Origin of the sequence: Flavobacterium limi (genome assembly GCF_010645075.1) — a bacterium.
GTDB lineage: Bacteria > Bacteroidota > Bacteroidia > Flavobacteriales > Flavobacteriaceae > Flavobacterium > Flavobacterium limi.
In genome coordinates this window covers 57,672-115,342 of sequence record NZ_JAADZV010000010.1, presented here as the reverse complement: position 1 = coordinate 115,342, position 57,671 = coordinate 57,672, and the positions used below count along the sequence as shown (strand labels likewise).

Here is a 57,671-nt window from a genome sequence, read left to right as displayed (position 1 = left end):
ACATTGGGCAGAAACCAATTCTAACAAAAATATAATCGGTGCCTTATTAGTTGCTCCCGCTGATGTTGATTCGCCGGAGCATACTCCAGATGTTATTCGAAATTTTTCACCAATGCCTCTTTATCAATTGCCATTCCCTTCAATTGTAATTGCAAGTGAAAATGACCCTTATGCCTCTTTCGATAGGAAAAAGTTTTTTGCTGAAAAATGGGGAAGTGATTTTGTAAATGTTGGTCGGCAAGGACACATCAACTCTGATTCTGATCTGAAATATTGGGAAGAAGGACAGTTGATTTTGCAAAAGTTGATAAATCAAATAAAATAACTTTAAGAGTTTTCAGTTTCAGTTTACATACTGCGGCTGAAAACTATTATCCTATTCGAAGACCATTTTCTATTTTAAAATCAGGAGCTAATAAAATTACATCTCCCTCCTCTCCTACAGCACCTAATACAAGACATTCGCTCATAAATTTCCCGATTTGTTTTTTAGGAAAATTTACAACAGCTACAATTTGACGATTAAGTAAATCTTGTTTTTGATACCGTTTTGTAATTTGTGCCGATGATTTTCGGACACCAATTTCGGAACCAAAATCAATCGTAAGCTGATAAGCCGGTTTTCTCGCTTCTGGAAAATCATTAATATCAATTATGGTTCCAACACGTATATCTGTTCTTTCAAATTCGTTCCAGGTTAAATCCATTTTGCTTACTATCAACGTTTTTTTTGCAAACCTATTAATTTTGTAATTAAATTACACCAATTCTATAACCCTTTTTTTTAGCACTGCCTTTAATTTTACAGTTCAAGTTATTAGCCAACTAAAAAATACAGATATGGAAAATAGTCTAACACACACCAATACATCTCTTAGAGATTCAGATTTTGATATTCAACTTCAAAACACCGATAAATACATTGAAACTGCACAAAATGTAAAATTATATGTAAGGGATTACGGTAAAGGAAAACCTGTAATTTTGATTCACGGATGGCCTCTTTCAAACGAAATGTGGGAATATCAAATTGAATTTTTAGTTCAGAATAACTTTAGGGTAATCGCCTATGATCGCCGTGGTTTTGGTAAATCTTCACAGCCTTGGGATGGTTATGATTACGATACTATGACAGACGATTTAAGTGAAATTATTGAGCAGCTTCAATTAGAAAATGTTACACTTGTAGGCTTTTCTATGGGAGGAGGAGAAGTGGTTCGCTATTTTAGCCGATACAATGGAAAAGGCGTTACAAAAGCAGCTTTGATTTCATCCATAATTCCTTTTTTATTAAAAACTGATGACAATCCGGAAGGGCGACCTAAAGAAAAAAGTGAAGCAACTGCCGCAACTATTAGAGAGGATAGAATAGGATTCCTTGAAAATTTTGGAAAAACCTTTTTTGGTGTTAATATCATCAACAAACCATTGAGCACACCTCTGCTTGAATATTATAGAAATTTATGTTCGGCAGCTTCGCCAAGAGCGACACTGGAATGTGCTGATTCATTAAATAATACTGATTTTAGAGATGAACTGCATACCATAAAAGTTCCTACTTTGATTATTCATGGAGACGATGACAAGAATGTTCCAATTGAAGTGAGTTCACAAAAAACTGCTGAAGCCATAGCCAACAATACTTTCATCATTTACGAAGGAGCACCGCACGGATTATTTTATACAGAAAAAGACAGGTTAAATCAGGACTTACTCAATTTCTTAAATGCATAAAAATTTAAATTGATACCCAGAGAACTTTAATTTTATTAAAATTTCTTTGGGTGTTTTTTTTTGACGTGTACTTTCTTTTACAGAATTAAAAGTTATTTTTGAGTACTAATTCTTTAAAAAAATGGCACGAACTCCTTCAAATATGATTCCGCTTGGAACTATTGCTCCCAACTTCTGTTTAAAAGATAGCAATTCAAATAATGAATATTCTTTTGAAGATTTAAAAGGATCAAAAGGCACACTTGTCATTTTTATGTGCAATCACTGCCCTTTTGTGCTTCATGTAATCAAAGAAATAGTTATGATTGCCAATGATTATCGGGTTCAGGGAATTGGAATCATTACTATTTCAAGTAATGATATAGAAAAATACCCCGAAGATTCCCCTGAAATGATGGCCGAATTTGCTTTAAAAAACAGGATAGATTTTCCATATTTATTTGATGAAACTCAGGAAGTGGCAAAAGCTTACGATGCGGCTTGTACGCCAGATTTTTATTTATTTGATAATCAAAACCGCTTATTTTACAGAGGTCAGTTAGATGATTCAAGACCCGGAAATGGAATTCCGTTAAGCGGAAACGATTTACGAAGTGCCATTGATGCTCTGATTTACAACAGAAGTTTAAACGAGACTCAAAAACCAAGTATAGGGTGTAATATTAAATGGAAGTAAATTATTAAGCCATTTTTGTTTATCTTTACTGTTCTGACATTTAAAATGGTGAATATTATATTATTTATAGCTTCTGCATTACTGTTTCCTATTAGGAAACCAATTGTGGCTGTAATTATTTCACACAATAAGGCCTTTATTAATTAGGCCTCCGTCTATTTCATTTTCTTCTTTCAGGCGGAGGATTTTTACCCAGTTTTAATATGTATTTCTATTTGAGGGATTCTTTCCTTCAAATAAAATAACTATTTCCACACAACCAAAACTCGAAATACAGATTTCAATTTGCATATTATGCAATCCGGCATTTAACATAAAAAATTGATTATCAATAATAATAATAATAATAATAATAATAATAATAATAATAATAATAATAATATGAAACCAACACCTGTTTTCTGCAAAAAAGAGTATCAGTTCTTACGAGAATTGATACTAAAAAGTAAAAATGACACAAATTCCAAAGAAGCAGGACTGCTTTCACAAGAACTGGACCGTGCCATTATCAGTGAAGAAAGTATTTTTGACAATTCAATTATCCGAATCAATTCGCATGTAACAATTAAAGATGTGAAAGCAAATAAACAGATGAAAATTCAAATTGTCCTGCCCTCTTTATCAGATATAAAAGAAAGAAAAATATCGGTTTTAGCTCCTTTAAGCGTTGCGATCATTGGTTTTAAAGAAAATGATCAGGTTGATTGGGAATTACCTGCCGGAATAAAAACATTAAAAATAATTGAAGTAAACAATACTTCTGTATCCAATCCTTAATTTCTAAAACACCTCATCAATGAAGGTGTTTTTTTATTCATAAACAAAAATCCCATCCGGAAACCGAATGGGACATTATTTTAACTAATAGAAATGTACCTAAAAGTCTTATTTTACATCCATTAATTCTACATCAAAAATTAAAGTTGCATGTGGAGGAATAACACCTCCTGCACCTGATGGTCCATATGCCAAATCAGACGGAATTACAAAACGAGCTTTGTCTCCTACTTGTAATAAAGCAATACCTTCATCCCATCCTTCGATAACCTGACCCTGACCTAATCTAAACTCGATTGGTTTTTTTCTTGGGTAAGAAGAATCAAAAACTTTTCCGTTCTCTAAAGATCCTTCGTAGTGCACAGAAACTGTTTTTCCGGCTTCTGCTTTTTTACCGTTTCCTTTTTGAATCATTTTGTAACGTAAACCGCTTTCAGTTTTGTCAAATCCGGCAGCTAATTGCTCCATTTTTGCTTCAGATTCTGCTTTCAAAGCTGCTTCTCTTTTTAAGCGTGCACCTTTTAAAGCAATAAAAGCCTCGATAGCGTTCCATTTTTGAGCTTCCTCACCTACTCTGATGATTTCTAATGTTTCAAGAGCATCTCCCTGAGCAACTGCGTCAACTACATCCTGACCTTCAATAACATGTCCAAAAACTGAATGCTTATTATCTAACCATGAAGTTGGAACGTGTGTAATGAAAAATTGAGATCCATTACTTCCCGGTCCTGAATTAGCCATCGACAAGATTCCCGGACGATCATGCTTTAAGCTTGGGTGAAATTCATCATCAAATTTATATCCCGGATCTCCCATTCCTGTTCCTTTAGGACAGCCTCCCTGAATCATAAAATCAGGAATTACTCTGTGAAAAGTTAGTCCGTCATAGAATTTTTGTCCCTGAGGTTTGACTCTGTTTTCCATATTTCCTTCTGCAAGCGCTACAAAATTCCCTACAGTTCCTGGTGCTAACTCATGTGCTAATTTTACTAAAATCGAACCTTTAGTAGTGTTGAATTTAGCGTATATTCCGTTTTCCATTGTTGTTATTTTTTAATTGAACGCAAATTTACAAATTAATTTTTTATCAAATTATGCTTTCTATTTTTTAGATTTTGATTTATAAGTAAGTCCGTACACTGTTAATGCCAATATTGAAAGTCCAACACAGCCTATAGTTACAGCGTGCCAGCCTCCCAATTTCCACAATAACAATCCATATGCAGATCCGGCTGCAGTTCCCAGAAAACTAAATGACATAAAAACGGTATTTAATCTGTTTCTGGCTTCAGGAAGTAAAGAATAAACACGGGTTTGATTTGAAATATGAACACCCTGAATACCGATGTCAATAAATACAATTCCAATCGCAATTCCGATAACACTTCCTACTGAAAAATAAAAAACTAAAAAGCTAATCAGTATCAATAAACAACCGTAACCAACTGCTACCCTTGAACCTCCTTTATCGCCCATTTTTCCAACTAATGGAGCTGCCAAAGCTCCTGAAGCTCCTACGATTCCAAACAGACCTATTGTAGCACTGTTAAAATTGAATGGCTCTCCGGAAAGCAATAAAACCATAGTGGTCCAGAAAGCTCCAAACTGAGCAAAGCTGAACACATTGATTAAAGTAGCTTCTCGCAAGACAGGCTGTGTTTTAATTAATGTAAAAAGCGACTGGATCAACTTGCCATAAGATCCTTCAAACTGAGGTTTATTGACAGGAAATTTATTCTGAATGACAAAAAAGATTAAAAGACAAATTCCGGCAGCGATATAAAACATCGACCTCCAGCCTAAAAACTGTCCAATAAAACCGCTTAAAGTCCTGGAAAGTAAAATACCAACTAATAAGCCACTCATTATCGTTCCGATAACTTTTCCTCTTTGTTCCTGGCCGCTTAATGACGCGGCCAAAGGTAAAATAAGCTGTGGCACTATTGAAGTGATTCCGATTAGCAGGGAAGCTATTTGTAATATGAAGAAACTTTTAGCTGTAGCCGCAATTATCAATGCTATTACAGAAGCAAAAGTGGTGATTAAGATTTGTTTTTTTCTTTCGATTTTATCTCCCAACGGAACCATAAAAAACAGCCCTAAAGCATATCCTGCCTGTGTGAGATAGGTTATGGTTCCGGCATTGGCTTCCGGAATTTTAAATTCGTTTGCAATTAAAACTATCAAGGGCTGGCAGTAGTAAAGATTTGCAACTATAAGACCAGTGCAAACTGCCATAAACAATACATTCGTTCTGGATAAATTCATGTTGCAAAAATACCAATCTAATGTTTAGCAAAACTTTAAAAAATATATAAATTTTTCAAAATTACAACCCAGTTAATTCAAAGTTTTGTTGATTCTTCTGATTTTAATACTTCATGAAATCTTCGCGCATAGGACTAAAAACATCTGTCAGCATTCCTTCTTCTACGCACAAAACACCATGAATTGCGTGTGGCGGAATATAAAAACTATCTCCTTCCTTCAGTAATTTTGTTACTCCGTTTATCGTAACATCAAATTTGCCTTTTGCTACATAAGTAACCTGAGTATGATAATGTTCGTGCAGGGCACCAATTGCCCCTGTTTCAAAATATACATTTACAAGCATAACACGATTATCAAAGGCTAAAATTTTGCGTTTTACGCCTTCTCCAACTACTTCCCACTGAATTTCCTCTCCAAAAAGAAACTCTTTACTTGAAACAGAATTTTCCATATGTTTTTCAAAAATTGATTGAAGGACAAAAATAATGCATTTTATGAGATTAAACTTCAAATATCATAATTGCATTTCTCAAAACAAACTCAATTATATGGAAAACAAAAAAACGCCAAACATACTTACCTATTTGGTAAATACATTTGGCGCTTACTAAACAATCTTTAATTTTGCTGTCTGATGTACAGCTTCTCAACTAATTAATAATAATTTTTTTCCAGGTTTTTTCCTGATCATTTTGCAATTCAATTAGATAAACTCCTGTCTGTAAACTTTTTAACGATACTTCCACAGTTTCAGATTTTCCTTCAACGTTAATGGTTTCAACCAATGTTCCTGTTTGAGAGTATACATTTATTTTATCTAAACCTGTATTGGTTTCAATACTAAAATTGCCATTTGACGGATTAGGATAAATAGCTGAAGTTTTCAAACTAAAATCATTTACACCTAAAGTGGCGGAGAGAGGGACACTTACATTGTATCCGCGATTACTTCCTCCATGATTGTTTAACCCGTACCCGGCAGTACTTCTTCGTGCCCAGGCAAAATCAATAGTGGAATTAGCGTAATTAAAGGTATAATCGTTTGCGTCACCTGTTGATAAATTTCGTTCTGCAGTTATGGTTCTAGTTGAGGGAGAAGCAGCAGAAGTTCCTGTGTCTGAAATTAATGTCCAGCTTTGCAAAGCATCTGTATTAGGGAATTGAGCATATCCGGCATGACTCCCGTCTACCAGTGTCGTTCCGCTAGCATAGACAAAATCTTCACCAGTTTCCATTCCTCCACCCGATCCAAAGCTTCCAAATTGTAACGCAAACCATCTGTCCTTAGGCCCAGTAAGCTTTAATGTTACTTTTTGAGTAGTATTATTTAATGTTAAATTTGCCGTCATATTTGTAGACAAAGTAATGTCTCCGGTCGATTTTTGCTGAGCAAAACTGCTCATACTAATTATTAAAAGTCCTAAAAGGGTAATTTTGTTCATAATCAATTATTTTAAAAGGTTAATAATTTGTTCATTTTGAGAAAAAACAGCATATTCAAATGCTGTTTTTTCTTTATTGTCTTTAATTGTTTTATCGGCTTTATAATCTAAAAGTAATTTGACTAACGGCTCATTTTTGAATTGTACCGCTAATGACAAGGCTGTTGTTCCGTTGGCATCAGTCGAATCTGGATTTGCTTTTTTATCCAATAACAATTTTACCAGTTCCGGATGGTTTTTGTAAGTGGCAGCCATAAGTGCCGTTCCCATATCCGAATTATAATTAATGTCTTTTACGTTTTCTATCAAAAATCTGGCAACCTCAACATTTCCTCTGTAACAGGCTAAAATCAAAGGACTTGTTTTACTTTCGTTAAGAGAATTGATTAAATCTGGATTTGATTTATGGAGATTTTGAATCTCTGTCAAAGTTCCGCTTCGGGCAATATCAAAAACATTTTTGTCTTGTGCCTTACTCTGGAAAAAACATAAAATCAGGGCTAACAATAATAGTTTTTTCATCTTTCAAACAATTAATTAGCCTCCAAAGCAAAATTCATAGCAACTTTTACGTTCTCGGCAATTTTACCTTTAACCAAACTTGGGATTTCGATTTTATAATCCTGCGGTTTAACTGAAATTGCACTCGTTGCAAGTATTTTTGCTCCGCTTAGCGCAAGATTGATTTTGGTTTTTATTTTTTTGGTAACACCGTGAATGGTTAAATCACCCTCTAAGTCATAAGCCGTTTTTGTGGCAGACAACTTTTTGGCATCAAAATTTAAAATTTTCCCTTTAAAAGTGGCTTTTGGAAATTGGGAAGATTCCATATAATTTTCATTAAAATGCTCTTCCATTAACGGTGCTTTGAATTTGAATGATTTTATTAAAGTAAGGGCCACAAAATCGCCTGTACTCTTTTCAAGAATACAGGAAGCCGTTTTATTTGTTGCAGCTACCTCCTCAAAAGCAGGCATTGATGCTTCGAATTTAACTTCTCCTGTTCTGGTTACCATTTTTTGTGAAAAAACCATATTTCCCACCAATAAAAACAATACTGCTACTATTACTTCTTTCATTTTCATTTTATTTGTCTTTTAGTTTTTATATCCTTCTTTTTGCCAAAGTAAAATCATGTCTATAGTAGTTCTCGGAAGAGGCGCACCGGGAGGCATTACGCTTCCACATGATTGAGTCTGGTCTATCCTGCAAATCAGGTTCCCGTTTTGTGCCGCATCCCTAACCTGCTCATACGTTTCTAAAGTTGGGAATCGTCTTCCTGCTGCGTGACAACCTACGCAGTTTGCCTGTATTACAGGTCCAACATTTGCTGTGTAAGTAGGTGAATCTGACGATTCAGATTCTGAAATTTCTTCGTAAGTTCTCGTCGTGCAGGATGTTATAAATGCTGCACATATCATTAATAGTATTATGGTCTTTTTCATCTTTTAATTATTTTTTAGAAAGATCTGTACATGTTAAATCCAAAATAAACTTTTCCTTTATTCCAGTCGCCTGCAGCAGTAGAGAAAACAGCTACATCATTCATAGGCTGACTGTTGGAGAATACCAACTGAAAAACGTGTCCGCCGGTTTCGATATCCAAGCCAACAGTAAGCGGATTATGATAAGGATCAATCGCTTTCTCGTCTGTAATTACCCTGGCGGCATATTCAAGATTAACACTCATTCTTTTGGCAATTTTGTATCGTAATCCTGCTGCTGCAGAAAATACATTTTGCTGTTCAACAGAATCGTCATATAAGTTTTTATAAACATTGATCAAACCAATTTCTGCCGAAAACTTTTCGTTTACCTTTCTGGAAACCAATAATTGTGTGGTAAAAGCCAAACGATCAGAAAATCTTATGTTTGGATATATTTCTTTTTCCAGGCCGCTGTTAATATCTATAGTATTATACCCTACAATTGTAACCGGAAAACCGTTCACTTCCTGATTGGCCATTTTGTATTTGACGGCTATTTCATAGATTTTATTATAAGTATGTCTGGTAGCTCCGAAGCTTAACCAGTTTGTCACACCATAAATTCCTCCGAATTTTGTCAGGGCGTTATCCAGTCCGAAAAAATTATTAAAACCTTCTGACAAATCTCCAAATCGGTGAGAAACAATCATGTACCACTCGCCTTTGGCCGGCAATTTTGTAGATTGCATATTCGCTATCTGCAAACCTTTGAAAGCTGCTATTTCAATTTGTTTTTCACTTGATTTCACAGTATCGAGTTCACTTAGTAAATCATCTTGGGCAAATAAGTTTCCCGTCAAAAAAAATACAAGCATAAAGCCTAAAAAATTCCTCATTTTTATTTAATTAATCATTATTTACTACTGAGCACTCATCTAATTTTAATTCTGCCATCAGGTCATCATATCCTACAACCCTTCCTTTCAGAGTTACTGCCTGACCTTCCTTTATGGAAGAATCTGCTTCTTTGAAATCACACACAATTGTATTGTCTACAATAATTTGCTTATCATTTATTTTACTTACTGTTCCTTTAACAGCAATGGCTTTTTCAAGGTATTTTGTATTTGATTTTTCAATATCAGCTTCATATTCAGCTATAATCTCTTTTGAAGAAACACTAAAAACAGCATCTTCAGCAGACACATCCCTGCCTCCGCCATACCAGACGTAACAATAACCAAAAACACCGAAAAGCGCTATCACAAGAACTGTCAGTATTATCTTTTTTTTCATTTTTTATTCTTTTAAAGGGGTTCAATAGTAAAACAGCCTTAGTACAGATTACCCTACCAAAGAATTATATTTTTTTTAAAAAAAATTGAAAGAAAATACAGAGAGATTCTTAATTTGAAAAATGAAGGTTTAAAAAGAAACTCTAAAACTCAGATTTGGAGTCCTTTGCAATGAAAATGTTTCCACTTCCTCTATGGAGTTAGAAAGTGAACTTATTCTGTAATATTCACTGATTTCATTTTTTCTGTTGAGGATATTCAAAACAGAAAGTCCTAATTTATACTGAATTCCTTTTTCAGTTACCCATTTGTAAGTTGAGGAAAAGTTAACCTGCGAGAAAACACTTAAATTAGTATTATTAGGTTTATTGTAAACCAAAACAGGATCTGAAAGATCAATTCTGGAGATATCAGGAGAAGTTCTTGGCCTTCCGGATGACCATTTAGTACCCAGCGCAATTTTGAAATTATTTTTTTCAAAAATTCCGGCCCACGAAACTGTATGGCTTAATTCGAAATTATTTGGAAAACTTGGATATTCATAATTGGTAAAATGGTAATTATTGTTGTTGTAGGTATAACTCAGCCAGGTGAGAAAGTAATTCATCTTTTTTTGAATCAGAAACTCTGTTCCCAGAACTTCATAATCCCCGGTAGTCCTTACAAACTCTAACTGGTTCTGAAAGCCCTGACTCGCAGTAGTAATTCCTTTTACTTTTTTGTAGAAATTTTCAATATCCAACAGCCAGTCGTTCTTTTTATAAAATAAATTCAGTGATAGCTGTCTGCTTTTCTGAATTGGAATTGTCGAATTATTGGAAATAATCCAGCGCCTTTTTTCAATACCGAAATAATCTTTCTGCAGATCAATAATTTGCTGGGAATTTTGACTTTTTAATTCTCCCAACAGCTCCAGATTCAAATTTTCATTAAAACCATAATTAATTTGTATGCGGGGTTCAGCAATATACTTTTTGAATTTTTCAATATAATTTAACCGCATCCCTGCATTTAATATAATTCTGGAAATTGTATCATTATATTTTCCTTCTAGAATTAAAGCATGCGTTCTTAAAACATCTTTCGTTTTGCGATAAAAATCAGGATTAATTACCCGTTCTAAATTGACGATACCGGTTTCGTTAAACTGATAACCGTTATTAAAGCTGAACGTTGAATTAATGATATGATTGTTTTCTAAATTTATTCCGTTATTGGAAACAGTATTTTCCTGAGTAACCATTTGATCTTCATTTGTGGTTTTTTGGTTCCCCAAAAGCTCATAAGAAGAATTGTAAATGTTGATTTTAGTAGTGTTGAAGCTATTCCAATTGCGTTCCCACGATATATTTCCACCATAATTTTGCTGGCGTAAAACATTCTCTTCTGATTTTTGCAGGTTAATTACAGATGCACTCTGAAAAACCTTTAAATTGTCCTTTATGGTAATCAAATCAACTATCAGTTGATCTTTATTTCCTATTTTTTGTACATATTTTAAAGTGGCATCATAAAAATCAAATTCTTTGTCACTTTGATAATTTACATCCTGGCTTTTAGAAAAATCAGTAATCGTGGTATTTTGAAATACTTTATTAAAATATTCCTTATAGGTTGGGGTTTCTACAAAATCAGTAATCGATTTTCGCCCTGAAACTTCAATATAACTCCTTTTTGAAAGATTATATTTAGCATAAACATCAGCATTAATCATGTTGATCCCGGCACTAAACATATTCCTTTCATTGTTTTCAGGTGTGGAAGAAATAGCTACAACACTCGAAACACTTTCTCCGTAAAAAGCAGAACTTCCGTTTTTATAAATAGAAATGGTGTGTGCCAAATTAGGATTGAAGACCGATATTAAACCAAAAAAATGTCCCGTCTGGTACATTCGTATTCCATTCCACAAAAATAAATTCTGATCATGCGTTCCGCCCCGGACATTAATACTTGAAACGCTCTCATCCAGACTATTTACGCCCGGAATCTGCTGCATGGTCTGCAAAGCATCCGGCTCGATAAGTCCGGGAAGAATTCCAAATTTTTTGGGTTTAATTTCAAAAGAGCCATCACTGTTTTTCGAAATTCCCGAAGCCAGAATAGCATTGGTTTTAATTTCCTCGAGTTCTGTAATTTCAGGTTCTAATATTACTTTGAAACAGTTTTTAGAATCCAAATTCGCAGTTGTTATTGTTTGGGTTATAAAACCGATATGGCTAATCGACAAAATATTTTCAAAACCTTTTTCAAATTCAAAATAACCATTTGAATCCGTAGCAATTTGGGTACCATCATTTAAATGGATATTTGCATTTTCAATAGGCTTTTTGTCGATATTGGAAAAAACATATCCGCAGATTACTTTAGAATTTGTTTCTTTTTTATAAATATTAATAAATTTATTGTTCAGATTTTCAAAAGACAAATTGGTTTTTTGAGCAAGATATTGTAGTTTTTGTTCTAAAGAGAGCGATTTTCTGGGACGAATTAATTTTATACCTGCTACATTATCTTCTGTATAATTAAAATTTACACGATGCCGCTGCTCAATTTCAAACAGAATTTTTTTCAATAGTATTGTTTTTCCTTTGTCCTGAGCTAAAAGACCAAAAACAAGGAAAAACAAAAAAAACGAAAAATGAAATTGTTTGGGGCGCAACATCTATTTTTCGTCAAAAATTATTTTATTTTCTGAAACTTTTTTTGCTTCTAAATGATAGGTTGTACTTATAATTTGTAACGCTACGTTCAGATCGTCAGCAGGCAATTTTCCTGTAAACAATGAAGTTGTATCTTTTGCATTTAATTCAATTGTAATATTGTATTGCCTTTGAACTTCATCTAACAAACTTTTAATATTTTCTTTATTAAAACAAATCTGGTTGTCCATCCATTCTGGTTTTGATGCTTTTACCAGGGCACTGAATTGTTCTCCGTCTTCAAAAGTAACACTTTGTCCGTGTGTCAAAATGAGTTGTTTATTTGCATAATTTACTCTAACGCGGCCTTCATAGCAAACTACGTCAAACCTGTTTTTTCGCGCTTTGACATTGAATTGAGTCCCTAAAACAGATACTTTCCCCAAGTTGGTCTGAACTTCAAAACGTCTTCCTTTAGACACTTTGAAATAAGCCTCGCCTTCCAGTTCAAGGCGTCTGTTGTTGTTCCAGTTCCATTTTTTATAATTTATTTCAGATCCGGAATTCAGAACAACCTCAGAATTATCAGGTAACATAAAAGTCGTTCTTTCTCCAAAATTGGCTGTTTGGGTTTCCGGTATAAATTTTTTCATCGCAAAAGTGATCCCCAAAGCCAAAACAAAAATAGCTGTCGCACGAAATGCCCACTTTTTGTATAATGGAATCACTTTCGGAGTTATTTTTTTCTGTTGAAGGATATTTGACAACATAGCATTTTCATCCAGTTCATCAACCTCTAAATGATCAGTATATTGTTTTATCTTTTGATATTTTTCAAAATCCGGGCCAGCCTCAAATTCAGCTAATTCTTTCTCCGATAAATCATTACATAGCCATCTAGCTAACAAATCATTCTTTTTCATTGTATCGTACTATATTAGTAAAACAATCAGGGCTACATTTACCCTACTTTTTATAAATCAATTTCTTTACGTAAACTTAACAAAGCCAGATGAATGCGTTTTTCTACTGCCTTTACGCTGATATTTAATTCAACAGCAATCTCGCTATATTTTTTTTTGTCGATTCTATGCATTAAAAAAGCCACTCGCTGTTTTTCGTTTAAATTCCCAATAGCTTTCAAAAGTTTGTCCTGAAATTGTTTTTCTTCCAGGATATATTCAGGACTTTCATTGGTTCTGTCTAAAGTTGTGAAGTTTTTTTCATAACGTAAAACGACTTTCTGATGTGCAATTTCATTTAAAGTGCTGTTATTAGCAATTGTATAAATATATGATTTTGCTTTTTCCAGAGGAACGGAAGAACAGTTTTGCCAAAGTTTCATAAAAGCTTCCTGGGCAACATCTTCTGCCTGATCTTTATTACCAAATTTGTAAAAAAGAAAATTCCGAAGTGCTTTTATATGAGTTTTAAAAAAGGACGAAAACACTATTTCGTCACAGGTATTTGATTGGTTTTGATTTGGCATTAGCAGTAAAATCTTTCAATTTGGAATTTGCAAAAGTATTTCTTTTTATTTAAGTAGGGTAAATGTAGAGTAAATTGTTTTTATTCAGGTATAAGCAGAGTGTATCACTAATTATTCTAAAGCCTGATTTTGTCTGAACTCAGCTCATCAAACCCAAACTTTTTTTATTGTAAAAAATTTTATTATCAGAACAAATATTCAAATCTATAATAATTGATATAAAAATTGCTAAAACGAGAATTCCTAAATTTAATTACCTTTGTAAAAATATAAACATGTTGCGCTTCCAAAAACTTTTATCAATAATTGGTCTTTTGATGATTTTATCTTGCCAAAGTGAAACAGACGAACAAAAGACCAGTCCGCAGACTGTTACCAATGACGCTCCTCTTACCTCTTATTTGCAAAGAGTAGCCATGGTAAAAACGGTTCATGACAACTTAATTGACGGGTCGAGTTATTGTACTATAAAACTGCCCTATACAGTTACGGTTAATAGCGAGAATATTGCTATAAATACTACAGCAGATTATCAAAAAGTCCTAAATAACATCAATGCAAGTACTACGGATGATGATGTTGTAAAAATTGATTTTCCGGTAACTATGGTTTATTATAATTATATCGAAAAACTTATTCCCGATCAGACCGATTTTGATTCATTAATTGATTACTGGAACCTTTATCCGGATCTTTTATCTAAAATCAATGGTTTAAACATTAATTATCCTATCACCATTAATATTTACAATAGTTATAATCAGGCAGCAAGTTCTGTCTCGATCACTAATGACCAGAATTTCTTTAATTTCATCAAAAACTTAAATCCAAGTCAGTATATTTCATTAAGCTATCCTATTTCCATTACAGATTATAATTATCAGACAAAATCAATTTCTAATAATATTCAATTTGAGAATGCAATTATAGAGGCTATCGAGAAATGTCCTGAAAACAATATAAATACTTTTGACTTTACCGAAATTATAACAAAGGGTTCATGGCGTATATCCTGCTTTTATAATAAGGTAGAAAAATCTTCAGAATACGCTGGTTATTCTTTTGTTTTTAAAAGCGATAAATCTGTAATAGCTACAAAATCAGGTGTTACTCAAACCGGGCAGTGGGAAAGCAATGTTGTAAACGGTGTGAGAAATTTCAAAATCAGTTTTAGCTACAACTACTTACTGCTTCACAAATTAGATTATAGCTGGGAATTGTTTGAGCTTAATAATTCTCTTATACGTTTTCGGGATGAAAGTAACGGTAACTACCTTTACTTTGAAAAATAAAACCCTTATGGCAAATAATTTTTTTAAAGTGAATTAAAGAAAGATCAGCTTTTACTAATTAATTTTATTATAAAAACTGATTCTCAAAGTTATAGAGAAAATTTTTAAGTGCTTTTAAAGTTTCTTTATGGATAATTCTTCCTTCGGCATCTATTTTTCCCCGTATACCGGATATTAATAGCTGCTGATTTTTTTCAAATTTAGCCTCAAGGGTCTTCATGATTAACAAAAGTTGCTCATTAGCCATTTCTCCTAATGCAGAAGCTGTAATAAGTCCCAACTTTTTATTTGAAAAAATTGTAGTTGAAACACACCATTCGAGAGCGTTTTTTAAGCTTCCCGGCAAACTAAAAACATATTCGGGAGTACAGATTATAACTCCTTCTGCATCTCTAATTTTATTCCTGAATGAAACCACATTTTCAGGTGGATTATCTGTATCAAGATCTGGATTAAAATGAGGGATTTCGGTCAGATCTTCAAATATTTCTACTTCAAAACATGGGTTAATCTGCTCAGAAATAAATTTCAGAATTTTAAAATTACTCGAATTATGCCTCGTACTGCCTGTTATGGCTAAAATTTTCATTCTTAAAATTGATATTTGTTTTTATGTTATTGAAAAGCAGCAGCATCTTTCTCCATCAGTTTGAGTTCTTCAGTCAGATTATTGCTTTTAAAATAGTTTAGTAATTCGACCAGTCTTTTTTTATTATCGTATTTTATACCCGAATTTAATTTTCTCTGGCAAAGAGAACATAATCTTATAGAACTGCTGTCTGTTTCACTCATACTGTTGGTTCCATTCATTATACAATCTGCATGAATACAATGATGCATACCAAACATATGACCAATTTCATGGGAACTTATTTTAAGAAGCCTTGACAGACATAAATTAAAATTATCAGAAGTCAGTTTTCCATCCTGTAATCTATAAATAGAACTTACCCCTACCTTATCACGATAAGAGGCTAATCCAAAAACGAAGTTCCACTCAGGCTTTGGATATAAGTCAACTTCAGTCAATCCCATGAGGGCAATTCTTTTTAAAGGTTTATCTTTTTTTAAAACATTGTCTAAAATATATCCTGCTAAAAACTGCTTGTTATTTTCATTTCCAATTCTTTGTGCAGACTCGGGAATTACATCATTAGAAACCGTTTCCAGGGTTTTTGTTTTTAATTGAAAGAAAATTTCCAGATATTCCCGGAGCAGTTCTATTTGTTTGTTTTGTAAAGAGTTAAAATTCCCGATAGGTCTGATATAAATAATATTGGATTCACTGGTTGGAACAATATGTTTTGAATTTATAAATTGCTCAAAACTCTGACCTTTTTCTTTATGAGAGTATAGCCAATCTCCTTCAACTGGTTTTGCTAATTCAACATCATTTTTTTTGATCTGTTCGAAATATTCATTTCCATTCTGTTTAACGCATGTGCTACAGATGAATATGATAATCAAAAGCACTATTTTTTTCATATAAATTTGGGGTTTTATCAAGTCCAAAAATAGATAAATCGAAATCAAAAATTTAACAATTATTATAGAATTTTCTTATAGTATAGAAATATTAATTGTATTCTTTTCAGATTTATATTACATAGAACTTCAGCAGATAGTTACTTAAATGCTTAAAGGAATGACTATCTTTGCACTGAAAATGAAAAAAATGAAAACAACAGACAATTCAGAAAAAAACAATTTACATTCACGAAATCTTCATCGTTCACGTTATGATTTCGAACTTCTTATTTCAAATTGTCCAGAGCTAAAAACTTCTGTCTTCATAAACCAACACGGAATTGAAACGATCGATTTCAGTAACCCGCTTGCTGTAAAAAAACTCAACAAAGCTTTGCTGCAAACCTATTATGACATCCAAAGTTGGGATATTCCTAAAAACTATCTCTGTCCGCCCATTCCCGGAAGAACAGATTACATTCATTATCTGGCCGATTTACTGGCTGAAACCAACAACGGAAATATCCCGGTGGGTTCTTCAGTTTTAGGACTGGATATAGGAACCGGAGCCAACTGTATTTACCCAATCTTAGGAAGCGCAATTTACAACTGGAGTTTTGTAGGGACAGATATTGATAAAAAGGCAATCGAAAACTGCAGTAAAATAATTGAAGCCAATCCAAAATTGACTGAAGCCATCAGTTTACAACAACAAAGAGAATCGCGTTTTATTTTTAAAAACATTATCATACCGGAAGATCGTTTTACATTTACCATGTGTAACCCGCCATTTCATGCGTCTGCAGAAGAAGCCAATAAAAGTGCTTCCAGAAAAATTTCGAATCTCAATCCTAATGATAAAAAAAATACAAATCCTGTTTTAAATTTCGGAGGTCAAAACGCCGAATTGTGGTGTAATGGCGGTGAAATTGGTTTCATAACCCAAATGATCTACGAAAGTGTAAAATACGCTTCACAATGTTTATGGTTTACTACGCTGGTTTCTAAAAAAGAAAATCTTTCAGCCATTTACAAAACTTTGAAAAAAGTAAACCCAGCCGTAGTCAAAACAATTGATATGGCTCAGGGCCAAAAAACAAGCCGAATTGTTGCCTGGACTTTTTTGAGTAATACTGAACAAGAAACATGGAAATTTTAAGACGGATTCAGTGCTGATATAAAATTTTGTTTGTAACTTCGGATAAATTATAACATTATGAATACGCTTCAGCTTAAAAATATCCTGATTTCTGAAATTGAGAAAATTGATGACGATGTATTTTTATCAGCATTAAAAACGATTTTAGATAGCCGAAAAACTTCACCTAAAGCAGCTTATTCGGAAGAATATAACAATGACTTAAAAGTTGCTGAAAATGATATTCATAGCGGTAATTTTTATTCTCATAATGAAGTTAAGAATAAAATTGAACAATGGAAAAAAAAATAATTTGGTCAAAAGCTGCTCAAAATCAGCTTGAAAAAATATATTTCCATTTATTAGAAGAATCTAAAAGTAAAAATATCCCAAACAAAGTTATTGGTACAATTTATAATTCGGTTACAATCTTAGGTACGAATTGGGAGATTTATGAATTGCATGAAATGAAAATTCCAACTAATGTAAATTATCGGCTTATGAAATTTACAGTTATCGAATTTCTTACAGAATAACTTCAGAAAACATTTATATTTTGAGGATTCGACATACGAGCCGAAATCCAAAAAAGTTATAACTAATTTAAGAGTTAGATTTCAAACTTAAAAACCTCGATTTTATAATTTACTTTCGCTAGCATAACTACTAACTATTAAAAAAACAACAAAACATAGGTTGTCTCGCATCCGTTTTTATAGTAGAAGGTTTTCTACTCAAAGATCTCAGAACTATTCGTTTTATTAATCTTTTTGAATGTATCTGCTTTGTAATTTATAGCATCTTTTTAAAAGATCTCGGGGGATATTAGTCAATGGCTATTGCCGGTAATTATTCCCAATACTATTTTAGCTTTTGTTCAGATTTATCATCTCACAAGCAAAAAAAACATAAAGCTTATAATTTTGATATTTTGAAACAAAATTCTGGAACGCAAGTAGTATTTCATTATCGTATTTTTATAGTAAAATTGAATATACGATGATGAAAAGAGTACTACATACATTTATAGTTTTATTTCTGCTTTGTGGCTGTGCTTCTAAAAAAGCAAAATTTGATGATTATGTTTTTCACACACAAAAAGAAAAACAAAGTTATCTAAACTCATACGACAAAGCATTAAAACTTTGGAATATCCCATATACTGAAGAAAACATTAAAACCAGTTTCGGAACTGCGCATGTTATAACTGCAGGCCCTAAAAACGGAAAAGATTTAGTGCTGCTGCACGGAATGGACGCCTCCTCTACAATGTGGTATCCCAACATTAAGGCTTTGGCAAAAAATCATCGAATATATGCGATTGACTTTATAATGGAACCCGGAAAATCCAATCTGACTGCCAAACCTCTTTCGAAAGAAAATATAGTGGTCTGGTACCAAGATATTTTTACACATTACAAATTAAAAAAGTTTGATATTGTAGCAGCTTCACGTGGTGGCTGGATTGCAACGTTACTGGCAGTTCAAAAAGAAAATTCAATTGATAAAATAGTCCTTCTAAGTCCTGCACAAACCTTTGAATTTATTGATAAAGTTGGCAAAACATCATCCGCTTTAATGTTAAAACTTTTTCCTAGCGAAAAGAAATTCGGAAAAACACTGGAAACGTTTTCTACCCATCCGGAAAAAATTAGTCCTGTTTACAAAAGACAATTTTACCTGGCAAACAAATATGCAAAATCAAATTCAAGCATGTTAAAGATGACGCCTTTTTCTAATGAAGAATTAAAATCCATCAAAAATCCCGTTTTAATACTTATTGGTGATAAAGATGTAATCAATTCAGAAGATAGTCTGGAAAAAGCAAAAAAATTTATGCCGAACAGCAAGACTAAAATAGTTAAAGATGCTGGACATTTTTTGAGCATTGATCAAACAAAAGCAGTTAATGATGCTATGGTCAATTTTTTAGAATAAGAAGAACTTAACATTTAATAGTATTCAAACTTTGTATCTTTACAAAACTAATTTTTTCATACTTCTAAATGAATTTTCAGGTATCCTCAGAATATAGTCCAAAAGGAGATCAGCCTCAGGCAATCCAAAAACTTTCACAAGGTATTGTTGATGGTGAAAAATACCAAACGCTCTTAGGTGTAACGGGTTCAGGTAAAACATTTACAATGGCCAATGTGATACAGGAAGTACAGAAACCAACATTGGTTTTGGCACATAACAAAACTTTGGCAGCCCAGTTGTATTCAGAATTCAAACAGTTTTTCCCCAATAATGCAGTTGAATATTTTGTATCCTACTACGACTATTACCAGCCGGAAGCTTTTATGCCGGTTACAGGTGTATTTATAGAAAAGGATTTATCTATCAATGAAGAACTGGAAAAAATGCGTTTAAGCACGACTTCTTCATTGCTTTCCGGACGCAGGGATATTTTAGTAGTGGCTTCGGTTTCTTGCTTGTATGGTATCGGAAACCCAGTGGAATTTCAAAAAAATGTAATAGAAATTACAAGGGATCAGGTTATTTCGAGGACTAAATTATTACACAACCTGGTACAAAGTTTATACGCCAGAACTGAAGCGGATTTTAATCCCGGAACTTTCCGTATTAAAGGTGATATCGTAGAAGTATACCCAAGCTATGCTGATGATGCGTACAGAATTCATTTTTTTGGAGATGAAATTGAAGAAATTGAGTCGTTTGATGTAAAAACTTCACAGGTAATCGAAAAATTCAAAAGGCTGACCATTTATCCGGCTAATATGTTTGTGACTTCGCCGGATGTATTGCAGGGTGCTATTTGGGAAATTCAGCAGGATTTGGTAAAGCAGGTTGATTATTTTAAAGAAATAGGAAAACATCTCGAAGCGAAACGTCTGGAAGAAAGAACCAATTTTGATTTGGAAATGATTCGTGAATTGGGCTATTGCTCCGGAATTGAGAATTATTCCCGCTACCTTGACGGAAGAGAAGCCGGAACAAGACCTTTCTGTCTGCTGGATTATTTTCCAAGCGATTATTTAATGGTGATTGATGAAAGCCATGTAACCGTTTCACAGGTTCACGCCATGTACGGAGGTGACCGAAGCAGAAAAGAAAATCTGGTTGAATATGGTTTTCGTTTACCTGCTGCAATGGACAACAGACCTTTGAAATTTGAAGAATTCGAAGCCATGCAAAATCAGGTGGTGTATGTTTCTGCAACTCCGGCCGATTACGAATTACAAAAATCGGATGGTATTTATGTAGAACAGATTATTCGTCCAACCGGATTATTGGATCCTACTATTGAGGTAAGACCAAGTTTAAACCAAATTGATGATTTAATAGAGGAAATTCAGGTACGTTGTGAATTGGATGAAAGGGTTTTAGTAACTACTTTAACCAAAAGAATGGCAGAAGAATTAGCTAAATATTTAACTAAAGTAAATGTTCGCTGCCGTTATATTCACTCAGAAGTAGATACTTTGGAGCGTATCGAAATCATGCAGGATTTACGAAAAGGGATTTTCGATGTATTAATTGGAGTCAACTTACTTCGTGAAGGTCTGGATTTACCGGAGGTTTCGCTGGTTGCTATTTTGGATGCCGATAAGGAAGGTTTTTTAAGAAATCACAGATCTTTAACCCAGACTATTGGACGTGCGGCCAGAAATATAAATGGGAAAGCAATTATGTATGCTGATAAAATTACAGCCAGTATGCAAAAAACAATTGACGAAACCAATTACCGTAGAACCAAACAAATTAATTTCAACACAGAAAATAACATAACACCACAGGCATTAAACAAAAAAATCGAAAGTGCTTTTACCAAAAATCCATTGGTCGAATATGAACTTGGGCATACTCTGCAAGCAGCAGCCGAGCCGGAAGCAACTTATTTATCAAAACCTGAATTAGAAAAATTAATTCGTGAAAAGCGTAAATCAATGGAAAAAGCAGCAAAAGAATTAGACTTCTTACAGGCTGCCAAATTGCGTGACGATATTAAAAAGTTACAGGAACAACTTTCATAGATCCTTATATTTTTTCAAAAGCCTTAATTTTGCATTTCAAATATTCATCTTTTAATTTTACAGATGCTTTCAAATTTTAAAAATCATATTTCGGCTAGATTTCCGTTTTTGAAAAACAAAAAACTGTTTCTTGCTGTCAGCGGCGGACTGGACAGTATGGTTTTGCTCCATTTGTTTCAGCAATTAGAATATAAAATTGCGGTTTTGCATTGTAATTTTCAGCTTCGCGGATTGGAAAGTTTTGGTGATGAAGATTTTATTCGAAATTACTGCGAAGAAAACAAGGTCTCCATTTTTACCACCCAGTTTGATACCAAAGCTTTTGCAAAAGATTACAAATTGTCTACCCAGATAGCAGCCCGGGAACTAAGGTATAGCTGGTTTTATGAACTATTGGAGACACATAATTTCGATTATATATTGACAGCTCATCACGCAGATGATAATCTGGAAACTTTTATCATCAACCTCAGCCGTGGTACCGGACTAGATGGTTTGGTTGGAATTCCGGAACAAAATGATAAAATTATTCGCCCGCTTCTGCCTTTTTCAAGGGAAGAAATCCTGAATTACGCCAAAGAAAATAATATCGAATGGCGGGAAGACAGCAGCAATGCTTCGAATAAATACCTGCGAAATAAAATCCGTCATAATTTAGTTCCTGTTTTAAAGGAAATCAATCCAAATTTTTTAAAGGCTTTTCAAAAAACGCAATCCTATTTACAGGAATCAAACGAAATGGCTGAAGATGCTTCGATTATGATTTACCAACAGGTTGCAAAAGAAGCCGGAGAAGACATTCATTTCGATTTAAACCAGCTTAAAAAATTACCCAATTACAAATCGTATTTATACCAATGGCTGAATGAATTTGGATTTCTGGCATGGAATGATATTTATGATTTAGTTGACGGACAATCTGGGAAACAAGTATTTTCAACAGAGTTTCGATTACTAAAAAACAGAGAAACTTTGATTTTAAGTCCAATTTCTGAATTATCGGAAAATGAAGAATTTGAAATCAACGAAAACGACACAGAAGTTAATTTTCCCTTAAAGTTGAAGCTTTGTAACGTTAGTCACATAACTATAGATTCAAATAAAGTTATATTTGTAGATGCTGAAAAAATTCAGTACCCGATGATTTTACGAAAATGGCAGGAGGGTGATTCTTTTCAGCCTTTTGGTATGAAAGGAAAGTCAAAGAAAATCAGTAAACTTTTTAAGGACGAAAAGTTATCGCTGATTGAAAAAGAAAACGCATGGCTTTTATGTTCAAAAAACCAAATTGTATGGGTAGTCGGAATTAGGCAGGACGAAAGATTTAAAATAGAAGATACCTCAAATAAAATACTTAAAATAGAACTGCAATAATGAACTTTAATCAATCCCGTCAGGCACTAACGCCAAAAAGTTTCTGGAGTAAATCCATTTTATTTATACTGTTTTTCTTTTTTTCTTTTTCAAACAGTAACGCCCAGATAATAGAACCGGTAAAATGGACTTCTAAAATCGAGAAGAAATCTGAAACCAATTTTGTTTTAATTTTTGACGGAATTATAGAAAAAGACTGGCACATGTATTCCCAATTTACTCCGGAAGGAGGTCCTTTGGCTTTAGAAATTAGCTTTAAAAATCAAAAAGGGAATTATGAGTTGATAGGCAAAGCAAAAGAAGGAAAAACCAAAACAGCCTTTAATGACATTTTTGGAGTAAACGAAACTTTTTTCGAAGGAAAAGCACATATTGAGCAGGAAATCAAAATTATAAATCCTAATTTAAAAACCGTTGAGGCTGAATTTGATTTTCAGGTTTGTAAAGAAGTCTGTATCAATTCCAATAAAAAATTCTCAATTGCTATTCCATCCTTATCGAAAGTAGAAGCTGCTATTCCAACGGTATCTGAGACTAAATTAGATGAAACTAAAGTAACGGGAATTGCTGTAGACACTTTAAATACAACTGTAAAAACTGCTAAAGCTGAAACAGCAGAAACAAAGTTGGATGCAAAAGCTAAAACACAAGCCCCAGCTTCGGCCAGAAGTTTATGGTCTGTCTTTTTGGTCGCTTTCTTATTTGGATTTACAGCATTGCTCACACCTTGTGTTTTTCCGATGATTCCTATGACAGTAAGCTTTTTCACAAAACAGAGCAAAACAAAAGCTTCCGGAATTAGAAATGCAATTATTTATGGAATTTCCATTATTGTAATTTATGTTTCACTTGGATTTCTGGTTTCATTAATCTTTGGAGCAGATGCTTTAAATTCTTTGGCAACAAATGTTTGGTTTAATATTGGATTCTTTGTTTTATTAATCATTTTTGCGACTTCTTTTTTAGGAGGATTTGAAATTATGCTGCCTAATTCATGGGCGAATAAAGTAGATCAACAAGCAGACAGAGGCGGGATAATCGGAATATTATTTATGGCTTTGGCATTGGCTATTGTATCTTTCTCCTGTACAGGCCCCATTGTTGGGTCGCTCTTAGTTGAAGCTGCAACAAATGGGGTAGTTGGTCCAATAGTTGGAATGTTTGGATTTTCATTAGCGTTAGCTTTACCTTTTATGCTGTTTGCATTGTTTCCGGGATGGCTGCATTCATTACCCAAATCCGGTGGCTGGCTGAATACTGTAAAAGTAGTTTTAGGGTTTTTAGAATTAGCATTTGCTTTCAAATTTTTATCAAATGCTGATTTGGTTTTGCAATTGCATTTTCTGGAAAGAGAAGTCTTTTTGGTAATCTGGATTACTATTTTTGGAGCTTTGGCTTTGTATCTTTTCGGAAAAATTACATTACCGCATGATAGCCCTTTACAGCATATTTCTGTTGGAAGATTGTATTTAGGATTGCTTTCTATGGCCTTTACAATTTATTTGATACCCGGGCTTTGGGGAGCACCTTTGAAATTGATTAGTGCTTTTCCACCACCGCCCACATATAGCGAAAGCCCTTTTGGAATAGGCGGCTCAGGAGCCACAAATACGAGCCAGCAGGAATTACCAAAGGGCGCAAAATTAGGTCCTCATGGAATTGTTGTTTTTGACGATTATGACAATGGATTGGCTTATGCTAAATCTGTAAACAAACCTATTATGCTTGATTTTACAGGTCATGCCTGTGTAAATTGCAGAAAGATGGAAAACAATGTTTGGTCTGATGACAAAGTTTTACCAATCTTAAAAAATGAAGTGGTTTTGATTTCTTTATATGTTGATGATAAACGTGAATTGCCTGCAGAAAAACAATTTGTAACAGCTACGGGAAATAAAATCGAAACAATTGGTGACAAATGGACTGAGTTTATGATTTCAAAATACAAAACGAATACACAGCCCTTGTACGTTATTACAGATTTAGAAGGAAATAATCTGAATAACTCAAAACCTACTATTAGTTATGTTGGTGTTGAGGAATATTTAACCTGGTTAAGACAAGGAATTTCAAATTTCAAGTAACAAATGAAATTTCTTGATTTTTTAGATTTAATTATTAGTAAAACATTTGCTTTATTGGCATTTTTATTTTACATACTTAATAAAGACAATTTCAAAACACGAAGAGAGCAAGGAATGCATGATTGACAAAAGTAGAAATATCAAATCATGGTGATTATTTATTTTTGATTGTATTTTGTCTGGTATATTTCTTTTCTTTTTATAGAACCATTTTTTAATTATAATAATTGAAATAATAAAACAAGGTTGAATTAATTCAAAATAAAATGCCCTCTAAATTTAAACTTAGAGGGCATTTTTATATTAATAAAGCTGATTAAACTTCTTATAGGTATTCTCCGTGTTGAGAGATATCTAATCCTAATTCTTCTTTTTCTTCAGTAACTCTTAGAGGAGTAATTTTGTTTACAATGAAGAATAAAACATAAGAGCTTACAAAAGCAAATACTGAAACCAATACTAATGCTTTTAATTGTGTTAAGAACAAAGTAGCATCACCAAAAATTAATCCCTGATTGTCCCCAACAATAGAATTTACATCTTTAGAAGCAAAAACTCCAGTCAACAACATTCCTACCATACCACCAACACCGTGGCAAGCAAAAACATCAAGAGCATCATCGATTTTTCCTTTAGGGAATTTGCTAACAACAATATTACTAATTACAGCAGCGATAATACCAATTGCTAAAGCGTGAGGGATAGATACAAAACCAGCAGCAGGTGTAATAGCTACTAATCCTACAACAGCTCCGATACAAGCACCCATAGCAGATAATTTGTGACCTAATATCTTATCAAGGAATACCCATGCCATTGCCGCAGAAGCAGCTGCAACAGTTGTAGTTCCTAAAGCCTGAGCTGCAAGGCTTCCAGCTCCAACAGCAGAACCAGCATTGAAACCAAACCATCCGAACCATAATAAACCTGTACCTAACAACACGTAAGTGATTCTTGCAGGATTTACTTTTTGAACTTTACGTTTTCCTAAGAATATAGCTCCTGCTAATGCAGCCCATCCAGCGCTCATGTGTACTACTGTTCCGCCAGCGAAATCTAAAACTCCCCATCCGAAGAATAATCCATCAGGATGCCAAGTCATGTGACATAATGGAGCGTAAATCAATAATATAAATAAAACCATAAATAACAAATAAGCCCAGAAACGTACACGTTCTGCAAAAGCTCCTGTAATTAAGGCCGGAGTAATGATTGCAAATTTTGCCTGAAACAATGCAAAAAGGATAAAAGGAATTGTTGGTGCTAACTCCCAGGCAGTATTGGCACTAACACCCTGAAAGAATATATTTGAAGTAGGATCTCCTATGAATCCGCCTATTGATGGACCAAAACATAATCCAAAAGCAATAACTACCCATAGAATAGTAACAATTACCATTGCCATAAAACTTTGCAGCATAGTACTAATTACGTTTTTCTTACCAACCATACCTCCGTAGAAGAAACCTAAACCTGGTGTCATTAATAATACAAAAGCAGTTGCAACAACCATCCATGCGGTATCTCCTGTGTCCATTTTCAATTCGACAACGTGAGCTCCCAATGTTTTTGATTCAGTAACAAATGAAATAGAAAAAATGGACAGTAACAAAATTGTGATAAGAATCACACTTAAAATAATTTTTCGCATCGTTATTTAGTTTTAAAATTTTGGGTAAAAATATAAAATCATCACATACCCCCCATAAAAAATACTGCATAATGTTTAATTTTTGTTAATTTTTCATTTTACCCCCCTTTGTTTTACACCTATTTCTTAAAACATATATAAATTTTACAAAATATTAATCCTGAAATAATAAAAATTCATCCTTTTTTAATTTTTAATAAATATAATATGTAAGAAATTGAACATAGTCTACAAAAAACATATCTATTATTTAATTAGGTTGATTTATCTTTGATTGTTTAACATTTTTATAATTATAATTCAAGATGAATAAAGATCAAAAAATAAGATGGGGCATTATTGGATTAGGAAATATTGCTAATCAGTTTGCTTCCGATTTAGAATTAATTGAGGAAGCCGAATTATATGCTGTTGCTTCAAGAGACATCGCTAAAGCAAATGATTTTGCAAAAAAATATGATTGCAATAAATTTTACGGATCATACAATGATCTTTTTTTAGATGACAGTGTTGATATCGTTTATATAGCAACACCTCACGATTCTCACGCAGAATTATCAATTCTGGCAATGAAAAACGGAAAACATGTATTATGCGAAAAGCCTTTATCGTTATCCCATTATGATGCTGTACAAATGATTAAAGCGTCAAAAAAATACAATAAATTTTTCATGGAAGCTTTTTGGACGCGATTTATTCCATCAATTCGTGAACTGCTGTCTAAAGTAAAAAATAACGAAATAGGAAATATCAAATATCTTAAAGCTGATTTTGCTTATTATAATAGTGAATTAGGAATTAGACTGACAGACAAAAAATTAGGTGGCGGAGCTCTTTATGACATTGGGGTTTATCCATTATTTCTCTCCTATATTATACTTGGAATTCCGGAAGAGATCCTTGCAAAATCAACTTTTCATACAACAGGAGTCGATTTACAGACTACTATGATTTTACAATATCAGTCAGCTCAGTCAGTTTTACACGCCGGTTTGGTTTCTGCTTCTGATATGAAAGCCACCATTAGCGGCACTAACGGAAGAATTGACATTGACTCCCCTTGGTTTATGACAGAAGGATATTCTATTATTGAAAATGAACAGGAAGAAAATTTTAAGATTCCAAATATTGGAAAAGGCTATGCACATGAAGCAATTGAATGCCATAACTGCATAAAAAATAATCAAATCGAAAGTCAACTGTGGTCACATCAGAACAGTTTAGAGTTAAGCAGCATTGTCGAAGAAGTAAAAAATCAGATCGGTTTAAAATTTGATTAGATTCAGATAAAAATTTATTATTGTAATACTTTATTTATTAAAATATTTTATTATTTTGCTAAAGCTAAATAAATATTTACAATTAATAAATTAATTCATGCTCATAAAGGTTTTTGGAAGTGCAGTTTTTGGAGTTGAAGCCACCACTATAACTGTTGAAGTTAATACGGATAAAGGTATTGGTTATCATTTAGTAGGCCTGCCAGATAATGCTATAAAAGAAAGCAGTTATCGTATAGCTGCGGCTCTTAAAAATAATGGTTATGCTATGCCGGGCAAAAAGATAACAATAAATATGGCGCCCGCGGATTTGCGTAAAGAAGGTTCCGCTTATGATTTAACCTTAGCAATTGGAATTCTAGTAGCTTCAGACCAGATAAAGGCTGCCGAAATTGATCAATATATTATTATGGGGGAACTTTCATTGGATGGAAGCTTACAATCTATAAATGGTGCGCTCTCAATTGCCATTAAAGCTAAAGAAGAAGGCTATAAAGGCTTTTTTCTTCCAAAGCAAAATGTAAAAGAAGCTGCTATTGTTGCAGGACTGGACGTTTACGGAGTTGAAAATGTTCAGGAAGTCATCGATTTCTTTGAAGGAAAAGGAACTTTGGAACCTACAGTCATTGATACACGTGCTGAGTTTTATAAAACCTTAGATTTTCCAGAGTTTGATTTTTCTGATGTTAGAGGCCAGGAAAGCATTAAACGCTGCATGGAAATTGCTGCTGCCGGAGGACATAATATTATTCTGATTGGTCCTCCAGGGGCAGGAAAAACAATGTTAGCAAAACGCTTGCCTAGCATTTTACCCCCAATGACCCTGAGAGAAGCACTTGAAACTACAAAAATTCATAGCGTTGCAGGCAAATTAAAAGAGGTTGGTTTAATGAATCAAAGACCTTTTCGAAGTCCACATCATACAATTTCGAATGTTGCCCTTGTTGGAGGAGGAAGTTATCCTCAGCCGGGAGAAATCTCAATGGCACACAACGGTGTCTTATTTCTGGATGAATTACCGGAATTTAAAAGAGATGTTTTAGAGGTAATGCGTCAGCCTCTCGAAGACCGGGAAGTTACAATTTCAAGAGCTAAGTTTACAGTCACTTACCCTTCTTCTTTTATGCTGGTGGCAAGTATGAATCCGAGTCCAAGTGGATTTTTTAATGATCCTTCGATGCCTAACACTTCATCTCCACATGAAATGCAGCGCTATATGAGTAAAATTTCAGGCCCTTTATTAGATCGAATTGATATTCATATAGAAGTAACACCGGTACCTTTTGAAAAATTATCAGATGATAATAAATCCGAGAGCAGTGCCTCTATCAGACAAAGAGTAACTTCAGCCCGTGAAGTTCAGTCTGTCCGGTTTGAACAATTGGCTAATATTCATTACAATGCACAAATGAGTAGCAAATTAATACGGGAATATTGTGTTCTTGACGAACAATCAAAAGAATTATTGAAAACGGCCATGGAGCGACTGAATCTTTCAGCAAGGGCTTATGATCGCATTTTAAAAGTCGCCAGAACTATTGTCGACTTAGATGCCGCTCCTCAAATAGCTCCATCGCATATTGCGGAAGCAATACAGTATCGTAGTCTGGATCGTGATGGTTGGTTGGGGTAAGAAAATTAAGAGTTTAAAAATATATATATATCAAAAGTCACTTCTTTACCTAAGTGACTTTCTTATTATGACCTAAGTTATAAATCCGTGTACACAATAAAAATCCAATTAAAAATTCAAACTAATTTATTAAATAGACAATTTTACAGCAGTACTATTTCAAATAGATTTTATATAATTGGAGAAAACTCATAGAGATTGTATTTTTGTGTAAAATATTTAAACAACCAATAAAATGAAAAACAGAATAGAAATTGATGGCACCAATGATGACATTTGGAATTTTGACGGAGCAAGAGCAAATTGGAATATATCAACACTTACAGCAATAAAAAACAATCTCAAACTTGGTGATATTTGTACAATAAAACTGCCAACTTATAATATTGATAATATTGCCAATAATGTTATAGCCTGTTTTAAGTATTTTATTGTAGATTTTGCTGAGAATTTTACCTACGAAATTAACAACAATATAATTGATTTAAAGAGAGTTAATAATAAGGAATATTATAAAATAGATATCTAAAATTATATCAATTAAAAAAGGCCAGACCTATGACCTGATATAGATCAAAAAAAAAATTGTTGAATTGTAAAGATTGTAAAAAAAGACAACTCAAAATATGGGCTTAAAATACAATGTTTATATTTCTTAAACTTCATGAATAGTCGAAATAGACATTGTGGCTTCTCCAGTCTTTCTTTTTATCAGCTTGCTTACACGGTGCATGAGTAATATTGCTACAATTGAAATGGCAATAATTACAATCCCTAATGTGTTATAATGTTCCAATGGACTAAATTTATCCTTTTGCACTACAATTGTTCCTGCAAAAGCAGCCGCTATTCCACCGGCAATTTGTTGAAGTGAAGAGTTAATACTCATAAAAGCACCTCTGTCTTTCATAGCTGGTATTGAAGTTACTAATGCTGTTGAAGGAACCATACGCCCCATTACCCCCATCATCATAAGTACATTAAAAATAACAACCAGCCAAAGCGGGTTTTCCCTAAGATTCGTATAAACACCAACCATCACAACTGTCCACGCAGAAGCGTAAACAAATATTCTGAATTTATCTATTTTATCACTTAGCTTACCTATAACCGGCATTATCACCAAAGTAGACAAACCAGCAATCATAAATACAATTGGTAATTCTTCTTGTGTGATTTTTAAATTATTAATAGCAAAAGCGCTCCCAAAGGGCATCATCATAAACCCTCCTATTGAAAGTAAAGCTGTAGCGGTAAACCCAATCCTGTATTCTTTTTTACGAATGGTATGCAGTAAGTGAGTAAAAGCCGATTTATCTTCCTGAAGGCCGAGGTGCTCTTTAATTGGTTTTAATTTCATAGCAATTAGAGCTGCTATTATTGCTGCCATTCCTGCAACCCATAAAAATGGTGCGTGCCAGCCCCATGCATTCGCCAGATATAATCCAATCGGGATTCCAAGAATCTGACTTGCCCCAAAACCCATTTGAAGAAATCCCATCACACGGCCACGTTGCTGTAATGCAAATAAATCTGCTACAATTGCCATTGAAATTGAACCTATTACACCTCCAAACAAACCTGTAACTATTCTGGCAGCAACAAGTAAAGGGTAGGAATTTACAACACCACATAAAATAGTACCACCAATAAAACCTATATAAAAGAATAGTAATAACTTTTTTCGGTCGAATTTATCTGCAAAACCGGCGGTAAGAAGTCCTGAAATTCCTGCACTAAAAGCATATGCTGAAACTACTAAACCAAAATGTGTGGGCTTTAAATCTAAATCTTTCATTAGAATATCTCCTAATGGAGACATCACCATAAAATCGAGAATGACAGTAAATTGAGTAATTGCTAATATAAATACCGCAAATTTTTGATAACCTGTAAAAGGTATCGTTTGATTCTGTTCTTTCATTTTATTTTAGTCTAATGGTGTGCAATTAAAGTTGTTTTGATGAAGAATATTGATTATCTGTTCTTCGGATAATATTTCACTTACGATGCGCAAAACACAATCAACATCTTCCTGATCAATATTCCATTCCTGAATTTCTGAAATATCATTAAGTGTTCGACTTATTATTTTTTTGTCGTTATCAGTTCTAATGTTGGTTGCAAATACCAATATATTATTCAGAGTATCTTCCATGACAATATCAATTTATGGCGTTAGTGCTTTAATTACTAATTCAAATGCCTCATCCATTTTTTCTTTGGTGAGTTTAAATGGTGTATCTCCAAAACTTTTTCCTTCATTTTCAAAACGCAGTAAAGCGTACAAAGGCCCATAAGCTACACTCCAGAATACTTCAATTGAAACTGGGAGCAGCTCTTTCTTTTCAAATGCATTTTCTACAAAACTCCACATTGTTTTTTTGAAATTAGCAAGACTTTCTTCCAGCATATCATCCCGATAACTGGAATGGCTTAAAGCTTCCCAACAAGCAACTTTTAAAGGATTTTTTAATGCAAATCTTGCCCTGTTTTCCCACTGTTTTCGTAAGCCTTCTTTAAAAGACATTGTCGGGGAAAAATCCTTTACCATTTCACTAAAAAACGTTTGCCCAATTTCTGTCCCGATTTTCTTTATCAAATCTTCTTTATCTGAATAATAAATATATAATGTCGCTACAGAAACTCCACTTTCTTTTGCTAGCCGATTCATTCCGAAGCCCTCTATTCCATACTTCACCAGCATCTCTATAGCTTTCTGTTTAACCAGTTCTTCTTTATTAATATCTCTTGTCCGCATTTTATATGAAGTTCAATAATGCAAAGATATTAAATATAAATGAATGTTCGCTTATTTATAGCTTTTTTTCTAAATTGATTATGGGAGTGTAGGTAACAAATAAACAAAAAAAAGACAACCATTTCTGGTTGTCTTTTCAATATATAATTAAGATTGCTTTAATTAATTATGCAATTTTAGCAATAATAGCATTGAAAGTTTCACTAGGACGCATTGCTTTGCTAACTAATTCAGGAGTTGGCTGGTAGTAACCGCCAATATTCTGAGCTTTACCTTGTGCACCAATTAATTCTGCATCGATTTTAGCTTCGTTAGCTTCAAATTCAGCAGCGATTGGAGTGAAGATTGCTTTTAATTCAGCATCTTTTGTCTGGGCAGCTAAAGCCTGGGCCCAATAGAAAGCAAGGTAAAAGTGAGAACCACGGTTATCAATCTGACCTACTTTGCGGGCAGGAGATTTATCATTAGCTAAAAATTTATCATTAGCCTGATCTAAAGTTTCAGATAAAACGATAGCTTTAGCATTGTCTAAAGTCTGACCTAAGTGCTCTAATGAAGCACCAAGGGCTAAAAATTCCCCTAACGAATCCCAACGTAAGTATCCTTCTTCTGTAAATTGCTCAACGTGCTTAGGAGCAGAACCTCCGGCACCTGTTTCAAACAATCCGCCACCGTTCATTAAAGGAACAATGGATAACATTTTTGCAGAAGTTCCTAATTCTAAGATTGGGAATAAATCTGTTAAGTAGTCACGTAAAACATTTCCGGTTACAGAAATTGTATCTAAACCTTTAATGATTCTGTCTAAAGTAAATTCAGTAGCAGCAACAGGGTTTAAAATGCGGATATCCAAGTTTGCAGTATCGTAATCTTTAAGATATTTTTGAACTTTTACGATCAGTTCTCTGTCGTGTGCCCTGTTTTCGTCTAACCAGAAAACTGCAGGAGTATCAGATAAACGAGCTCTGTTTACAGCTAGTTTAACCCAGTCCTGAATAGGAGCATCTTTAGCCTGACACATTCTGAAAATATCATTCGTTTCAACGTTTTGTTCCATTAAAACATTTCCGTTTTGGGCAACAACACGAACAACTCCCTCCCCTTTCATTTGGAAAGTTTTATCGTGAGATCCGTATTCTTCAGCTTTTTGAGCCATTAAACCTACGTTAGGAACACTTCCCATTGTTTTAGGATCAAAAGCTCCGTGTTTTTTACAGAAATCAATTGTTGCAGTATAAACTCCTGCATAACATCTGTCCGGAATAACAGCAAATGTATCTTGTTGTTTTCCTTCTTTGTTCCACATTTGACCAGAAGTACGGATCATTGCCGGCATAGAAGCATCAACAATTACATCTGAAGGAACGTGTAAATTTGTAATTCCTTTTTCAGAATTAACCATTGCAAGAGCAGGACCGTTTTCAATAGCTTGCGCAATAGCAGCTTCAACCTCAGCCTGCTCAGGTCTTCCGGCAATTTTTGCATAGATATCACCTAAACCATTTCTGGTATCAACATTTAATTCAGCGAATAAAGATTCGTATTTTTTAAAAAGGTCAGCAAAATATACTTCAACGATAGCACCAAAGATAATTGGATCTGAAACTTTCATCATAGTCGCTTTTAAGTGTACAGAAAGTAATACTCCTGCAGCTTTAGCTTCAGCAATTGCATCAGCAGCAAAAGCTTTTAATTTATTTACACTTAAAACAGAGCTATCTATAATTTCACCTGCTTTTAACGGAGTACTTGCTTTAAGAATAGTAGCTGTACCGTCTTTAGCAACAAATTCAATTTTTACATCATTAGCTTCTGCAACAGTAAGAGATTTTTCACTTCCGTAAAAATCACCACCTGACATAGAAGCAACCTTCGTTTTAGAGTCAGCAGACCAGGCACCCATAGAGTGAGGGTTTGCTTTTGCAAAGTTTTTAACCGCTCTTGGTGCTCTACGGTCAGAATTTCCTTCACGTAAAACAGGGTTTACAGCAGAACCTAATACTTTTGCATATTTAGCTTTAATTTCCTTTTCAGCATCATTTTGAGGATCTTCAGGAAAATTTGGCACATTATATCCGTGAGACTGCAACTCAGCAATAGCCGCTTTTAATTGCGGCACAGATGCAGAAACGTTTGGCAATTTAATAATGTTAGCTTCCGGCTGAGTAGCCAATTGACCTAATTCAGCCAAAGCATCTCCTGTTTTTTGAGCATCTGTTAAAGATTCAGGAAAATTAGATAAAATTCTTCCTGCCAAAGAGATATCTCTGGTTTCAATTGCGATACCCGCTGTAGCCGTGAAAGCCTGAACGATAGGTAATAAAGAGTAAGTCGCTAATAATGGCGCCTCATCAGTTAAGGTGTAAAAAATTTTTGATTTCTGTGTCATTTTTTTTTTTTTATAATCGTATCGCCATAGAATGACGATGTGAAAGGTATATTCGGCTCAAAATGAGCGGAGCAAATATAGTAAAAACAGTGCGAAAACGGTTTAGTTTTCAAGAGAAATCCTGAAATTAACAGATTGCCATTTCGCAGACTTTAAATTATTAAATCAATGATTTTTACAGTAAAAAATTATGGTATTGGCATTTCAAAAAACAGCCTCAAAAAAAAACTCGTTTCAAATTATCTGAAACGAGTTTTTTATAACAAAGAGATAAATGATTATCTTCTTTTATCTTTAATCTTAGCTTTTTTACCAGTAAGATCTCTGAAGTAGAAAATTCTTGCTCTACGTACAGCACCTTTCTTGTTGATTTCAATTTTTTGTAAAGCTGGTAAGTTCACAGGGAAGATACGCTCAACACCAACTGATCCAGACATTTTACGAATAGTAAAAGTTTCTGTGTTACCAGAACCTCTTCTTTGAATAACAACTCCTTTAAAAAACTGAGTTCTTGTTTTTTCACCCTCTTTAATTTCGTAGAAAACTGTGATAGTATCTCCAGCTCCAAAATCAGGGAAATCTTTTTTAGCAACGAATTCGTTTTGAACGAATTTTAATAAATCTGCCATGATAATTTAAATTATGGTTTTTATAATAAAGCAACATACACGGATTTCGCCAGAGGTTGGTCTAATTTGGGTGCAAATGTATATAAAAAAAACAAAACTCCAAACAAAAACAAATTCCAAATTCCATTTTTTTAACTAACTGATTAATTGGGATTTGGAATTTTAAAAATTTAGAATTTATTCCAGTAAATCCGGGCGTCTGTTTTTTGTATGTTCATACGCCATATCCTCACGCCATTTGTCAATTTTGGCTGCATGACCGCTGGTTAAAACTTCAGGAACTTTCCATCCTTTATAATCTGCGGGTCTCGTATATATAGGACCAGAAAGCAGATTATCCTGAAAACTATCTGTCAATGCCGAAGTTTCGTCACTTAAAACCCCTGGTATCAATCTGATTAATGCATCAGATAAAACCAACGCTCCTAATTCACCTCCGGATAAAACATAATCGCCGATTGAAATTTCTTTGGTAATAAAGTGATCCCGGACACGCTGGTCTACACCTTTATAATGTCCGCATAAAATAATGATATTTTCATACATCGACATGGTATTAGCCATTTTTTGATTCAGAGTTTCACCATCGGGAGACATATAAATGATTTCATCGTATTCTCGCTGGCTTTTCAAGTGTGCAATACAGTCGTCAATGGGCTGAACGGTCATTACCATTCCGGCGCCTCCTCCAAAAGGATAATCATCAACGCTTTTTTGTTTATTGGTAGTATAATCGCGTAAATTATGAAAATGAACTTCAACCAGACCTTTATCAATGGCACGTTTCATAATCGAAGCCTCAAAAGGGCTTTTTAATAATTCCGGCAAAATCGTAATAATATCAATTCGCATTTTATGTATTCAATAGTTCTGAGCAGCAAAGATACAAGTAAATAGTTTCATCAAATTCAATTTCAATGTCAAAATTCAATTTCAATATCAACTTTAAAAATAAATCTAAAACAAGAATCAATCAATACATTCCATAAGCAACAAGTCACCGCTTTTGTGAGTAATAGTAACTATTCCGTCTTTTGCAACGGAATTACTGCTTCCGGTTCTGTAGCCCATAGTCAGGGTATCATTTTGTAGCGCATATTCTAAATTAGTTGAATCAATTCCGTTTACAACACCAATAGGAATCAGGGAAATTGGCGTTTTTGCTGTGTACCATTTTTCGAATCTATTGGGAAGTAAAAATATTTTAGAATGATCGTCCAGAATTACAATTTTTAGCAAATTACGGTAGCGAACAATATTGGTAAGATTTGTAATAGTATGATCTGCACGTTTTCCAGTTGCCCAAACAACGTTTACAGCGGGGATTTTCCTCTCGATCAGGTAATCAAAAGCTTTCTCCAAATCGGTTTTGTCCTGATCGGGCGTATAAACAATTTCTATTGGATATTGTGCTATTTTGTAGATTTCAGGATCAAAACCTCTATCAAAATCCCCTAAAAGCACATCAACTTTAATTCCTAAATCAATTACACGTTCAATTGCCGAATCGAGTACGACAACGAGCGGTGACCATTCGAGCAGTTGCCCTAATAACTCAGAACTACATGCAGCTCCGTTCGCAATAATTAATGCAGGCTCCTGATCGTCGCGAACTATATGATGTGATGACATGCTGAGTTTTTTTTGGATGCAAAGGTACAGCTACTATTTTATATTTCAAATTTCAGTTTTGTAATCTTTACAGAATCAAAAATCCAGCAATCTCCGGTGATAATTGATTTGTCCCAAGTGATAGGTTAAATGTGTGGAAAGATGAACTAAAAAAAAGCCCGTTACTTCTTCTCTTTCTAAAAATTCCGATGGATAAATAGCTTCTAAATCGGCCGCAGTTAAAATATCCAGAGTATCATTTACCATCAAAATTGTTTTCTCTATTTTACTGATTAACTCAGCTTTCAAAACATCTTTTGCCGAAAATTCCAAAGGACGATTACGAATATAACCTGTTTTTCCAAGTGCAGCACCTATATAAGTATTGAGATTACCAATTAAATGCAGACAAAGATTTCCTGCAGAATTAGCAATATTTTTATCGACAATCCAAAGCTGACTTTCAGTTTGATAGGATTCAATTTCTTCTTTTAATTTATTGAGATCCCGATTAAAAAGCGATCTTAGAATTTCTGTCAGCATAATTTAGACTTTATTTTTTATAGGAATCCAAATTTCCTCTGAATTTGGATTATCTCTTTGGTAATTCTCAGACATAACAGCAAAATGAGGCCTGTCATCAACCTTGAATTCAGAAGCCGGAAGCCATTCTGTATAAATAAAACGATAAGTCTTGTCTCCTTCTGTTGCAGGTCCCTTATGAACAAAAACGGCATACAGGCCTCCGGGAATTATTAAAGTTTCCATATCTGCTGGAATTTCATTGTAATCAGAAACTTCCATGGCAGCCCATTTTTCAAAGGTCTTTTTAGCATCAAAATGATCGAAATATCCAATCGGAAAAACTTCAAGTGAATATAAATTAGAATCAATTGAATTTTTAATTTCTTTCCGCTCAGGCATAAAACTGCTCCATAACTGAAATGTTTTATTTTCAACGAACGACATTGTTATGTGTTTACCAATAAGTTTTTTCTCAGTTAAGATTTCAATCCTTGCGTCCATTTTTAACTAAATTATTTAACTGTGTATTTTTTTGAAACAATTTCACTAAGCGAAAAATAACCTAACGGATAATTACTTTTATCGGTTGTGTTGATAATATTGCCTCTTACAGTTGCGGGAGGAGTTTGAAAAGGCCCACCAATATTGCTGCCCGCAATACTTACTAATATATTCATGTAATTATAATATTGCTTTGAAATCCCATAATGTGTTATTTCGACTTCGTCTCCTGCCTTTAAATCTTCATCATCAGAAACGCTGAAAAATTCATTCCCCTGATAAAACTCATCTTTGTCTGCATAGTAAGTTGAAGTAATTTTATTTGAATACACATATCTGTATAAATAATAATTATCTATATCTGCCGGATCAGTATAGTAAGCCCTGACTACAATACCGGCAAGTTCACCGGCATAATCTTGTGTTACACCTGTTATTGGAGTTACTGATTTTAGTGTTTCACTCGCTGTATAGGTATTTCCGTTACTGATTACAGTCAAGGTGTAATTTTCATCGATAACCGGTTTAAAATTATTACACACATATCTGCCTGAATTAGGCACTTCTGTAAAATTAAATTGCTGATTAGCACTGTTTTTAACATACACAACAGCCCCTGTAACTATTGGGATTTCACCTTCGAAATAACCTGTTGTAGTTGTCAGCTTTATTGTCTGCTGGGCTCCGGACGTTCCTTTTCTCCAATTCATAGCTGCTTCTACTACTAATTTTGGAGCGGAAGTTTCTAAATCAACATCAACTACTTCTTCACATCCTGTAAAGAACAAGGATACAAAAAACACTATTGATAAGATTACTTTTTTCATTCTATATATTTTATTTCTCATTGCTGAAAGGATTTAAAATTTAAAATTATAGGTAATTGCCGGGACAATCCCGAAAATCGATGTTCTTATCGCTTCATTATTTCCTGTATCAGCATTTTGACGGAAGTTGATTGAAGCTGCATTTTGTCGATTATACAAATTATATATACTAAAAACCCATTCTCCTTTCCACTTTCTGTTTTCATTTTTCTCCAGAGATAATGTAGCTGAAACATCCAAATGGTGATAAGCTGGCAGGCGATTTTCATTTCGTAATCCATAACCGGGAACAGTTATCCCTAAATACTCATACTGACTATTTGGATACGAAACCGGCTGCCCTGACTGCAGAATAAAATTAGCTCCGAATGACCATCTTTGATTTAATTTATAAGCTGAAGTAACAGCGAGATTATGTAGTTTATCGTAAGCAGAATTATACCATTGTCCGTTATTTATTCCTGTTTCTTCAGGTGTTCTGCCCGGAGTTTGCTGTTCTGATTTTGAAAGTGTATAAGAAATCCAACCGTTGAATTTTCCCTGGTTTTTCTTCAGCATAATCTCAAGTCCATAAGAACGCATCTGTCCATTTAAAATTACCTGCTCAATTGCATTATTAGCAATAAGATCAGCCCCGTCAATATAATCCAGCCTGTTTTTGACTTTTTTATAATAAACCTCTGTTTCTAATGAGTAGGCTCCGTTATTAAAATTTCTAAAATAACCTAAAGCTACCTGATCAGCAATTTGTGGCTTAATATAATTATCGCTTGGCATCCAGATATCAAGCGGTGTTGGAGACGAAGTATTCGAAATTAACTGCAGATATTGCGCCATTCTGTTATAACTGGCTTTTATTGCCTGGTCATCATTAAGCTGATACGAAATAGAAAATCTCGGCTCAAAATTATTATAGCTTTCAATGACTTTATTTTTATTGTAATATTTGGTACCTAGTGGTGTTCCCTTTTCATAAATCTGCATCTCAGGATTAAAGACAACTGCTTTATTATTCTCATACAAATTAATTGTAGAAGCTCCCAGACGGTAAAACATACTAAATCTTAAACCGCCATAAACCGTTACTCTTTTTGAAAGCTGACTTTCTGAGCCAATGTAAGATGAAACTGCAAGTGCATATTTTTCATCCAATTGTTTCGGATTAATTGTAAATTCATCACTTAAAGGCTTTATTATTCCGGGATTAAACTCATAATAAATTCCATTTACACCATAACCCAATTTGAATTTATCTGAAATATAATTCTCAAAATCATATTTAAGAGTATAATTTTTAATTCCGGAATTCCATTTAAAACCTACAAAATTTAAATCAAGCCCGTAATAATAATCACTATAGATTAAAGATAAATTTGCAAATAATTTATCTGAATACAAATGACTCCAACGTAAATTTAATGTTGAATTTCCATAAGTATTCATGAAAATTTCATTTAATTTAAAGACATCACGACCAAAATAACCCGACAAAAACAAGCTGTTGTTCTCGCTCAGTTTGTAACTTAACTTGGTATTCAGGTCATAAAAATAAGCCGCATTGTTTTTTTGATCTTCTGATAATTTTAAAAATAAATGAGCATAAGAAGTTCTCCCTGCTACTAAAAACGAACCTTTATTTTTTACGATTGGCCCTTCGGCGAGAAATCTACTGGAAATCAAACCTATACCGCCGCTGAGATGAAATTCTTTACTATTTCCGTCTTTCTGATAAATATCTAAAACCGAAGACACTCTGCCACCATAACGCGCCGGAATTCCTCCCTTATATAATTTTAAATTCTTAACAGCATCAGGATTAAAAACAGAAAAGAAACCAAAAACATGTGAAGAATTAAATATAGTCGCTTCGTCTAATAAAATTAAATTCTGATCAGCGCCTCCTCCCCTTACATTAAAACCTGAAGCTCCTTCTCCACCATTTGTAACTCCCGGCAACAGTAAAATAGATTTTAAAACATCGACTTCACCAAATACTACAGGCATTTTTTTGATGGATGAAACAGAAAGTCTATTTACACTCATTTCAGGTGACTTAATATTAGACTTATGCCTAACCTCCTGAATAACAACCTCCTGAAGTTCTTCACTATTTTCACTCAGGGATAAGTTGTCTCTAGTATTCTCTTCTAAGGATATTATTTTTTCAACTTCCTTATATCCTAAATTCTTTATTTTTAATCGATAATCACCCGGTGGAAGTGTTAGCGAATAGAACCCAAATTTGTTGGTGTAAGTTCCAATTTTCAAAGATGGAATGTAAACATGGACCCCTATTAGTTTTTCATTACTGCTAAAGTCGGTAATAGTTCCACTCAATGTGAATTTTTCCTGAGAAAATGAAATTAAAGTAATGAGAAAAACAGCAACTGTGGTGATTTTTTTTGTCATCATATTCTGTATTTAATATACTTTATTGAACTAACAAAGATAGATTTTAGAAATCATTTTCTTTGCCTCAAAAAATTTAATTTTGTGTTCAATTCATTTTTTGATCCGATTTAAAGCTCAAAACTCATAAAAAAACCTCTACAGCAAATTAGCTGTAGAGATTTTCTCTTTACATTGTTTGAATATTAAAATTAATTCCTGTTTACCTTTGTTCTGATTCAAAAATTGTATCCAAACCTTCCATCGCGATCGTAAAACCTTCCTTGAATCCCATTTCAATAATCATTTCTAAATCAGAAAGTTTATCGTGTTTGATTGCAACATCAACAAATGTAGCACTGCCCTGCTCTGTAAAAGTCACATTCCAGTCTGAACGAGGAAAATCTGTATTCAAATTTCCTTCACTGTCACTGAAAGCATCAAGATACTTAAAATTTGTTTTTGGACTAATCGAAGTATAATCAGCTATTGCCCAATGTTCTTCTCCTTCAGGCCCAACCATGGCATATAATCTTTGGCCCCCTACTTTAAAATCCATATTTTTTGTTCTGGATTTCCATGGAGCAGGCGCCCACCATTTATCCAATAATTCAGGTTCTGTCCATGCAGCCCATACATTTGAAATTGGAGCCCTGAATTCGCGTTTCACATTTACTGTGCTATTTTCTTTATCTACTGTAAAATTCATTAAAAGATTAGTTTTCATTTTCTTTCGTTTTTAAATTAATTAATACCTGATCCAGCTGATTGAAACGATTTGCCCAAATTTGTTTAAATTGTTCCAGCCATTGGTCTATTTCTTTCATCTTATCGATTTTAAGCTGATAATATATTTCTCTTCCTGTTTTTCTTTCTTCTAACAGTTCACATTCATTAAGTATTTTAATGTGTTTGGAAACTGCCTGGCGAGTTACATTAAATTTTTCAGCTATAGCATTTGGCGTCAATGCAGAAGAAGAAATTAATACCAAAATAGCTCTGCGGGTTGGATCGGCAATAGCCTGAAAAATATCTCGTTTCATCATATCATGATTTTAATTTGCAATCAATCAGTTGCAAATATACGCAACTTTTTGGTTTCGCGTTGCATTCATTTACTTTTTTAATCAAAAAAAATCCTATTTACCAGGAGATAAATAGGATTGTAAATTTTTTCATGTTTCTTATCTGAATCTGTTTCGAATGATAATGTTTTTGAATTTAGCTTTTAGGTCTTCCCCTGTATCAAAAACCATTTGCTCGTTGTTTGGAAAAGGTACCGCACGTTTATTAAAATAGCCCAAATAGCTTTCATCACAAGCATTTTTATCTCCTCGATAAGTCGAATAAACGTTTTCGAAAATATATTCGCTTGCCACGGGAAATGACTGTAGTAACTTATTGCTTTTTAAATCTACATAATCTACCTTAGCAGCTACCTGGCACGCTTTAAACTGCCTGAATTCGAAAATCCTGATTGTAATCTTTTTAAAATTATCAATTTTTATCGGACGGCCTAAACTGTCTTTAACAGGTTTGCCTCTGCTGTCTAAAAGCGTTTTAACACCATCCTTAATTTCTTTTTCTTTAATAAATTCCTTTTCTTTAATCTGCTCTGGTGAGATGTGAATTTCCCTGAAGTTTAAAATCAGGCTATAATCATAATTAATATTTTTTTGTCTGGTGTTATGATAAACAGTCCATTTATCGTTTAATCCATAATCGCTAAAATCCAGCAAATCGTCCTGCAATTGTTTCGGAATAACCATATTCGTTTCGTTAGCAGCATAAACATTTACAAAATCAGTCCCTTTCAACTGAGCATCATTTATTAATTTCTTTGCATTTTTATAATTTGGATTAATGCTTTCTATGTAAACTAAATCATCATATGCCTTTCTTGAATCGAGTTTATTAGGCGACTTTAAAAGGACTTGTGCATTTTCATACAAAAACTTAGACAAGGCATTTTTACTGTTTATAATCTGATCCGAATAATTATCAAAAAGAAATTGCGCACTTTTTCCCTGCTTCAATAACTGAAGAGGCAGTATAGGCCTGATTTTTTCCTGACGATTATTTAACTGCACATAAGTGTTGTAGATAAGCTCCAGATTAGCAGGATTTTTTTCTTTTTCCAGCATTTCGAGATTTCTCAAATCCCTGTCTTTTGCTTTGGCAAAAGCTTCTTCGAGCAAATACACGTAATCTTGTTTTCCTTTGGAATCCCTGTTCGTTTTTAATGCCTCAACAGCACGGTTTATCGCTGCATCATAATTACCATCACTGATGAGTGATTGTGTGGTTTTTACACCACATGAAAACATCAAAAAAAAGATAGAAATCAATAAAGTATTTTTTTGCATAGGTATCATTTTGAAGGTGTAAATATATCTTTTTTAACTTTCAACAACTATGCCTTTTAATTTTTTATTTCTATGAGCATCTAAATTCGTTTTCAAAATAACGTCTTGTCCCGCTCTTACCTAAATCTTTTACAGCGAACCCCGCTGTAAAAGGATATCGGCTCGATCGGGGCTAGTGTAGACCTTTTGTTTTTTAATTTTATTATTTTTTTAATACCATTTCACGGATACTAATTTATCGGATTCTAATATTGATAAATCACTTTTTTATATTTTACCAAATACTTTTTAAGCTCCTCAATTCCATAATTGTCTTTCAACCAAAAAGGTAATTCTTCAACACTTTTATTCCAATTTTTCAAAACGTGATTAACTATTAATTCTAACTCTCTTTTGATTTCGGGATTCAGCCTTTTTAGTATTCTCCCGGCATTTTTTTAATCTGTATAAATAGAATAAGTTCTTTCTTCACTTTTAAAAATCTGAATGATTCTTTCAACAATTACCTCATCTTCCATTTTTGTCAAAATTTGAATTAATCGTCGAATTCGTAAATCTCCTATTTTATCTACCATATCAACCGATTTAAAAAACTCATCTTTAAGATCTTCAGCTGTTATTGGAAATTTCATTTTTATTTTTGAGCTTGAGGATAGAAAAACCGAAAAGAATTTGAAACAGCGGGATGCAGAATAGTAGCGTGATTCTCCCCTGGCAGGTAATCAAAAAAGACTTTTATATTTTTATTTTTTGATGCTTTTATTTTTTCTGCCAACAGATTCGCATCTACCTCCATGACTCTAGGAATTTCGGTTGGTGTGAGTCCTTCTTTTCCAACAGCAATATAAATCTCGGTTGGTTGTTTGAAACCTTCCTTAAAAATTTCAGAATCCTGATTCAGCATTGATCCATTGTCCCACCATAGACTTGGGCTTACAATTACATATCTATTAAAAAGTGAAGGCTTTTTTAGTAAAATTTCAGTCTCTAACAATCCGCCTAAAGATTGCCCAATTATGGTTTTTGATTCGGTGGTTTTATATTTTTTATCAATAAAAGGCTGTAATTCTTTCTCGATAAAAGCAATGAATTTATCTGAATGTCCTGCGGTTGGAAAACGCTTTTTATCTGTTTCAATAGTTGTTAAAAAAGTAAAATCCCTTCTTCTGTCAACAGTTGCAATTCCTACAACAATTGATTTGGGAACCTGATTAATCCATTCAAAGCTATTAAATTGCACTAAACCACAAATATGAATAAAATCTTCATCGGCAGACCCATCCAGCAAATAAATTACAGGATATTTTGTTGCATCATCAGGTTTATAGCCCTCTGGAAGATATACATTTAAAATTCTTGTTTCACCCAATTCTTTCGATTGAACTTGATCAATAACACCTAAAACAAAAGGTTTGGCAGCTTCAGCCGGTTGTAACTTTCTTTTTTGGCTGAAACTTATTGTACTAAATACTAATAGAATAAGGATAAAAAATTTATTCATTTGATTTTAAAATTTTATTTGAATTCTTTTGATTTTTCTTTCTTTTTCAGGATCCTGTTAAGATTTATTTAGTCTGTAAAATTTCAATAATAAAGTTATTTCATAACAATTTGTTTTTATATCAACTTTCTTAACTTTCACCTTATACATAATACATAATCTCGCAAAAAATCATACTAATTACTTTAAAATCGCCTCTATCTTAGCTTCTGATTTTTCTCTTACTGGACTGTCCGGATGAAAACTCCAGATGATGAGATATTTTCCTTTTACAAGATATTCCTCTGGATGTTCATCTGTTGGCTGTCCGCCTTTTCCCCACAACAACCCCTGTAGAAACCGCTCACCTTTAAACACGTGTTCAAATTCAAAATACATGATTGATCCGCTATCCGGTCTGCTTTTAAAACTTTGCATTGTTTTACTTTTAACGGTTCCGACAATGTTGCTGTATGTTTCAATATCGTTGTAAAAAGTACATGCCTGGACAGAAACACAGTTGTTGCCGTCACTCAGGGTATAGCCTTTCGGAATTTCTTTGGTTTTTAATTTTAAATCATTAATCGTCTGGCTGAATAAATTAGTAGTTAGTAACAATAATAATACCGACAGGGGAATCATAATTTTCATGGTTTCAGTTTTGCTTTATAACAGGTACAAAAAAATTCAATATATATTTCAACTGAATTTTATAAATGCTAAAATAGTATTTTATTTGAATTAACTGAATTTCATTTTGTCCAAAAAAATAAAAATCCCATGCCTTTTAGGGAATGGGACAAATCTGAAATAACTTACAATCTTAAAAACTTCCAACAAAATGAAGTCCAACCATAGAATTTGAAATTTGAGGAATCAATTGCTTGTGCATGGTGAATTTTTTAGGTTTTTCGTTAAAACCACCGGATTCTCTTTTAGCTATTTGCTTACGACTGCTAATTACTATAGATCGCCCTATTATCGTACCTACTAACCCGCCTACTAATAAGTCGGAAACCCAATGTTCATGAGCTTTTATATTTGACAGGAATACTGCAGTTACAAATGTATAAGGTATCCAATAATTGTTGTATTCCATTTGAAATACTTTGGCAACAGCAAAATAAGCGGTAACATGAAAAGAAGGAAATGATGTGCCTCCATTAGGTCCGGATAAAAAGTGAACCTTATTATAATTTCCAAAATCCCATGGATTTCTTGTAAAGGGTTCTTCAACCGGATTATTATCATTTAATCTTCTATGAGGCCTGTTTCTTGATGTTATGGTTTTTAGGACTAACTGGGTAATAACGTATGAATACGCTAAAGATTTCATAGCATTAGTAGCAACAACCTGTCCTTTTTTGTTATTAATGATTAAGGATCCTGCATACAATCCAATGATTGGGTAAAGAATATAAGAGCCATCTTGTGTCACATAAGGAATTCGGTCTTTAGGGTCAAGATCTGGCAGACTATAATCAATATTAGGTTCTATATGATCATGCAAAAAACCAGTAGTTTGTTTATCAACAGCTATCAAACCAATTATTCCTGCAGTATAAAGAGCTGTTCTTTTCCAATCACTTGATACGTTGTGCCCCATTGCCGAAAAATCACCGGGAACACTAAGAAAACTATCGGCAATGACCGAGCCTGCAACTTTGAACCGATTTTCTTTTTTTATTGTCTGTTTAAGGGTGTCATTCTGATTTTGTATCATTAAGCTGTCAATCTGAGAAAAACAGGTCATTGAAAATAGACCAAAAAAAATCATACTGTAGAATTTCATAGTATATCAATTTAAATTAAATTTTATTTCAGCGTATATGGAGTTTATTAAAATGTAAATCATTGGCCGTAATCTTCAGGCTATAAAAAAGATACTATAAAAATTCAAAATTTGTGAAAATCAGACCACCCAATATAGCGAAAAATTATCTTACAATTTTACACTTTAGATTATAATTTTTACAAAAATCACATGTTATAGAGGAAAAATACTACCAGAATTGTTTTTTTAGTCCTATATTAAATCAGAAATTATAGTAGTTTTCCGTATGAAGATTAATTGCCACCTTTAACAGTACAGATGATGAAATAACAAATCAGCATAAAAACCATGTAATCATTTTTCTCGTAAATAACTTATTATCAACTTAATATTTTAAAATCATGATTCATAAACATCACCAAATAAGAGAAAGACATGAATTTGAATTATTACAAAATCATGCGATATCAGACCGCGAAAAGCATAAGAAAATAATACTTCTGAGTATTGGACTAATCATTCTTTCATTATGTTTGCTATTTATAGTTTGGAGTTATGTATTTTCGATACATAGTTTTGTCTTAAAATAAAAAAACATTCATCTTAAGCCAATACTTTAGCAGTAAAAAAGCAAAATTATCATTCTTCAACTAATGTTTATCTTTTTATAAACACGAAAGGAGATTAATTACGCTTTTGGGACAAGTCTTTTATTTCAATATTTCTGAAATCAACAGGCTGTCCTTCACTTTGCAATGCAATAAAACCATTCTTTAATAACTTGCCATCCTTTTTAATGGCGGGATCAAAACGATTTACCACGCCTCCTCCGATCTGAGGTTTTGAATATTGCAGAACGGTTTCTCCATCAATGATATGCGTTATGAGTGAATCACCCAAAACAATTATTTCTGCTTTGACCCATTGGTCGCCATCATAAGTTTTCGATTTAGAATCGATACAGTGCCGTTCATCAACTTTTCCTTCATATACCACTTTGGTACCCGGAAACACATATTACCGGTAGGACGTGGTTTCCCGTCTCCCAGCCCTCCTAAAAATTGAAACTCAATTGAAATTGGCCAATCTTGTTCCTTAGGCATAGTTCTCGGATCTTGTGAATGAAACATGACACCGCTATTACGCAATGTATAGCCCGGTGCGCCTTTTTGAAGTTGTCCCACAAAGCGATATTCCAGTTTGAGGTGATAATAAGAAAACGGAACTTTATAATACAAGTGTCCGAACTGATCGTTAAAATCTCCATATTTGTCATAGCGTACCTTTATGATACCGTCTTCTGCTTTGAATGTATCTCCAAAATTTTCGCCAATATCATGGTGGTGGATTTTTATAAACCAATCATTGAGATCTTTACCGTTAAAGAGTTTAACCCATTCATTTTCTTTTGAAGGTTTTGTCGCTATACAGCCATTTATTACCAGCAATACCAAAATCGAAATCGAAATTATTCGCATACTATATAGATCTTAATTATAGATAAAAATAACATTTTTTATTAATGTTATAAAGGCTGTTTTTTCTAATCCTACTCAATATTTTTAAAAATAGAAAATCCCGCCTCAATAAAGAAACGGGACTTTAGAATTGATATTCTCTTTTTTTTTATTTTTAAACTGTTGCTTCTACAGGCAACGGAATTTGATTTTTAAGCAAATCTTCGAATGTTTCGTGTTGACGAATCAGGATTCCCTGACCGTTCATCCATAAAACCTCAGCTGGTTTGTATCTTGAATTATAATTAGAAGACATTGAGAAACAATATGCTCCTGCATTTCTAAACGCTAAAATATCACCCTCGGTAATTTCCGGAATTCTACGATTATTGGCAAAAGTATCAGTTTCGCAAATGTATCCTACAACAGAATAAAAACGTTCTTTTCCTTTCGGATTCGAAATGTTTTCAATATGATGTGAAGATCCATATAACATCGGACGGATTAAATGGTTGAAACCACTGTCAACTCCGGCAAAAACTGTAGAAGTTGTTTGTTTTACAACGTTTACTTTTACTAAAAAATGCCCAGCTTCACTTACTAAAAATTTTCCTGGCTCGAAAATCAGTGTTAGATCTCTACCGTATTCTGTACAAAAAGCATTGAATCTTTTAGATAATTTTTTACCTAATTCTTCGATATCTGTTTCGATATCGTCTTTTTTGTAAGGCACTTTGAATCCGCTTCCGAAATCTAAGAATTGTAAATCTTTGAAATGTTTAGCTGTATCAAAAAGAATCTCAGCAGCATACAAGAATACTTCGATATCTAAAATATCAGATCCAGTGTGCATGTGAATACCAACAATACTCATTTTTGTGTTCTCCACAATTCGCAAAATATGTGGAATTTGGTGAACAGAGATTCCGAATTTACTATCGATATGACCAACAGAAATATTAGCATTTCCACCCGCCATTACGTGCGGATTGATACGAATGCATACTGGAATATGTGGATGCTTTGTTCCAAATTGCTCCAGAATTGATAAGTTGTCGATATTAATTTGTACACCCATTGCGGCAACTTCTTCTATTTCTTCAAGAGAAACGCCGTTTGGTGTAAAGAAAATTTTGTCAGGATCATAGCCAGCGTGAAGTCCTAACTGAACTTCCTGAATTGATACAGTATCTAAGCCAGACCCCATGTTCTTTAATAACTGAAGAATCGCAACGTTAGACAATGCCTTCATGGCATAATTAACTCGTAAGTTTTCTACCTTAGAGAAAGCTTTAGTTAATCTATTGTACTGAGATTGGATTTTTTCGGCATCGTAAACATACAATGGACTTCCAAATTGGTCTGCTAACTGCAGTAAATCTTTTGCTTGCATTTTTAAACTTATTTTGAGCAAATTTATTACTCTTTTATCTATCAACAAATAAATTACAGAAAAATAACAAATTATAACAAATTGTTTGTTTTTTAAACTTTTTGTGAGTTTTATTTAAATTTCAAACATTTGTAAAATTTATTAAACATTACTTACAAAAAAAGCAAAACGGCTGTCAAAAATGACAGCCGTTTAAAACTTTACGGATATAATTATTATACTCCTGGTAAGTCTCCACCTTCTTTAGTAGGCAAATCTGATTTACCCATTAAGTATATATCTACCTGACGAGCAGCTTCTCTACCTTCAGAAATAGCCCAAACAATCAATGATTGTCCTCTTCTCATATCTCCTGCTGTAAAAATATTAGGAATGTTTGTCTGATAATTATTCGCTTTATAGTTGCTTCTAAAATCAATTTCCAGTCCTAATTGGCTGCTTAATGTTTTTTCCGGTCCTGTAAATCCAAGTGCCAGCAAAGCTAAGTCGCAAGGCCAGATTTTTTCAGAACCTTCCACTTCAAGTAATTCAGGACGCTGTCCCGGAACCATTTTCCACTCTACTTTTACGGTCTTCAAAGCTATTAACTTACCATTTTCGTCTTTGATAAATTCTTTCGTATTGATTAACCAGTCTCTTTCACAACCTTCTTTGTGTGAAGTAGAGGTTTTTAACTGCAATGGCCAGTAAGGCCAAGGAGTTGACGCGCTTCTTCCAACAGGTGGTTTTGGCATAATCTCAAAATTTGTTACCGATTTTGCACCGTGACGGTTTGATGTTCCAACACAGTCAGAACCTGTATCTCCACCACCAATTACGATTACATCTTTTCCGGTAGCCAGTACCTGATTTTCGATTTTTTCTCCAAAAACAACTTTAGTCTGCTGTGTTAAGAAATCCATTGCCTGAACTACACCATCTGCATCAGCTCCCGGAGTAGGCAAACCTCTTCTTTCTGTAGCACCACCACAAAGTACAATTGAATCGAATGCTTTTAAATCTTCAACTGAATAGTTTACACCAACATTTGTATTTACTTTAAAAGTAATTCCTTCTGCCTCTAAAATAGCGATACGTCTGTCGATAATTCCTTTTTCTAATTTGAAATTTGGAATACCATAACGTAATAAACCTCCAATTGCATTGTCTCTTTCAAAAACAGTAACCGTGTGACCTGCTCTGTTTAATTGCTGAGCTGCTGCTAAACCTGCAGGACCTGATCCTACCACTGCAACTGTTTTACCAGTTCTTACTTTTGGCGGTTGTGGTTTAATCCATCCTTCTTTGAAAGCACGTTCCACAATATTTTTCTCTATATTTTCAATAGCGATTGGCTCTTCAATCAATCCCAATACACATGCTTTTTCGCATGGTGCCGGACATAAACGTCCTGTAAATTCAGGAAAATTATTGGTTGAATGCAAAATCCATGAGGCTTTTTGCCATTCTTCCTGGTATACCATGTGATTGAAATCGGGAATTAAATTCCCAAGAGGACAACCACTGTGACAAAAAGGAATACCACAATCCATGCAACGAGAACCCTGAGTAGTAATTTCAGCTTCACTCAAAGGAATCGTAAATTCATTATAATTCGTTACACGTTCTTTAACTTCTATATATGATTCGTCTTGTCTTTCGAATTCTTTAAAACCTGTTACTTTTCCCATTGTATTATGCTGTTAATTCTTCTACCATTTGTTCTTCTGTTTCCAGACGCTTTAACGCTTTTTTGTACTCTGTAGGCATCACTTTTACAAAATTGTTCAAGCTTCCTGCCCAGTCGTTTAATAATGCTGTTCCTCTTGTACTGTTAGTGTACTGAACGTGTCTTTCGATCAAATTTCTTAAGTCGTCAGCATCAGCACCTTCAACTGTTTCAAATTCGATTGTTTCCGTATTACACAATCCGTTTTTAAATTTGTGTTCAGGATCATAGACATAAGCGATACCACCGCTCATACCTGCCGCAAAGTTACGTCCTGTGTTACCAAGTACCACAACTTTACCTCCCGTCATATACTCACAACCATGATCTCCAACACCTTCCACTACAGCAATCGCTCCAGAATTACGTACTGCAAATCGCTCTCCGGCTATACCGTTGATATAAGCCTCTCCTTCGATTGCACCAAATAAACAAACGTTTCCAACAATGATATTATTTTCAGCTACAAATGTTGCATTTGCAGGCTTTTTAATGATTAATTTAGCTCCGGACAAACCTTTACCTAAATAATCGTTCGTATTTCCTTCTACAGTAAATGTTAGTCCATGAGCACTGAAAGCTCCTAAACTCTGACCTGCAGAACCGGTGAAATTAACATTTAAGGTATCCTCAGGTAATCCAAGGTGACCGTATATTTTAGAAATCTCATTACTCACAATAGCACCAACAGAACGGTTTATATTGTTAATTGGATAAGCTAAAGTCATTTTTTCTTTTCTGTACAAAGCACGGTGAGAATCTCTAAGGATTTGGAAATCCAGTACATTTTCTAAACCATGATCCTGCTTTTCCGTATTACGGATCGGCATTTTTTTGTAAGCATCTGGTCTGTGCAGGATTGAAGACAAATCTAATCCTTTAGCTTTATAATGCTCAATTGCTTTGTTTGAATTGATTTTATCAGTCTGACCTACCATTTCAGCTAACGTTCTGAAACCTAGCTGAGCCATAATACCTCTTAATTCTTCTGCAACATAGTAGAAGAAATTAATAACGTGCTCCGGAGTTCCTTTGAAGTTTTTACGTAAATCTTTATCCTGAGTAGCAATTCCGACAGGACAAGTATTTAAGTGGCATTTACGCATCATGATACAACCTGAAGCTACAAGAGGTGCAGTTGCAAAACCAAATTCCTCAGCTCCTAATAAAGCAGCTATAGCTACGTCACGACCAGTTTTTAACTGACCATCACACTCTACAACAATTCTGCTTCTTAAGTTATTTAACACTAATGTCTGTTGTGCTTCTGCTAATCCAAGTTCCCAAGGAAGACCAGCATGTTTTAATGATGTCAATGGAGAAGCTCCAGTTCCTCCGTCATAACCAGCAATTAAAACAACGTCTGCTTTTGCTTTAGCAACACCGGCAGCAATTGTACCAACACCTACTTCAGAAACCAGTTTCACATTGATACGGGCTTCTCTGTTCGCGTTCTTCAGGTCGAAGATTAATTGTGCCAAATCTTCAATAGAGTAAATATCATGGTGTGGCGGAGGCGAAATCAATCCTACGAAAGGAGTTGAGTTACGTGCTTCTGCAATCCATGGCAATACTTTTTCTCCAGGCAACTGACCACCTTCTCCAGGTTTAGCACCCTGAGCCATTTTTATCTGAATTTCTTTTGCATTTGTCAGATAGTGAGAAGTAACCCCAAAACGTCCCGAAGCAACCTGTTTGATAGCCGAGTTACGACTGTCACCATTGATGTCCGGCTGGAAACGTTTTCTGTCTTCTCCACCTTCTCCTGAATTGGATTTTCCACCAATACGGTTCATTGCAATTGCTAAATTTTCGTGTGCTTCTCTTGAAATAGATCCGTAAGACATTGCACCCGTTTTAAAGCGTTTCACAATTTCAGTCCAAGGCTCTACTTCTTCTAATGGAATCGGGTTTAAATTATCAAATTCAAACAATCCACGAATGGTCATTAAACTCTTAGCCTGATCGTTGATTGTATTTGAATACACATCATAACTGTCCTGATCACTTAATCGAACAGCCTGTTGTAGTTTTGCAATCGTAGTCGGATTAAACAAGTGTCTTTCTCCGTTACGTCTCCATCTGTATTCTCCTCCAATATTTAAACCTAATCTGCTTGAAATTAGTTTATCAGGATAAGCATATTTGTATCTTTCCGTAATCTCTTTTTCAATTTCGTATAACCCGATACCCTCAATTCTTGAAGTTGTATATGGGAAATATTTCTCAACAAATTTAGAATTGAATCCAACAATTTCAAAAATCTGAGAACCTCTGTACGAATGTAAAGTTGAGATTCCGATTTTATTCATAATCTTCAAAATTCCTGAACCAATTGCTTTATTGAAATTATCAACCGCTTTTTGTTCTGAAATTCCGGTAATAAATCCTTCCTGAACCTGAACACGAATGATTTCATTTACCATGTAAGGATTGATTGCACTTGCACCGTATCCGAATAATGTAGCAAAATGATGTGGTTCACGAGGCTCTGCAGATTCCATGATAATATCAAAATAAGAACGCTTACGCAAACGGTTCATCTGATGATTTACATATGAACAAGCTAATAAAGCCGGGATTGGTGCAAATTCCTTATTTACTCCTCTGTCAGAAAGAATAATAATATTGGTTCCTCTTTCTACAGCCTTTGTAATTTGTACAATAATAGCATCCAAAGCATTTTCCAAACCGTTCATACCCTCTGCTTTAGGATATAAAATTTTAAAGGTTTCTGCTTTGAAGTTATCTATAGAAATAGTTCTGATTTTTTCTAAGTCACCGTTAGAAATAACCGGATTCTGAATTCTTAATTTACGGCATTGCTTACTTGTAATATCAAAAATATTACGGTCCTGGCCTAAGTTCAAAGCAATATCAGTCACAATTTCTTCACGAATACCATCCAATGGAGGATTCGTTACCTGAGCAAATAATTGTTTGAAATAATTAGGAATTAACTGTGGCCTGTCTGATAATACAGCAAGAGGTGTATCAATTCCCATTGATCCCAAAGCTTCTTTACCCGACTGGGCCATTGGTGTAATTACATCCTGAATATCTTCTAATGTATAATTAAAAAGACGCTCTCTTGTAGGCAAATCACTAGTTTCAACCGGACAAACATCTGATGTTTCAGGAACATCTCTTAAGTGTAATCTGTATTGGTTTAACCATTCCTGATAAGGTCTTTCAGAAACAATTTTACTTTTGATTTCTTCGTCATTGATGATACGACCTTCATTCATATCCACAAGGAACATTTTACCAGGCTCTAATCTACCATGACTTTCAACATCTTCAGCAGGCACTTCAACAACCCCAATTTCAGAAGCCATAATTAGTTTACCGCTTTTAGTAACGGTATATCTTGAAGGTCTTAATCCGTTACGGTCTAATAATGCCCCAACATAATCCCCATCTGAGAAAGGCACAGAAGCAGGACCGTCCCATGGTTCCATAATACAAGCATTGTATTCATAGAATGCTTTTCTTTCAGGAGACATTGTTTTGTGTTTTTCCCATGCCTCAGGAATCATCATCATCATTACTTCAGGTAATGATCTTCCCGTATGTGTTAACAATTCCACAACCATATCCATAGAAGCAGAATCTGATTTTCCTGGTAAAATGATTGGGAATAATTTATCGATTTGTGGTCCGAAAACCTCACTTTTCATAATTTCTTCACGAACACGCATTCTGCTCACGTTACCACGTAAAGTATTAATCTCCCCATTTTGACACATGTACCTGAATGGCTGAGCCAACTCCCACGTAGGCATTGTATTAGTAGAAAAACGCTGGTGTACTAATGCTAAACGCGTCACCAAATCCGTTTGCTGTAAATCAGTATAATACGGACCAATATCTTCAGGCATGATAATACCTTTATATATTATAGTAGTAGTAGATAAACTTGGAAGATAAAAATAAGAGCTTTGCGATATCTTTGAATGTCTGATGCTATGCTCCGTAATTTTACGCGCTGCATATAATTTTGCTTTAAAAACAGCATCTTCTATAGCTTCATTTTTTCCAATAAAAATTTGTTCGATAGTTGGTTCTGATGCTAAAGCAATTTCGCCCAGTTGAGAAGAGTCAACCGGTACTTCTCTCCATCCTAAAACAGAAAGTCCCTGCGCTTTAATTTCTTTTTCAAAAACCTCTTTACAAAAATCGTATTGATTCTTAATTTTTGGTAAAAATACCATTCCAACAGCATACTCACGTGCAGCAGGCAATTCAAAATCACATATCCTCTTGAAATAATCATGAGGAATATCAATTAAAAGTCCAGCTCCATCTCCTGTTTTTCCATCAGCACTCACTCCACCTCTGTGTTCCAGCTTGACTAGAATCTCAAGAGCATCATGAATAATTTGGTTTGTCTTTTCTCCTTTAAGATTGCAGATAAAACCAGCTCCGCAATTTTCATGCTCGAATTCTGGCAAATAAAGGCCTTGTTCTTTTAGTTTCATTCTTGATATTTTTTTTTTACAAAAATAAAGATTTCATTAAATATAATGTACTCAAATCATACTTTACACTACACTTTTATAGGAATATTAGAAAAAGAGCCCTTAAATGATAATTATATTATAGAACCCATTTGGAATTGCCAAAATGACAATTGCATTTAAATTATATTAAGAAAAATCAACATTATATAACAAAAACATATTGCTTTTACGTTAAATCTAAAACGATGTAGCGCCTGAAATTAACCATTCCATAATATTCAATTAACCATTTGATGAATTTAAAATGAATTTATTTAACAAACTGAGTTCGGTTTATTATTAATTAAAAAAGATTTTACTTTTCAGTTCAATTTTGCTACTTTTGTCGCACTTTTATTCTGAAATAAATTCAGAACCAGACAAATTCTATATTATGAACATACACGAATATCAAGGGAAAGAAATTTTAGCAAGTTACGGAGTACGTGTGCAACGCGGAATCGTGGCTAATAATGCAGTTGAAGCTGTGGCTGCTGCAAAACAATTAACTGCCGAAACCGGAACAGGATGGCATGTGATTAAAGCACAAATTCACGCAGGTGGTCGTGGAAAAGGCGGTGGAGTTAAATTGGCTAAAAATTTACAGCAAGTTGAAGAAATTGCAGGACAAATTATCGGAATGCAATTAATAACACCTCAAACTTCTGCTGAAGGTAAAAAAGTAAACAAAGTTTTAGTAGCTGAAGATGTTTACTATCCTGGTGAAAGCGAAACTTCTGAATTTTATGTTTCTGTTTTATTAAATAGAGCTACAGGACGCAACATGATTATGTATTCTACTGAAGGCGGAATGGATATCGAAGAAGTTGCGGAGCACACTCCACACTTAATCTTTACTGAAGAGGTTGATCCTTCTGTTGGATTACAAGGTTTCCAGGCAAGAAGAATTGCTTTTAACTTAGGTGTTTCCGGAAATGCTTTTAAAGAAATGGTAAAATTCATCGATGCTTTATACAATGCTTACATTGGTTCTGATGCTTCTATGTTTGAAATCAACCCGGTTTTAAAAACATCTGACAACAAAATATTAGCCGTTGATGCTAAAGTAAATATCGACGATAACGCATTATACAGACAACCTAAATATGCTGAAATGAGAGATATCCGCGAGGAGAATCCAATCGAAGTTGAAGCTAAAGAAGTTGGTCTTAACTATGTTGATCTTGACGGTACTGTTGGATGCATGGTAAACGGAGCTGGTCTTGCAATGGCAACTATGGACCTAATTAAATACGCTGGTTTTGAGCCTGCTAACTTCCTTGACGTTGGCGGAACTGCTGATGCTAAACGTGTTGAAACTGCTTTCAGAATCATCTTAAAAGATCCAAACGTAAAAGCTATCTTAATTAACATCTTCGGAGGTATCGTTCGTTGTGACCGTGTTGCTCAGGGTGTTGTTGATGCTTACAAAAACATGGGTGACGCTATCAATGTGCCAATCATTGTTCGTTTGCAAGGAACTAACGCTGAAATTGCAAAAGAATTAATCGATAATTCTGGTATGCCAATCTTATCTGCTGTTCAATTCCAGGAAGCTGCTGACCAAGTTAAAGCTGCTCTTTCTTAATTAAATAAGAAATTCAATTTATATAGAAAATCCTAAGTGAAAGCTTAGGATTTTTTTCGTTTTAGATTTTTACTAACACCAGATTTAATCCTGATTCATCAA

57 protein-coding genes (2 of these 57 cut by a window edge) are annotated in these 57,671 nt (G+C 34.0%); 17 read left to right on the top strand and 40 right to left on the bottom strand.

Annotated features, from left to right (window positions below):
* Positions 1-325, top strand: partial view of an RBBP9/YdeN family alpha/beta hydrolase gene (locus tag GXM16_RS18820; protein ID WP_163396037.1) — the 3' portion only. Its footprint begins 221 nt before the window's first position; only the last 325 of its 546 coding nucleotides appear in the window; its start codon lies beyond the left edge, outside the window; the stop codon is at positions 323-325.
* A gap of 46 nt (positions 326-371) precedes the next feature.
* Here the strand turns inward: GXM16_RS18820 and GXM16_RS18815 are convergent, their stop codons facing one another.
* Positions 372-707, bottom strand: coding sequence for a tRNA-binding protein (locus tag GXM16_RS18815; protein ID WP_163396036.1), 336 nt, complete (start codon positions 705-707; stop codon positions 372-374).
* A 133-nt stretch (positions 708-840) separates the two neighbouring features.
* On the opposite strand from GXM16_RS18815, the gene GXM16_RS18810 reads away from it, so the two are divergent.
* The 3 genes from GXM16_RS18810 to GXM16_RS18800 all read left to right on the top strand — a co-directional run bounded on the left by GXM16_RS18810 (position 841) and on the right by GXM16_RS18800 (position 3,187).
* Positions 841-1,734, top strand: coding sequence for an alpha/beta fold hydrolase (locus tag GXM16_RS18810; RefSeq protein WP_163396035.1), 894 nt, complete (start codon positions 841-843; stop codon positions 1,732-1,734).
* A gap of 121 nt (positions 1,735-1,855) precedes the next feature.
* Entirely contained in the window at positions 1,856-2,410 is a 555-nt protein-coding gene (locus GXM16_RS18805; RefSeq protein ID WP_163396034.1) for a thioredoxin family protein, read from the top strand.
* A 381-nt stretch (positions 2,411-2,791) separates the two neighbouring features.
* Positions 2,792-3,187: a GreA/GreB family elongation factor gene (locus GXM16_RS18800; protein WP_163396033.1), complete on the top strand. Its 396-nt coding sequence runs from the start codon at positions 2,792-2,794 to the stop codon at positions 3,185-3,187.
* Between the two features lie 108 nt (positions 3,188-3,295).
* Here GXM16_RS18800 and GXM16_RS18795 read toward each other — a convergent pair whose 3' ends face one another.
* The 12 genes from GXM16_RS18795 to GXM16_RS18740 all read right to left on the bottom strand — a co-directional run bounded on the left by GXM16_RS18795 (position 3,296) and on the right by GXM16_RS18740 (position 13,753).
* On the bottom strand, positions 3,296-4,228 hold the full coding sequence (locus GXM16_RS18795) for a peptidylprolyl isomerase (protein WP_163396032.1): 933 nt from the start codon (positions 4,226-4,228) through the stop codon (positions 3,296-3,298).
* A 60-nt stretch (positions 4,229-4,288) separates the two neighbouring features.
* Entirely contained in the window at positions 4,289-5,455 is a 1,167-nt protein-coding gene (locus GXM16_RS18790) for an MFS transporter (protein ID WP_163396031.1), read from the bottom strand.
* A gap of 103 nt (positions 5,456-5,558) precedes the next feature.
* The gene (locus GXM16_RS18785) at positions 5,559-5,909 is read right to left on the bottom strand and encodes a cupin domain-containing protein (RefSeq protein WP_163396030.1); all 351 of its coding nucleotides are present in this window, start codon (positions 5,907-5,909) and stop codon (positions 5,559-5,561) included.
* A gap of 199 nt (positions 5,910-6,108) precedes the next feature.
* Positions 6,109-6,900 (bottom strand): T9SS type A sorting domain-containing protein, encoded by a 792-nt coding sequence (locus tag GXM16_RS18780; protein ID WP_163396029.1) that lies wholly within the window; start codon positions 6,898-6,900, stop codon positions 6,109-6,111.
* Between the two features lie 6 nt (positions 6,901-6,906).
* Positions 6,907-7,422 carry an ankyrin repeat domain-containing protein gene (locus GXM16_RS18775; protein ID WP_163396028.1) on the bottom strand — a complete coding sequence of 172 codons (516 nt, stop codon included), beginning with the start codon at positions 7,420-7,422 and terminating at the stop codon, positions 6,907-6,909.
* An 11-nt stretch (positions 7,423-7,433) separates the two neighbouring features.
* Positions 7,434-7,985, bottom strand: coding sequence for a YceI family protein (locus GXM16_RS18770; RefSeq protein WP_229684389.1), 552 nt, complete (start codon positions 7,983-7,985; stop codon positions 7,434-7,436).
* A 12-nt stretch (positions 7,986-7,997) separates the two neighbouring features.
* Positions 7,998-8,345, bottom strand: coding sequence for a hypothetical protein (locus GXM16_RS18765; RefSeq protein WP_163396027.1), 348 nt, complete (start codon positions 8,343-8,345; stop codon positions 7,998-8,000).
* Positions 8,346-8,359: 14 nt separating this feature from the next.
* Positions 8,360-9,223, bottom strand: coding sequence for a DUF5777 family beta-barrel protein (locus GXM16_RS18760; RefSeq protein ID WP_163396026.1), 864 nt, complete (start codon positions 9,221-9,223; stop codon positions 8,360-8,362).
* Positions 9,224-9,233: 10 nt separating this feature from the next.
* Entirely contained in the window at positions 9,234-9,623 is a 390-nt protein-coding gene (locus GXM16_RS18755) for an OB-fold protein (protein ID WP_163396025.1), read from the bottom strand.
* Between the two features lie 129 nt (positions 9,624-9,752).
* Positions 9,753-12,197, bottom strand: coding sequence for a TonB-dependent receptor (locus GXM16_RS18750; RefSeq protein ID WP_229684388.1), 2,445 nt, complete (start codon positions 12,195-12,197; stop codon positions 9,753-9,755).
* A gap of 90 nt (positions 12,198-12,287) precedes the next feature.
* Positions 12,288-13,187 (bottom strand): FecR family protein, encoded by a 900-nt coding sequence (locus GXM16_RS18745; protein WP_163396023.1) that lies wholly within the window; start codon positions 13,185-13,187, stop codon positions 12,288-12,290.
* 50 nt (positions 13,188-13,237) lie between these two features.
* Positions 13,238-13,753 carry an RNA polymerase sigma factor gene (locus GXM16_RS18740; protein ID WP_163396022.1) on the bottom strand — a complete coding sequence of 172 codons (516 nt, stop codon included), beginning with the start codon at positions 13,751-13,753 and terminating at the stop codon, positions 13,238-13,240.
* Positions 13,754-14,070: 317 nt separating this feature from the next.
* Here GXM16_RS18740 and GXM16_RS18735 point away from each other — a divergent pair, with 317 nt between their 5' ends.
* Entirely contained in the window at positions 14,071-15,045 is a 975-nt protein-coding gene (locus tag GXM16_RS18735) for a hypothetical protein (protein ID WP_229684387.1), read from the top strand.
* Between the two features lie 67 nt (positions 15,046-15,112).
* Here GXM16_RS18735 and GXM16_RS18730 read toward each other — a convergent pair whose 3' ends face one another.
* Both GXM16_RS18730 and GXM16_RS18725 read right to left on the bottom strand, forming a co-directional pair.
* A complete protein-coding gene (locus GXM16_RS18730; protein WP_167519879.1) occupies positions 15,113-15,634 on the bottom strand; it encodes an NADPH-dependent FMN reductase in 522 nt (173 codons plus the stop codon).
* A 26-nt stretch (positions 15,635-15,660) separates the two neighbouring features.
* Positions 15,661-16,530, bottom strand: coding sequence for an archaemetzincin (locus GXM16_RS18725; protein WP_163396020.1), 870 nt, complete (start codon positions 16,528-16,530; stop codon positions 15,661-15,663).
* 190 nt (positions 16,531-16,720) lie between these two features.
* Between GXM16_RS18725 and rlmF the strand changes: the two genes are divergently transcribed.
* The 8 genes from rlmF to GXM16_RS18690 all read left to right on the top strand — a co-directional run bounded on the left by rlmF (position 16,721) and on the right by GXM16_RS18690 (position 25,106).
* Positions 16,721-17,671, top strand: a complete 951-nt coding sequence (gene rlmF, locus GXM16_RS18720) for a 23S rRNA (adenine(1618)-N(6))-methyltransferase RlmF (protein ID WP_163396019.1) — start codon at positions 16,721-16,723, stop codon at positions 17,669-17,671.
* Positions 17,672-17,728: 57 nt separating this feature from the next.
* Positions 17,729-17,962 (top strand): hypothetical protein, encoded by a 234-nt coding sequence (locus GXM16_RS18715; protein ID WP_163396018.1) that lies wholly within the window; start codon positions 17,729-17,731, stop codon positions 17,960-17,962.
* The gene (locus GXM16_RS18710) at positions 17,947-18,186 is read left to right on the top strand and encodes a hypothetical protein (protein WP_229684386.1); all 240 of its coding nucleotides are present in this window, start codon (positions 17,947-17,949) and stop codon (positions 18,184-18,186) included. Before GXM16_RS18715 ends, GXM16_RS18710 begins: the two co-directional genes overlap by 16 nt.
* Positions 18,156-18,248, top strand: coding sequence for a type II toxin-antitoxin system RelE/ParE family toxin (locus GXM16_RS22910; RefSeq protein ID WP_308422544.1), 93 nt, complete (start codon positions 18,156-18,158; stop codon positions 18,246-18,248). Before GXM16_RS18710 ends, GXM16_RS22910 begins: the two co-directional genes overlap by 31 nt.
* A gap of 401 nt (positions 18,249-18,649) precedes the next feature.
* Positions 18,650-19,588: an alpha/beta fold hydrolase gene (locus GXM16_RS18705; protein WP_244307522.1), complete on the top strand. Its 939-nt coding sequence runs from the start codon at positions 18,650-18,652 to the stop codon at positions 19,586-19,588.
* A 68-nt stretch (positions 19,589-19,656) separates the two neighbouring features.
* Positions 19,657-21,648, top strand: a complete 1,992-nt coding sequence (gene uvrB / locus GXM16_RS18700) for an excinuclease ABC subunit UvrB (RefSeq protein ID WP_163396017.1) — start codon at positions 19,657-19,659, stop codon at positions 21,646-21,648.
* A gap of 63 nt (positions 21,649-21,711) precedes the next feature.
* The gene (tilS, locus tag GXM16_RS18695; protein WP_163396016.1) at positions 21,712-23,022 is read left to right on the top strand and encodes a tRNA lysidine(34) synthetase TilS; all 1,311 of its coding nucleotides are present in this window, start codon (positions 21,712-21,714) and stop codon (positions 23,020-23,022) included.
* A complete protein-coding gene (locus tag GXM16_RS18690; RefSeq protein WP_163396015.1) occupies positions 23,022-25,106 on the top strand; it encodes a protein-disulfide reductase DsbD family protein in 2,085 nt (694 codons plus the stop codon). Before tilS ends, GXM16_RS18690 begins: the two co-directional genes overlap by 1 nt.
* A gap of 325 nt (positions 25,107-25,431) precedes the next feature.
* Here GXM16_RS18690 and GXM16_RS18685 read toward each other — a convergent pair whose 3' ends face one another.
* On the bottom strand, positions 25,432-26,757 hold the full coding sequence (locus tag GXM16_RS18685; protein WP_163396014.1) for an ammonium transporter: 1,326 nt from the start codon (positions 26,755-26,757) through the stop codon (positions 25,432-25,434).
* A gap of 305 nt (positions 26,758-27,062) precedes the next feature.
* On the opposite strand from GXM16_RS18685, the gene GXM16_RS18680 reads away from it, so the two are divergent.
* The 3 genes from GXM16_RS18680 to GXM16_RS18670 all read left to right on the top strand — a co-directional run bounded on the left by GXM16_RS18680 (position 27,063) and on the right by GXM16_RS18670 (position 30,199).
* Positions 27,063-28,037, top strand: coding sequence for a Gfo/Idh/MocA family protein (locus GXM16_RS18680; protein ID WP_163396013.1), 975 nt, complete (start codon positions 27,063-27,065; stop codon positions 28,035-28,037).
* 97 nt (positions 28,038-28,134) lie between these two features.
* On the top strand, positions 28,135-29,670 hold the full coding sequence (locus tag GXM16_RS18675) for a YifB family Mg chelatase-like AAA ATPase (protein WP_163396012.1): 1,536 nt from the start codon (positions 28,135-28,137) through the stop codon (positions 29,668-29,670).
* 235 nt (positions 29,671-29,905) lie between these two features.
* Positions 29,906-30,199 carry a hypothetical protein gene (locus GXM16_RS18670; RefSeq protein ID WP_163396011.1) on the top strand — a complete coding sequence of 98 codons (294 nt, stop codon included), beginning with the start codon at positions 29,906-29,908 and terminating at the stop codon, positions 30,197-30,199.
* Positions 30,200-30,325: 126 nt separating this feature from the next.
* Here the strand turns inward: GXM16_RS18670 and GXM16_RS18665 are convergent, their stop codons facing one another.
* From GXM16_RS18665 to gltB, 23 genes are all read right to left on the bottom strand, one after another.
* On the bottom strand, positions 30,326-31,594 hold the full coding sequence (locus tag GXM16_RS18665; RefSeq protein ID WP_163396010.1) for an MFS transporter: 1,269 nt from the start codon (positions 31,592-31,594) through the stop codon (positions 30,326-30,328).
* A gap of 6 nt (positions 31,595-31,600) precedes the next feature.
* Positions 31,601-31,828, bottom strand: a complete 228-nt coding sequence (locus tag GXM16_RS18660; RefSeq protein ID WP_163396009.1) for a hypothetical protein — start codon at positions 31,826-31,828, stop codon at positions 31,601-31,603.
* Positions 31,829-31,840: 12 nt separating this feature from the next.
* Positions 31,841-32,431 (bottom strand): TetR/AcrR family transcriptional regulator, encoded by a 591-nt coding sequence (locus GXM16_RS18655; protein ID WP_163396008.1) that lies wholly within the window; start codon positions 32,429-32,431, stop codon positions 31,841-31,843.
* A gap of 166 nt (positions 32,432-32,597) precedes the next feature.
* Complete coding sequence (locus GXM16_RS18650; protein ID WP_163396007.1) at positions 32,598-34,820, bottom strand: NADP-dependent isocitrate dehydrogenase; 2,223 nt, start codon at positions 34,818-34,820, stop codon at positions 32,598-32,600.
* A gap of 278 nt (positions 34,821-35,098) precedes the next feature.
* Positions 35,099-35,449 carry a 50S ribosomal protein L19 gene (gene rplS / locus GXM16_RS18645; protein WP_163396006.1) on the bottom strand — a complete coding sequence of 117 codons (351 nt, stop codon included), beginning with the start codon at positions 35,447-35,449 and terminating at the stop codon, positions 35,099-35,101.
* A 177-nt stretch (positions 35,450-35,626) separates the two neighbouring features.
* On the bottom strand, positions 35,627-36,301 hold the full coding sequence (gene trmD / locus GXM16_RS18640) for a tRNA (guanosine(37)-N1)-methyltransferase TrmD (RefSeq protein WP_163396005.1): 675 nt from the start codon (positions 36,299-36,301) through the stop codon (positions 35,627-35,629).
* Positions 36,302-36,418: 117 nt separating this feature from the next.
* Positions 36,419-37,081: a thiamine diphosphokinase gene (locus GXM16_RS18635; protein ID WP_163396004.1), complete on the bottom strand. Its 663-nt coding sequence runs from the start codon at positions 37,079-37,081 to the stop codon at positions 36,419-36,421.
* A gap of 75 nt (positions 37,082-37,156) precedes the next feature.
* The gene (locus tag GXM16_RS18630) at positions 37,157-37,603 is read right to left on the bottom strand and encodes a DUF1572 family protein (protein ID WP_163396003.1); all 447 of its coding nucleotides are present in this window, start codon (positions 37,601-37,603) and stop codon (positions 37,157-37,159) included.
* 3 nt (positions 37,604-37,606) lie between these two features.
* Positions 37,607-38,086 (bottom strand): GyrI-like domain-containing protein, encoded by a 480-nt coding sequence (locus GXM16_RS18625; RefSeq protein ID WP_163396002.1) that lies wholly within the window; start codon positions 38,084-38,086, stop codon positions 37,607-37,609.
* An 11-nt stretch (positions 38,087-38,097) separates the two neighbouring features.
* Positions 38,098-38,913 carry a DUF4249 domain-containing protein gene (locus tag GXM16_RS18620; RefSeq protein WP_163396001.1) on the bottom strand — a complete coding sequence of 272 codons (816 nt, stop codon included), beginning with the start codon at positions 38,911-38,913 and terminating at the stop codon, positions 38,098-38,100.
* 33 nt (positions 38,914-38,946) lie between these two features.
* Positions 38,947-41,325 carry a TonB-dependent receptor gene (locus GXM16_RS18615; RefSeq protein ID WP_163396000.1) on the bottom strand — a complete coding sequence of 793 codons (2,379 nt, stop codon included), beginning with the start codon at positions 41,323-41,325 and terminating at the stop codon, positions 38,947-38,949.
* A 199-nt stretch (positions 41,326-41,524) separates the two neighbouring features.
* Positions 41,525-42,028 carry an SRPBCC family protein gene (locus tag GXM16_RS18610; RefSeq protein ID WP_163395999.1) on the bottom strand — a complete coding sequence of 168 codons (504 nt, stop codon included), beginning with the start codon at positions 42,026-42,028 and terminating at the stop codon, positions 41,525-41,527.
* A complete protein-coding gene (locus GXM16_RS18605; protein ID WP_163395998.1) occupies positions 42,018-42,344 on the bottom strand; it encodes an ArsR/SmtB family transcription factor in 327 nt (108 codons plus the stop codon). The genes GXM16_RS18610 and GXM16_RS18605 overlap by 11 nt, the downstream gene beginning before the upstream one ends.
* Positions 42,345-42,485: 141 nt before the next feature.
* Positions 42,486-43,667 (bottom strand): hypothetical protein, encoded by a 1,182-nt coding sequence (locus GXM16_RS18600; RefSeq protein ID WP_163395997.1) that lies wholly within the window; start codon positions 43,665-43,667, stop codon positions 42,486-42,488.
* Positions 43,668-44,104: 437 nt separating this feature from the next.
* Positions 44,105-44,299: a hypothetical protein gene (locus tag GXM16_RS18595; RefSeq protein ID WP_163395996.1), complete on the bottom strand. Its 195-nt coding sequence runs from the start codon at positions 44,297-44,299 to the stop codon at positions 44,105-44,107.
* Between the two features lie 2 nt (positions 44,300-44,301).
* A complete protein-coding gene (locus GXM16_RS18590; protein WP_163395995.1) occupies positions 44,302-45,168 on the bottom strand; it encodes an alpha/beta hydrolase in 867 nt (288 codons plus the stop codon).
* Between the two features lie 180 nt (positions 45,169-45,348).
* Positions 45,349-45,798, bottom strand: a complete 450-nt coding sequence (locus GXM16_RS18585) for a hypothetical protein (RefSeq protein ID WP_163395994.1) — start codon at positions 45,796-45,798, stop codon at positions 45,349-45,351.
* A 172-nt stretch (positions 45,799-45,970) separates the two neighbouring features.
* Positions 45,971-46,939: a phosphatase PAP2 family protein gene (locus GXM16_RS18580; protein WP_163395993.1), complete on the bottom strand. Its 969-nt coding sequence runs from the start codon at positions 46,937-46,939 to the stop codon at positions 45,971-45,973.
* A 666-nt stretch (positions 46,940-47,605) separates the two neighbouring features.
* Complete coding sequence (locus tag GXM16_RS23015; protein WP_373285438.1) at positions 47,606-47,917, bottom strand: 3-keto-disaccharide hydrolase; 312 nt, start codon at positions 47,915-47,917, stop codon at positions 47,606-47,608.
* The gene (locus GXM16_RS18575; RefSeq protein ID WP_262892360.1) at positions 47,827-48,399 is read right to left on the bottom strand and encodes a 3-keto-disaccharide hydrolase; all 573 of its coding nucleotides are present in this window, start codon (positions 48,397-48,399) and stop codon (positions 47,827-47,829) included. Before GXM16_RS18575 ends, GXM16_RS23015 begins: the two co-directional genes overlap by 91 nt.
* Positions 48,400-48,553: 154 nt before the next feature.
* Positions 48,554-49,771 (bottom strand): diaminopimelate decarboxylase, encoded by a 1,218-nt coding sequence (lysA, locus tag GXM16_RS18570; protein WP_163395992.1) that lies wholly within the window; start codon positions 49,769-49,771, stop codon positions 48,554-48,556.
* A 215-nt stretch (positions 49,772-49,986) separates the two neighbouring features.
* Entirely contained in the window at positions 49,987-51,441 is a 1,455-nt protein-coding gene (locus GXM16_RS18565; RefSeq protein WP_163395991.1) for a glutamate synthase subunit beta, read from the bottom strand.
* A gap of 4 nt (positions 51,442-51,445) precedes the next feature.
* Positions 51,446-55,960, bottom strand: a complete 4,515-nt coding sequence (gltB, locus tag GXM16_RS18560; protein WP_163395990.1) for a glutamate synthase large subunit — start codon at positions 55,958-55,960, stop codon at positions 51,446-51,448.
* Between the two features lie 415 nt (positions 55,961-56,375).
* On the opposite strand from gltB, the gene sucC reads away from it, so the two are divergent.
* Entirely contained in the window at positions 56,376-57,569 is a 1,194-nt protein-coding gene (gene sucC / locus GXM16_RS18555; protein WP_163395989.1) for an ADP-forming succinate--CoA ligase subunit beta, read from the top strand.
* 61 nt (positions 57,570-57,630) lie between these two features.
* Here the strand turns inward: sucC and GXM16_RS18550 are convergent, their stop codons facing one another.
* Positions 57,631-57,671 carry the final stretch of a hypothetical protein gene (locus tag GXM16_RS18550; protein ID WP_163395988.1) on the bottom strand. It continues 367 nt past the right edge of the window, so 41 of the gene's 408 nt are visible here — the last part of the coding sequence; its start codon lies beyond the right edge, outside the window; the stop codon is at positions 57,631-57,633.

What these genes read in the sequence shown, in the direction of transcription:
- GXM16_RS18815 (WP_163396036.1), bottom strand. Translation starts at nt 707, where the DNA reads ATGGATTTAACCTGGAACGAATTTGAAAGAACAGATATACGTGTTGGA.
- GXM16_RS18810 (WP_163396035.1), top strand. Translation starts at nt 841, where the DNA reads ATGGAAAATAGTCTAACACACACCAATACATCTCTTAGAGATTCAGAT.
- GXM16_RS18805 (WP_163396034.1), top strand. Translation starts at nt 1,856, where the DNA reads ATGGCACGAACTCCTTCAAATATGATTCCGCTTGGAACTATTGCTCCC.
- GXM16_RS18800 (WP_163396033.1), top strand. Translation starts at nt 2,792, where the DNA reads ATGAAACCAACACCTGTTTTCTGCAAAAAAGAGTATCAGTTCTTACGA.
- GXM16_RS18795 (WP_163396032.1), bottom strand. Translation starts at nt 4,228, where the DNA reads ATGGAAAACGGAATATACGCTAAATTCAACACTACTAAAGGTTCGATT.
- GXM16_RS18790 (WP_163396031.1), bottom strand. Translation starts at nt 5,455, where the DNA reads ATGAATTTATCCAGAACGAATGTATTGTTTATGGCAGTTTGCACTGGT.
- GXM16_RS18785 (WP_163396030.1), bottom strand. Translation starts at nt 5,909, where the DNA reads ATGGAAAATTCTGTTTCAAGTAAAGAGTTTCTTTTTGGAGAGGAAATT.
- GXM16_RS18780 (WP_163396029.1), bottom strand. Translation starts at nt 6,900, where the DNA reads ATGAACAAAATTACCCTTTTAGGACTTTTAATAATTAGTATGAGCAGT.
- GXM16_RS18775 (WP_163396028.1), bottom strand. Translation starts at nt 7,422, where the DNA reads ATGAAAAAACTATTATTGTTAGCCCTGATTTTATGTTTTTTCCAGAGT.
- GXM16_RS18770 (WP_229684389.1), bottom strand. Translation starts at nt 7,985, where the DNA reads ATGAAAATGAAAGAAGTAATAGTAGCAGTATTGTTTTTATTGGTGGGA.
- GXM16_RS18765 (WP_163396027.1), bottom strand. Translation starts at nt 8,345, where the DNA reads ATGAAAAAGACCATAATACTATTAATGATATGTGCAGCATTTATAACA.
- GXM16_RS18760 (WP_163396026.1), bottom strand. Translation starts at nt 9,223, where the DNA reads ATGAGGAATTTTTTAGGCTTTATGCTTGTATTTTTTTTGACGGGAAAC.
- GXM16_RS18755 (WP_163396025.1), bottom strand. Translation starts at nt 9,623, where the DNA reads ATGAAAAAAAAGATAATACTGACAGTTCTTGTGATAGCGCTTTTCGGT.
- GXM16_RS18745 (WP_163396023.1), bottom strand. Translation starts at nt 13,187, where the DNA reads ATGAAAAAGAATGATTTGTTAGCTAGATGGCTATGTAATGATTTATCG.
- GXM16_RS18740 (WP_163396022.1), bottom strand. Translation starts at nt 13,753, where the DNA reads ATGCCAAATCAAAACCAATCAAATACCTGTGACGAAATAGTGTTTTCG.
- GXM16_RS18735 (WP_229684387.1), top strand. Translation starts at nt 14,071, where the DNA reads ATGATTTTATCTTGCCAAAGTGAAACAGACGAACAAAAGACCAGTCCG.
- GXM16_RS18730 (WP_167519879.1), bottom strand. Translation starts at nt 15,634, where the DNA reads ATGAAAATTTTAGCCATAACAGGCAGTACGAGGCATAATTCGAGTAAT.
- GXM16_RS18725 (WP_163396020.1), bottom strand. Translation starts at nt 16,530, where the DNA reads ATGAAAAAAATAGTGCTTTTGATTATCATATTCATCTGTAGCACATGC.
- rlmF (WP_163396019.1), top strand. Translation starts at nt 16,721, where the DNA reads ATGAAAACAACAGACAATTCAGAAAAAAACAATTTACATTCACGAAAT.
- GXM16_RS18715 (WP_163396018.1), top strand. Translation starts at nt 17,729, where the DNA reads ATGAATACGCTTCAGCTTAAAAATATCCTGATTTCTGAAATTGAGAAA.
- GXM16_RS18710 (WP_229684386.1), top strand. Translation starts at nt 17,947, where the DNA reads ATGGAAAAAAAAATAATTTGGTCAAAAGCTGCTCAAAATCAGCTTGAA.
- GXM16_RS18705 (WP_244307522.1), top strand. Translation starts at nt 18,650, where the DNA reads ATGATGAAAAGAGTACTACATACATTTATAGTTTTATTTCTGCTTTGT.
- uvrB (WP_163396017.1), top strand. Translation starts at nt 19,657, where the DNA reads ATGAATTTTCAGGTATCCTCAGAATATAGTCCAAAAGGAGATCAGCCT.
- tilS (WP_163396016.1), top strand. Translation starts at nt 21,712, where the DNA reads ATGCTTTCAAATTTTAAAAATCATATTTCGGCTAGATTTCCGTTTTTG.
- GXM16_RS18690 (WP_163396015.1), top strand. Translation starts at nt 23,022, where the DNA reads ATGAACTTTAATCAATCCCGTCAGGCACTAACGCCAAAAAGTTTCTGG.
- GXM16_RS18685 (WP_163396014.1), bottom strand. Translation starts at nt 26,757, where the DNA reads ATGCGAAAAATTATTTTAAGTGTGATTCTTATCACAATTTTGTTACTG.
- GXM16_RS18680 (WP_163396013.1), top strand. Translation starts at nt 27,063, where the DNA reads ATGAATAAAGATCAAAAAATAAGATGGGGCATTATTGGATTAGGAAAT.
- GXM16_RS18675 (WP_163396012.1), top strand. Translation starts at nt 28,135, where the DNA reads ATGCTCATAAAGGTTTTTGGAAGTGCAGTTTTTGGAGTTGAAGCCACC.
- GXM16_RS18670 (WP_163396011.1), top strand. Translation starts at nt 29,906, where the DNA reads ATGAAAAACAGAATAGAAATTGATGGCACCAATGATGACATTTGGAAT.
- GXM16_RS18665 (WP_163396010.1), bottom strand. Translation starts at nt 31,594, where the DNA reads ATGAAAGAACAGAATCAAACGATACCTTTTACAGGTTATCAAAAATTT.
- GXM16_RS18660 (WP_163396009.1), bottom strand. Translation starts at nt 31,828, where the DNA reads ATGGAAGATACTCTGAATAATATATTGGTATTTGCAACCAACATTAGA.
- GXM16_RS18655 (WP_163396008.1), bottom strand. Translation starts at nt 32,431, where the DNA reads ATGCGGACAAGAGATATTAATAAAGAAGAACTGGTTAAACAGAAAGCT.
- GXM16_RS18650 (WP_163396007.1), bottom strand. Translation starts at nt 34,820, where the DNA reads ATGACACAGAAATCAAAAATTTTTTACACCTTAACTGATGAGGCGCCA.
- rplS (WP_163396006.1), bottom strand. Translation starts at nt 35,449, where the DNA reads ATGGCAGATTTATTAAAATTCGTTCAAAACGAATTCGTTGCTAAAAAA.
- trmD (WP_163396005.1), bottom strand. Translation starts at nt 36,301, where the DNA reads ATGCGAATTGATATTATTACGATTTTGCCGGAATTATTAAAAAGCCCT.
- GXM16_RS18635 (WP_163396004.1), bottom strand. Translation starts at nt 37,081, where the DNA reads ATGTCATCACATCATATAGTTCGCGACGATCAGGAGCCTGCATTAATT.
- GXM16_RS18630 (WP_163396003.1), bottom strand. Translation starts at nt 37,603, where the DNA reads ATGCTGACAGAAATTCTAAGATCGCTTTTTAATCGGGATCTCAATAAA.
- GXM16_RS18625 (WP_163396002.1), bottom strand. Translation starts at nt 38,086, where the DNA reads ATGGACGCAAGGATTGAAATCTTAACTGAGAAAAAACTTATTGGTAAA.
- GXM16_RS18620 (WP_163396001.1), bottom strand. Translation starts at nt 38,913, where the DNA reads ATGAAAAAAGTAATCTTATCAATAGTGTTTTTTGTATCCTTGTTCTTT.
- GXM16_RS18615 (WP_163396000.1), bottom strand. Translation starts at nt 41,325, where the DNA reads ATGATGACAAAAAAAATCACCACAGTTGCTGTTTTTCTCATTACTTTA.
- GXM16_RS18610 (WP_163395999.1), bottom strand. Translation starts at nt 42,028, where the DNA reads ATGAAAACTAATCTTTTAATGAATTTTACAGTAGATAAAGAAAATAGC.
- GXM16_RS18605 (WP_163395998.1), bottom strand. Translation starts at nt 42,344, where the DNA reads ATGAAACGAGATATTTTTCAGGCTATTGCCGATCCAACCCGCAGAGCT.
- GXM16_RS18600 (WP_163395997.1), bottom strand. Translation starts at nt 43,667, where the DNA reads ATGCAAAAAAATACTTTATTGATTTCTATCTTTTTTTTGATGTTTTCA.
- GXM16_RS18595 (WP_163395996.1), bottom strand. Translation starts at nt 44,299, where the DNA reads ATGAAATTTCCAATAACAGCTGAAGATCTTAAAGATGAGTTTTTTAAA.
- GXM16_RS18590 (WP_163395995.1), bottom strand. Translation starts at nt 45,168, where the DNA reads ATGAATAAATTTTTTATCCTTATTCTATTAGTATTTAGTACAATAAGT.
- GXM16_RS18585 (WP_163395994.1), bottom strand. Translation starts at nt 45,798, where the DNA reads ATGAAAATTATGATTCCCCTGTCGGTATTATTATTGTTACTAACTACT.
- GXM16_RS18580 (WP_163395993.1), bottom strand. Translation starts at nt 46,939, where the DNA reads ATGAAATTCTACAGTATGATTTTTTTTGGTCTATTTTCAATGACCTGT.
- GXM16_RS18575 (WP_262892360.1), bottom strand. Translation starts at nt 48,399, where the DNA reads ATGCGAATAATTTCGATTTCGATTTTGGTATTGCTGGTAATAAATGGC.
- lysA (WP_163395992.1), bottom strand. Translation starts at nt 49,771, where the DNA reads ATGCAAGCAAAAGATTTACTGCAGTTAGCAGACCAATTTGGAAGTCCA.
- GXM16_RS18565 (WP_163395991.1), bottom strand. Translation starts at nt 51,441, where the DNA reads ATGGGAAAAGTAACAGGTTTTAAAGAATTCGAAAGACAAGACGAATCA.
- gltB (WP_163395990.1), bottom strand. Translation starts at nt 55,960, where the DNA reads ATGAAACTAAAAGAACAAGGCCTTTATTTGCCAGAATTCGAGCATGAA.
- sucC (WP_163395989.1), top strand. Translation starts at nt 56,376, where the DNA reads ATGAACATACACGAATATCAAGGGAAAGAAATTTTAGCAAGTTACGGA.